Source organism: Streptomyces sp. NPDC002156, assembly GCF_053593675.1.
On sequence record NZ_JBSFDA010000047.1, the window covers coordinates 6653 to 60969 of the forward strand.

The 54317-nt window shown below is 67.9% G+C and carries 62 protein-coding genes; 49 read left to right on the forward strand and 13 right to left on the reverse strand.

Annotation, left to right across the window (positions count from 1 at the left end; all coding sequences use genetic code 11):
- The 4 genes from ACWCRB_RS20460 to ACWCRB_RS20475 form a co-directional block, all read right to left on the reverse strand.
- A partial coding sequence (locus tag ACWCRB_RS20460) for a hypothetical protein (protein ID WP_450997392.1) occupies positions 1–1445 on the reverse strand: 1445 nt, incomplete at its 3' end.
- A 57-nt stretch (positions 1446–1502) separates the two neighbouring features.
- Positions 1503–3752: a hypothetical protein gene (locus ACWCRB_RS20465; RefSeq protein WP_450997393.1), complete on the reverse strand. Its 2250-nt coding sequence runs from the start codon at positions 3750–3752 to the stop codon at positions 1503–1505.
- Positions 3749–4654: a hypothetical protein gene (locus tag ACWCRB_RS20470; protein WP_450997394.1), complete on the reverse strand. Its 906-nt coding sequence runs from the start codon at positions 4652–4654 to the stop codon at positions 3749–3751. The genes ACWCRB_RS20465 and ACWCRB_RS20470 overlap by 4 nt, the downstream gene beginning before the upstream one ends.
- 244 nt (positions 4655–4898) lie before the next feature.
- Positions 4899–5609 (reverse strand): Crp/Fnr family transcriptional regulator, encoded by a 711-nt coding sequence (locus tag ACWCRB_RS20475; RefSeq protein ID WP_450997422.1) that lies wholly within the window; start codon positions 5607–5609, stop codon positions 4899–4901.
- Positions 5610–6025: 416 nt separating this feature from the next.
- Between ACWCRB_RS20475 and rpsL the strand changes: the two genes are divergently transcribed.
- From rpsL to ACWCRB_RS20505, 6 genes are all read left to right on the forward strand, one after another.
- Complete coding sequence (gene rpsL, locus ACWCRB_RS20480) at positions 6026–6397, forward strand: 30S ribosomal protein S12 (RefSeq protein WP_003948652.1); 372 nt, start codon at positions 6026–6028, stop codon at positions 6395–6397.
- 3 nt (positions 6398–6400) lie between these two features.
- Entirely contained in the window at positions 6401–6871 is a 471-nt protein-coding gene (rpsG, locus tag ACWCRB_RS20485; protein WP_366880225.1) for a 30S ribosomal protein S7, read from the forward strand.
- 39 nt (positions 6872–6910) lie between these two features.
- Complete coding sequence (gene fusA, locus ACWCRB_RS20490; RefSeq protein WP_450997395.1) at positions 6911–9037, forward strand: elongation factor G; 2127 nt, start codon at positions 6911–6913, stop codon at positions 9035–9037.
- A 142-nt stretch (positions 9038–9179) separates the two neighbouring features.
- Entirely contained in the window at positions 9180–10373 is a 1194-nt protein-coding gene (tuf, locus tag ACWCRB_RS20495; protein ID WP_450997396.1) for an elongation factor Tu, read from the forward strand.
- 212 nt (positions 10374–10585) lie between these two features.
- Positions 10586–13684: a glycosyl hydrolase 115 family protein gene (locus ACWCRB_RS20500; protein ID WP_450997397.1), complete on the forward strand. Its 3099-nt coding sequence runs from the start codon at positions 10586–10588 to the stop codon at positions 13682–13684.
- Positions 13685–13715: 31 nt separating this feature from the next.
- On the forward strand, positions 13716–14783 hold the full coding sequence (locus tag ACWCRB_RS20505) for an endo-1,4-beta-xylanase (RefSeq protein ID WP_450997398.1): 1068 nt from the start codon (positions 13716–13718) through the stop codon (positions 14781–14783).
- A gap of 48 nt (positions 14784–14831) precedes the next feature.
- Here ACWCRB_RS20505 and ACWCRB_RS20510 read toward each other — a convergent pair whose 3' ends face one another.
- Positions 14832–15824 (reverse strand): Lrp/AsnC family transcriptional regulator, encoded by a 993-nt coding sequence (locus ACWCRB_RS20510; RefSeq protein ID WP_450997399.1) that lies wholly within the window; start codon positions 15822–15824, stop codon positions 14832–14834.
- Between the two features lie 222 nt (positions 15825–16046).
- Positions 16047–17612: an MFS transporter gene (locus ACWCRB_RS20515; RefSeq protein ID WP_450997423.1), complete on the reverse strand. Its 1566-nt coding sequence runs from the start codon at positions 17610–17612 to the stop codon at positions 16047–16049.
- A gap of 405 nt (positions 17613–18017) precedes the next feature.
- Here ACWCRB_RS20515 and ACWCRB_RS20520 point away from each other — a divergent pair, with 405 nt between their 5' ends.
- The 5 genes from ACWCRB_RS20520 (at position 18018) to ACWCRB_RS20540 (ending at position 21952) form a co-directional block, all read left to right on the forward strand.
- The gene (locus ACWCRB_RS20520; RefSeq protein ID WP_450997400.1) at positions 18018–18326 is read left to right on the forward strand and encodes a hypothetical protein; all 309 of its coding nucleotides are present in this window, start codon (positions 18018–18020) and stop codon (positions 18324–18326) included.
- 1 nt (position 18327) lies between these two features.
- Complete coding sequence (locus ACWCRB_RS20525; protein ID WP_450997401.1) at positions 18328–19533, forward strand: enoyl-CoA hydratase/isomerase family protein; 1206 nt, start codon at positions 18328–18330, stop codon at positions 19531–19533.
- 10 nt (positions 19534–19543) lie between these two features.
- A complete protein-coding gene (locus tag ACWCRB_RS20530; protein WP_450997402.1) occupies positions 19544–20203 on the forward strand; it encodes a hypothetical protein in 660 nt (219 codons plus the stop codon).
- Positions 20203–21072, forward strand: a complete 870-nt coding sequence (locus ACWCRB_RS20535) for a hypothetical protein (RefSeq protein ID WP_450997403.1) — start codon at positions 20203–20205, stop codon at positions 21070–21072. Before ACWCRB_RS20530 ends, ACWCRB_RS20535 begins: the two co-directional genes overlap by 1 nt.
- A 70-nt stretch (positions 21073–21142) precedes the next feature.
- Positions 21143–21952: a hypothetical protein gene (locus ACWCRB_RS20540; RefSeq protein ID WP_450997404.1), complete on the forward strand. Its 810-nt coding sequence runs from the start codon at positions 21143–21145 to the stop codon at positions 21950–21952.
- A 12-nt stretch (positions 21953–21964) separates the two neighbouring features.
- Here the strand turns inward: ACWCRB_RS20540 and ACWCRB_RS20545 are convergent, their stop codons facing one another.
- The gene (locus tag ACWCRB_RS20545; RefSeq protein WP_450997405.1) at positions 21965–22456 is read right to left on the reverse strand and encodes a hypothetical protein; all 492 of its coding nucleotides are present in this window, start codon (positions 22454–22456) and stop codon (positions 21965–21967) included.
- Positions 22457–22933: 477 nt separating this feature from the next.
- On the opposite strand from ACWCRB_RS20545, the gene rpsJ reads away from it, so the two are divergent.
- The 31 genes from rpsJ to truA all read left to right on the forward strand — a co-directional run bounded on the left by rpsJ (position 22934) and on the right by truA (position 40813).
- Positions 22934–23242, forward strand: a complete 309-nt coding sequence (rpsJ, locus tag ACWCRB_RS20550; protein WP_003948644.1) for a 30S ribosomal protein S10 — start codon at positions 22934–22936, stop codon at positions 23240–23242.
- Between the two features lie 17 nt (positions 23243–23259).
- Entirely contained in the window at positions 23260–23904 is a 645-nt protein-coding gene (gene rplC / locus ACWCRB_RS20555) for a 50S ribosomal protein L3 (RefSeq protein ID WP_235475510.1), read from the forward strand.
- 6 nt (positions 23905–23910) lie between these two features.
- Entirely contained in the window at positions 23911–24567 is a 657-nt protein-coding gene (rplD, locus tag ACWCRB_RS20560; protein ID WP_450997406.1) for a 50S ribosomal protein L4, read from the forward strand.
- Positions 24567–24986, forward strand: a complete 420-nt coding sequence (gene rplW / locus ACWCRB_RS20565) for a 50S ribosomal protein L23 (RefSeq protein ID WP_450997407.1) — start codon at positions 24567–24569, stop codon at positions 24984–24986. Before rplD ends, rplW begins: the two co-directional genes overlap by 1 nt.
- Before the next feature lie 38 nt (positions 24987–25024).
- Positions 25025–25861 (forward strand): 50S ribosomal protein L2, encoded by an 837-nt coding sequence (rplB, locus tag ACWCRB_RS20570; RefSeq protein WP_020132633.1) that lies wholly within the window; start codon positions 25025–25027, stop codon positions 25859–25861.
- A gap of 12 nt (positions 25862–25873) precedes the next feature.
- Positions 25874–26155, forward strand: coding sequence for a 30S ribosomal protein S19 (gene rpsS, locus ACWCRB_RS20575; RefSeq protein WP_010986346.1), 282 nt, complete (start codon positions 25874–25876; stop codon positions 26153–26155).
- 41 nt (positions 26156–26196) lie between these two features.
- Positions 26197–26544 (forward strand): 50S ribosomal protein L22, encoded by a 348-nt coding sequence (rplV, locus tag ACWCRB_RS20580; protein WP_235475507.1) that lies wholly within the window; start codon positions 26197–26199, stop codon positions 26542–26544.
- On the forward strand, positions 26544–27392 hold the full coding sequence (rpsC, locus tag ACWCRB_RS20585; protein ID WP_235475506.1) for a 30S ribosomal protein S3: 849 nt from the start codon (positions 26544–26546) through the stop codon (positions 27390–27392). The genes rplV and rpsC overlap by 1 nt, the downstream gene beginning before the upstream one ends.
- A 5-nt stretch (positions 27393–27397) precedes the next feature.
- Positions 27398–27817 (forward strand): 50S ribosomal protein L16, encoded by a 420-nt coding sequence (rplP, locus tag ACWCRB_RS20590; protein WP_235475505.1) that lies wholly within the window; start codon positions 27398–27400, stop codon positions 27815–27817.
- Positions 27817–28041 carry a 50S ribosomal protein L29 gene (gene rpmC, locus ACWCRB_RS20595; protein WP_005481220.1) on the forward strand — a complete coding sequence of 75 codons (225 nt, stop codon included), beginning with the start codon at positions 27817–27819 and terminating at the stop codon, positions 28039–28041. Before rplP ends, rpmC begins: the two co-directional genes overlap by 1 nt.
- Positions 28041–28334 carry a 30S ribosomal protein S17 gene (gene rpsQ, locus ACWCRB_RS20600; RefSeq protein ID WP_369030558.1) on the forward strand — a complete coding sequence of 98 codons (294 nt, stop codon included), beginning with the start codon at positions 28041–28043 and terminating at the stop codon, positions 28332–28334. The genes rpmC and rpsQ overlap by 1 nt, the downstream gene beginning before the upstream one ends.
- Before the next feature lie 113 nt (positions 28335–28447).
- Positions 28448–28816 (forward strand): 50S ribosomal protein L14, encoded by a 369-nt coding sequence (gene rplN / locus ACWCRB_RS20605; RefSeq protein WP_006376015.1) that lies wholly within the window; start codon positions 28448–28450, stop codon positions 28814–28816.
- Between the two features lie 2 nt (positions 28817–28818).
- Entirely contained in the window at positions 28819–29142 is a 324-nt protein-coding gene (rplX, locus tag ACWCRB_RS20610) for a 50S ribosomal protein L24 (RefSeq protein WP_235475503.1), read from the forward strand.
- Positions 29142–29699 carry a 50S ribosomal protein L5 gene (rplE, locus tag ACWCRB_RS20615; protein WP_235475502.1) on the forward strand — a complete coding sequence of 186 codons (558 nt, stop codon included), beginning with the start codon at positions 29142–29144 and terminating at the stop codon, positions 29697–29699. Before rplX ends, rplE begins: the two co-directional genes overlap by 1 nt.
- Positions 29700–29704: 5 nt before the next feature.
- Entirely contained in the window at positions 29705–29890 is a 186-nt protein-coding gene (locus ACWCRB_RS20620) for a type Z 30S ribosomal protein S14 (RefSeq protein WP_003948630.1), read from the forward strand.
- A 215-nt stretch (positions 29891–30105) separates the two neighbouring features.
- On the forward strand, positions 30106–30504 hold the full coding sequence (gene rpsH / locus ACWCRB_RS20625; RefSeq protein ID WP_010986352.1) for a 30S ribosomal protein S8: 399 nt from the start codon (positions 30106–30108) through the stop codon (positions 30502–30504).
- A gap of 21 nt (positions 30505–30525) precedes the next feature.
- Positions 30526–31065 (forward strand): 50S ribosomal protein L6, encoded by a 540-nt coding sequence (gene rplF, locus ACWCRB_RS20630; RefSeq protein ID WP_235475501.1) that lies wholly within the window; start codon positions 30526–30528, stop codon positions 31063–31065.
- A gap of 3 nt (positions 31066–31068) precedes the next feature.
- On the forward strand, positions 31069–31455 hold the full coding sequence (gene rplR / locus ACWCRB_RS20635) for a 50S ribosomal protein L18 (protein WP_235475500.1): 387 nt from the start codon (positions 31069–31071) through the stop codon (positions 31453–31455).
- Between the two features lie 70 nt (positions 31456–31525).
- Entirely contained in the window at positions 31526–32131 is a 606-nt protein-coding gene (gene rpsE / locus ACWCRB_RS20640) for a 30S ribosomal protein S5 (RefSeq protein ID WP_006376045.1), read from the forward strand.
- Positions 32131–32313, forward strand: a complete 183-nt coding sequence (gene rpmD / locus ACWCRB_RS20645) for a 50S ribosomal protein L30 (protein ID WP_046704421.1) — start codon at positions 32131–32133, stop codon at positions 32311–32313. The genes rpsE and rpmD overlap by 1 nt, the downstream gene beginning before the upstream one ends.
- A 2-nt stretch (positions 32314–32315) precedes the next feature.
- Positions 32316–32771: a 50S ribosomal protein L15 gene (gene rplO / locus ACWCRB_RS20650; RefSeq protein WP_030671797.1), complete on the forward strand. Its 456-nt coding sequence runs from the start codon at positions 32316–32318 to the stop codon at positions 32769–32771.
- Positions 32772–33016: 245 nt separating this feature from the next.
- Entirely contained in the window at positions 33017–34330 is a 1314-nt protein-coding gene (gene secY / locus ACWCRB_RS20655; RefSeq protein ID WP_235475499.1) for a preprotein translocase subunit SecY, read from the forward strand.
- Positions 34330–34992 carry an adenylate kinase gene (locus ACWCRB_RS20660; protein ID WP_450997408.1) on the forward strand — a complete coding sequence of 221 codons (663 nt, stop codon included), beginning with the start codon at positions 34330–34332 and terminating at the stop codon, positions 34990–34992. The genes secY and ACWCRB_RS20660 overlap by 1 nt, the downstream gene beginning before the upstream one ends.
- A gap of 173 nt (positions 34993–35165) precedes the next feature.
- Positions 35166–36002 (forward strand): type I methionyl aminopeptidase, encoded by an 837-nt coding sequence (map, locus tag ACWCRB_RS20665; protein WP_450997409.1) that lies wholly within the window; start codon positions 35166–35168, stop codon positions 36000–36002.
- A gap of 465 nt (positions 36003–36467) precedes the next feature.
- Positions 36468–36689, forward strand: a complete 222-nt coding sequence (gene infA / locus ACWCRB_RS20670) for a translation initiation factor IF-1 (RefSeq protein ID WP_003948620.1) — start codon at positions 36468–36470, stop codon at positions 36687–36689.
- A gap of 64 nt (positions 36690–36753) precedes the next feature.
- Positions 36754–36867, forward strand: a complete 114-nt coding sequence (rpmJ, locus tag ACWCRB_RS20675; RefSeq protein WP_003998809.1) for a 50S ribosomal protein L36 — start codon at positions 36754–36756, stop codon at positions 36865–36867.
- A gap of 211 nt (positions 36868–37078) precedes the next feature.
- Positions 37079–37459 (forward strand): 30S ribosomal protein S13, encoded by a 381-nt coding sequence (rpsM, locus tag ACWCRB_RS20680; RefSeq protein ID WP_006376031.1) that lies wholly within the window; start codon positions 37079–37081, stop codon positions 37457–37459.
- A 69-nt stretch (positions 37460–37528) separates the two neighbouring features.
- Positions 37529–37933 carry a 30S ribosomal protein S11 gene (gene rpsK / locus ACWCRB_RS20685; RefSeq protein WP_003956432.1) on the forward strand — a complete coding sequence of 135 codons (405 nt, stop codon included), beginning with the start codon at positions 37529–37531 and terminating at the stop codon, positions 37931–37933.
- A gap of 136 nt (positions 37934–38069) precedes the next feature.
- On the forward strand, positions 38070–39092 hold the full coding sequence (locus ACWCRB_RS20690) for a DNA-directed RNA polymerase subunit alpha (RefSeq protein ID WP_003966937.1): 1023 nt from the start codon (positions 38070–38072) through the stop codon (positions 39090–39092).
- Between the two features lie 178 nt (positions 39093–39270).
- The gene (gene rplQ / locus ACWCRB_RS20695; RefSeq protein WP_450997410.1) at positions 39271–39798 is read left to right on the forward strand and encodes a 50S ribosomal protein L17; all 528 of its coding nucleotides are present in this window, start codon (positions 39271–39273) and stop codon (positions 39796–39798) included.
- Positions 39799–39943: 145 nt separating this feature from the next.
- Positions 39944–40813, forward strand: a complete 870-nt coding sequence (gene truA / locus ACWCRB_RS20700; protein ID WP_450997411.1) for a tRNA pseudouridine(38-40) synthase TruA — start codon at positions 39944–39946, stop codon at positions 40811–40813.
- Here truA and ACWCRB_RS20705 read toward each other — a convergent pair.
- From ACWCRB_RS20705 to ACWCRB_RS20715, 3 genes are all read right to left on the reverse strand, one after another.
- Complete coding sequence (locus ACWCRB_RS20705; RefSeq protein WP_450997412.1) at positions 40791–41609, reverse strand: SGNH hydrolase domain-containing protein; 819 nt, start codon at positions 41607–41609, stop codon at positions 40791–40793. The genes truA and ACWCRB_RS20705 overlap by 23 nt on opposite strands.
- 223 nt (positions 41610–41832) lie before the next feature.
- A complete protein-coding gene (locus ACWCRB_RS20710; protein WP_450997413.1) occupies positions 41833–43860 on the reverse strand; it encodes a glycosyl hydrolase family 28-related protein in 2028 nt (675 codons plus the stop codon).
- Positions 43861–44024: 164 nt separating this feature from the next.
- On the reverse strand, positions 44025–44939 hold the full coding sequence (locus tag ACWCRB_RS20715; protein WP_450997414.1) for a hypothetical protein: 915 nt from the start codon (positions 44937–44939) through the stop codon (positions 44025–44027).
- 280 nt (positions 44940–45219) lie between these two features.
- Here ACWCRB_RS20715 and rplM point away from each other — a divergent pair, with 280 nt between their 5' ends.
- From rplM to glmM, 3 genes are all read left to right on the forward strand, one after another.
- Positions 45220–45663, forward strand: coding sequence for a 50S ribosomal protein L13 (gene rplM / locus ACWCRB_RS20720; RefSeq protein ID WP_235475489.1), 444 nt, complete (start codon positions 45220–45222; stop codon positions 45661–45663).
- A gap of 42 nt (positions 45664–45705) precedes the next feature.
- Entirely contained in the window at positions 45706–46242 is a 537-nt protein-coding gene (rpsI, locus tag ACWCRB_RS20725; RefSeq protein ID WP_235475488.1) for a 30S ribosomal protein S9, read from the forward strand.
- A gap of 278 nt (positions 46243–46520) precedes the next feature.
- Positions 46521–47879, forward strand: coding sequence for a phosphoglucosamine mutase (glmM, locus tag ACWCRB_RS20730; protein WP_235475487.1), 1359 nt, complete (start codon positions 46521–46523; stop codon positions 47877–47879).
- A gap of 73 nt (positions 47880–47952) precedes the next feature.
- Here the strand turns inward: glmM and ACWCRB_RS20735 are convergent, their stop codons facing one another.
- Positions 47953–48294, reverse strand: coding sequence for a hypothetical protein (locus tag ACWCRB_RS20735; RefSeq protein ID WP_450997415.1), 342 nt, complete (start codon positions 48292–48294; stop codon positions 47953–47955).
- Positions 48295–48450: 156 nt separating this feature from the next.
- Here ACWCRB_RS20735 and ACWCRB_RS20740 point away from each other — a divergent pair, with 156 nt between their 5' ends.
- From ACWCRB_RS20740 to ACWCRB_RS20755, 4 genes are all read left to right on the forward strand, one after another.
- Entirely contained in the window at positions 48451–49002 is a 552-nt protein-coding gene (locus ACWCRB_RS20740; protein WP_450997416.1) for a hypothetical protein, read from the forward strand.
- Positions 49002–50225 carry a sensor histidine kinase gene (locus tag ACWCRB_RS20745; RefSeq protein WP_450997417.1) on the forward strand — a complete coding sequence of 408 codons (1224 nt, stop codon included), beginning with the start codon at positions 49002–49004 and terminating at the stop codon, positions 50223–50225. Before ACWCRB_RS20740 ends, ACWCRB_RS20745 begins: the two co-directional genes overlap by 1 nt.
- Entirely contained in the window at positions 50222–50899 is a 678-nt protein-coding gene (locus ACWCRB_RS20750) for a response regulator (protein ID WP_450997418.1), read from the forward strand. The genes ACWCRB_RS20745 and ACWCRB_RS20750 overlap by 4 nt, the downstream gene beginning before the upstream one ends.
- Positions 50900–50980: 81 nt before the next feature.
- A complete protein-coding gene (locus tag ACWCRB_RS20755) occupies positions 50981–52372 on the forward strand; it encodes a glycosyl hydrolase family 28-related protein (RefSeq protein WP_450997419.1) in 1392 nt (463 codons plus the stop codon).
- A gap of 22 nt (positions 52373–52394) precedes the next feature.
- On the opposite strand, the gene ACWCRB_RS20760 is transcribed toward ACWCRB_RS20755, so the two are convergent.
- Positions 52395–53351, reverse strand: coding sequence for a DUF389 domain-containing protein (locus ACWCRB_RS20760; RefSeq protein WP_450997420.1), 957 nt, complete (start codon positions 53349–53351; stop codon positions 52395–52397).
- Between the two features lie 23 nt (positions 53352–53374).
- Positions 53375–54317: type I pantothenate kinase (gene coaA, locus ACWCRB_RS20765; RefSeq protein WP_450997421.1), on the reverse strand; the 943-nt coding region annotated here is incomplete at its 5' end.

Sequence of the window (54317 nt, forward strand, 5' to 3'; positions counted from 1 at the left end):
GGTTGCCCGGGGATGGGGCTCGACTGGCCCGGGATGGAGGCCGGTTGCCCGGGGATGGGGCTCGACTGGCCCGGGATGGAGGCCGGTTGCCCGGGAACGGGCCCCGACTGGCCCTGGAAGAAGCCTGGTTGGCCGGGGACGGGCCCGTGCGGGCCAGGTGCGGAGCCCGGTTGGCCGGGGGCGAGGCCCGCCTGGACCGCCGCCCCAGGGACGAACCCCGGCTGCCCAGCCGCCCCAGCCGCCCCGGGCACCCCCTGCCCGTACCCCGCCCCGTACGGATCGCCGTACGGGTCCCCCGGAGCCGCCTCCCCGCCCGGAAGCGACGGCGGCGTTTGCGGGACGCCCGGGAGGCGTTGGGTCAGGATGTCGCTCACCGTGCGCAGGGCCAGTTGTTTTGGGCCCTCCAGCTCGAACTTCTCCGCGTTGTCGCCGTGGAGAAGGTCCTTCACCAGGTCCATCTGGGCCTGGATCATGCGGAGTTGGTCGTCGCGCATGCTCGTCATGACCAGGCGGGAGTCCTCGGGGTGCTGGGCGAGGTGCAGCGCCCAGGCCTGGACGCCGCCCTGGGAGAGGTGCCACTGGTAGAAGGCGATCTTCTCCGCCTCGATCCTCTGCATCTCCAGTTCCTGGTGGCCCTGTTGGATGGCGAGCTGGTGCTGCTGGCTGCTCTGCAGGGCCGCCTGTTCGTAGTCCCAGCGCTGTTGCTGCAGGGCCAGGTGCTGCTGCTGGGTGCCGTACGACATCGCGCGCTCGATCTGGAGGGCGTCCTGCTGACGGTTGCGGCGGTCCACCTCCACGTCGACCTCGGAGCCGCGCTCGGCCGCCCGTACCTGCTCGGTCGCCGAGTGGTCGATCGCCTGGAGGCGGCGCTGGTGGTCGATGTTCTCCTGGTCGCGGCGCAGCCGCAGGGTCCAGGTGGTCTGGAGGCCCGCCGGGGCGCCCAGCGGGCCCAGCACGTTGATCGCCTGGAGCAACTCCCCCTCCGCCGCCGCGCTCTCCGCGATCGGGAAGCGCCGGCTCACCGGGCGTGCCGCGCGCTGGAGTTCGCCGATGAGCAGGCCCGGCACGTCCCGGTGGCCGCTGCCCACGAACCGCTCCGGGTCGACGACCTGCCAGGACACATCGACCTCGGCCGAGAACTCGAACGCGTCGTTGTCGCTGGGGAGCGTGAGCGTGCCGGAGAACGGGTGCACGCCCATGTCGACCTCGTACACCGCCGTGTAGTGGCGGGCCGCGATCTCGCTGCGCGTCGGGCGGCGGGGCGGGAGGTAGGCCTCGTAGCCGCCCTTGGCGGTCGAGAAGACGAGCGCGTGGTCGATACGGACCGTCGACTTCAACGAGAGTTCGAAGCGCGACAGTTGCCGCACGGTGAGGACCGGGTCGATCAGCTGGGTGTGCCGGTCCGCGGACTGCTGCCACTCGGGCGGGCGGTGGAAGGCAGGCATCGTGCGTTGCTCCTCGGTGAGCGTGAGCGTGAGCGTGAGCAGGGATTTGACGATGTGTCAGCGGATGGGGAGCGTCGTGAGGAGGCGGGCCGCCACCGCCGGCGGGGCCGCGCCGTCCTCGCCCGGCATCGTCCGCAGGAGGTGGCCCAGGCGGTGGTACTCCGGCGAGGTGGTGACCAGGGTCGGGAGCAGATGCGCCAGGGCCCATTCCGTGGTCGTCGAGCGGTCGGCGATCAGGACCCACGCGCGCAGCACGTCGAGGGCGTACCGGGTCGTGTTCGGATCGCCCAGCGCCGCCCGCCACAGGAACGGGACGCCCTGCGCGCCGGCCGTGCGGTCGGTGACCGACCGCACGTACCAGCCGAGGACCAGCGGATGGCCGTACCGCTCGTCGTCCTGGGTGTGGCGGCAGGCGCTGACGAAGCCGCCGATGGTCAGGTCGTGCACCGGGCGGTCGTCGTCCAGGTGCGTACGCAGTTCGGCGAGGACGGTGTCACCGGCCTCGGAGAGCAGCAACAGGGCGACAGCCTCCCGCAGTTCGTCGGCCATCTCGCGGTCGAAGGCGTCCCGGTCGCCGAGGTTGTCATACAGGCTGCGGGCCGCCGTACGCAGCGCGGCGAGGGCCTGCTCGGGGCGTTCGGGGCCGATCAGCGCGTACGCCCGTACGGCCACCCAGCGCAGCCGCCGGTCCTCGTGCCTGGACCACTCGTCGAGGATGCGCGGGATGTTCGGCGTGTCGATGAGGTGCGCGAGGGTGAGCGAGTTGACGGCCACCAGCCGGTGCCGGAAGCGGTTGGAGGTCGCCCAGGGCTCGATGACCAGGGCCATCGCCGAGGGCAGGTCCGTACGGGCCAGGACGGCCACTGTGGACGCGGCCCGGGTACGGACCAACGGGCGCCCGTCGTCGGCCAGTTGACGCAGCCAGCTGATCAGCGCGGGGCGCGCGGAGGGATGGCCCGTCCAGACCTCGCGCAGGAGCACGAGGGAGGCGCGGTCGTCGATGAACCGGGCCTTCTGCTGGGTCACCGGGCCCCACTCGGTGTGCTCGTCGTCCTCGTACCGCTCGGCACGGGCGAGTTGGAGCCGCTTGCCGATGTGGGTGCCGAAGACGGGGACCTCGGGGACGCCCACCGGGTTCTGCGTCTTCTGCAGGAACCGGTAGAGGAGGTCGCTGAGTTCGGCGGTGAGGGCGTACGGGCCGTCGTCGAACGCGGCCAGCGCGACCAGGAACGCCTTGTCGCGCAGATGGATCGACGCCTCGTCCTCCTCGAACCACTCCTGGACCTGGTTCTCCAGGGATATGAGGGAGAACTGGGCTACGGCGTCCTCGGTGACCTCGCCCGCCGCGTGCCGCCCGAGCAGCTGGGCGAAGTTGGCCACCTCGCGCAACTGGTGACTGCGGCTCAGGAACTCGGTCACGTCCGGGAGTTCGAGCAGCTTCGCCGTCGTCTCCTCGTCGGAGACACGGGTGCGGAGGTGTGCGGCGAGTACGTCGGCCGGAGGCGGCGAGCGCCATTCGACGACCGGTACGTCCTCCAGCACGGCGGTGTGGCCGACGGTGACGACGAGATACGCATCCTGCGCGGCCAGCCGGTCGCGGGCGGCGAGCAGGTGGTGCTCGCGGAGCGGGCGGTCACGGCGGGTGGCCAGGTCGGCGAGGACGTAGCCCCGGGGCCGGCCCTGGGGGCGTTCGCCGGTTTCCCCCGCCGCCGTGGCTCTCTCCGCCAGCGTGCCCGGGTCCGTGTCGCGGTCGAGCGTGTGTACGGGGGCCGCCCCGAGCCGGTGCAGGAGAGTCAGGGCGGCCGTACGTCTGCCGGTGAAGCGGGCGCCGGACAGAACGAGGACTCGGTCGCGGCGCAGCCGGGCGAGCAGGTCCTCGACGGTCGCCTCGGCGGCGACGAACGAGGCGGCGAGCCGGTCGAGCGTGGTCTGCGGGACCTCGCCGGAGGCGGCGGCGGACGGGGCGGAGAACCCGGATATCGACCACTGGTGGATCTCCGTCTTCGTGCCCATGATCACGTCGCCGGTGACCTGTCCGCCGCTGACGCCGTGCTGGTCGCCGGCCACCACGCTGCCGCCTATGCGGGCATCACCGCCGAAGCGCATCGTCCGGGGGCTGTGGTCGATCAGGTCGCGCCGGGCCGACCAGGCGGTCTGCGCCTGCTCGCGGTCCTCCGACCCCTCGGCGCCCTCGGTCTCCTTCGCCTCCTTGGCGGCGCCGTCTCTGCCGTCCTTGCCGTCGTCGGAGGCGGCCGGGGCGTCGGCGGGCCCGGGACGGGTGGCCTCCGCCGCGTCCGGTGTGCTCACGAGCCGTCACCCCCGTTGCGGCCGCCCATGTTGACGTCCCCGGTGACCTGCCCGCCGCTGACGCCGTGCTGGTCGCCGGCCACCACGCTGCCGCCGATGCTGACGGCACCGTTGAAGTTGAAGACGGGCCCCGGGGCGGGTCGGCTCTCCGGCGCGGGCGAGGTGCCCTGAGCCGGAACCCTCGGTTCCGGCGTCTCCTTCGTCTCTTTCGTCTCCGGTGACTGCGGGGTCTGCGGCGCCGGGCGGTCCCCCGAACCGCCCGGCGCCTCCCCCATCCCCGTGTCACGGTGGTCCTGGTCGGCCCTGCCGGCCGGGGCCGCCTCGAATCCGCCGGGCAGCGGTCCGTGCAGCCAGGCCTTCATTTGGCCGTTCTTGGTGTCGACCCCGACCGGGTGGAACTCGTCGGCCGGGATGCCGGGGTGGTTGTGCCGTACGACACCCCCGTACAGGGAGTCCGAGACGATCAGCGCGAAGTCGTGGGGGCGTTCGCGCAGGGCCGCTCGCAGCAGCTGGGCGTCCAGTAGCCGGCAGGCGTTGTTCAGGTCGGTGCCGACCCAGCCGTCGTGCTCGTCCACGGCCACGTACCCGGTGGCGACGACGCCGCGCAGCCTGATCTGGGCCGAGCTGGACGCCATGCGGTTGACGGTCCGCAGCTGGGCCGGGACTTCCACGAGCAGGGCGCGCAGCAGCGCGGTGACCGGGGCGTTCGCGTCGATCAGCTCCATCACGGAGTCCCCGCGGTCGGCACGCAGGCGGCGGGTCTCGTCGATGCCGGCGCTTTCGAGGGCGCGGTCGGTGATGTCGTACAGCATGCGCCGCAGGTAGGCCTGCTCCACGTCGTCCCGGTCGCTGAACCTCTCTATGTCCAGCAGCAGGATCGTGCGGCTCACGGGGTCGGTCATGGTCGCCCTTCGACATGCATGTGGGGGTTGCTTGCAGCAGCGTGGCGGTTGGGGACGGTGCGGTGTGAGGGCGGATGACGCAGTCGGAGTGTGTAGGGGTACACATAAGGGGGTTGGTGGCTGCGGGAGTTGAGGTGAGCGTCGTACCTGGGGGCTGCCGCCCCCAGACCCCCGCTTCGGCCTGAACGGCCTCGTTCTCAATCTCCCCCAGAGGGGGGACCCCCAACGGGCTGGAAGAGCACGCTCAGCCCTCGGCCGCCGCGATCCTTCGCAAGATGTCCGGCCGTCGGATCAGCAACGCCCGCCTCCCCGTCTCCACCGCCTCCTTCTCCCGCAGCTCCCGCAACAGCCGCTGGACCATCTCCCTGGACGCGCCCACCGAGCCCGCCAGCTCCTGCTTGCTCAGGGGGACGGAGAGTTCGATGCCCTCGGGGGTGCGGCGGCCGTGGGTGCGGGCGAGGTCCAGGAGGAGGATCGCGAAGCGTTCCCGCACGTTCATGGACGCGAACTCCAGGCGGCGGCGGTCGGCGGCCCGGGTGCGGTCGGCGGTGAGGCCCAGGAGGGCGAACGAAACGGCCGGTGAACGGCCCAGGAAGTCCTTGAAGCGTTCGTGCTCGACGGCCACCGCCCGGACTGCCTCCAGCGCGGTCACCGTGGCCGACCGGGGGCGGCCGGTGAGCGCCGCCGACTCGCCGACTATGTCGCCGGGGCCGCGCAGGGCGAGCAGGGCCTCGTAGCCGTTGGCCGCCGAGGCCGTCACCTTTGTCCAGCCCTGGACCAGGAAGAGGACGTGGGAGGAGGGCTCGCTCTGATGTATCAGGGCCACCCGGGTGGCGAAATTCAGTTCGCGGCCCAGGGACAGGAGGGCCGTGCGGTCCTCCTGTTCCAGACGGGCCAGGAAGGGCACCCGGTCGTCCAGGCCCCCGTCGTCCAGTGAATGCGCCGCCGTCCTCATCACGCTCTGCCCCCGAATCGTCGCAGCGGACGGATCAAGGTACTGAACGGGCAAGCACACCGGGCTGTAAAGGGCGCGAATCAGCCACCTTGGCCAGCAAGCCGTCGTAAGGCATGCAAAGCTGCTAGAAGCAAACAAACGGTGGCTCGGGCGCCGCCCGGACCCCGGCCTGTCGTACCGGCGTCCATTTGTTTTGACCGAAGTCGTTGAGGTAGGTACGCTCAGACCTTGTGCCTGGGGTGTGCCCTGGCCCTCGTGCGTGCCTTCGAACCGTACGGGGAGCTGTAAGCGGCCACCGCAATCTGCGCCCTTTTCGCCTTGCCGGCGGGAGTCTGCAGTATTCGACACACCCGACCGCGTGGGTCGGCGATGTTCCAGGTTAGCTTCACCATCGGCACACAGAAACCGGAGAAGTAGTGCCTACGATCCAGCAGCTGGTCCGGAAGGGCCGGCAGGACAAGGTCGAGAAGAACAAGACGCCCGCGCTTGAGGGCTCGCCCCAGCGCCGTGGCGTCTGCACGCGTGTGTTCACGACCACCCCGAAGAAGCCGAACTCGGCCCTGCGTAAGGTCGCGCGTGTGCGTCTGACCAGCGGGATCGAGGTCACGGCTTACATTCCGGGTGAGGGACACAACCTGCAGGAGCACTCGATCGTGCTCGTGCGTGGTGGCCGTGTGAAGGACCTGCCCGGTGTTCGCTACAAGATCATCCGCGGCTCCCTCGACACCCAGGGTGTCAAGAACCGCAAGCAGGCCCGCAGCCGCTACGGCGCCAAGAAGGAGAAGTAGAAAATGCCTCGTAAGGGCCCCGCCCCGAAGCGCCCGGTCATCATCGACCCGGTCTACGGTTCTCCTCTTGTCACGTCGCTCATCAACAAGGTGCTGATGAACGGCAAGCGCTCCACCGCCGAGCGCATCGTGTACGGCGCCATGGAGGGCCTGCGCGACAAGACCAGCAACGACCCGGTCATCACGCTGAAGCGCGCGCTGGAGAACATCAAGCCGACCCTCGAGGTCAAGTCCCGCCGTGTCGGTGGTGCGACGTACCAGGTTCCGATCGAGGTCAAGCCCGGTCGCGCCAACACGCTCGCGCTGCGCTGGCTGGTCGGTTACTCCCGCGCCCGTCGCGAGAAGACCATGACCGAGCGTCTGCTCAACGAGCTGCTCGACGCCTCGAACGGCCTCGGTGCGGCCGTGAAGAAGCGCGAGGACACCCACAAGATGGCCGAGTCCAACAAGGCCTTCGCGCACTACCGCTGGTAGTCGCAGCCCACATCGAGACCGAGAGAAGACCGAAGCCTTATGGCTACCACTTCACTTGACCTGGCCAGGGTCCGCAACATCGGGATCATGGCTCACATCGACGCGGGTAAGACGACCACCACAGAGCGGATCCTCTTCTACACCGGCGTCAGCTACAAGATCGGTGAAGTCCACGACGGCGCCGCCACCATGGACTGGATGGAGCAGGAGCAGGAGCGTGGCATCACGATCACCTCTGCTGCCACCACCTGTCACTGGCCGCTTGAGGACAACGACTACACGATCAACATCATCGACACCCCCGGGCACGTCGACTTCACGGTCGAGGTGGAGCGTTCGCTCCGCGTCCTCGACGGTGCCGTCACGGTGTTCGACGGTGTCGCGGGTGTCGAGCCGCAGTCCGAGACGGTGTGGCGTCAGGCCGACCGTTACGGCGTGCCCCGCATCTGCTTCGTCAACAAGCTCGACCGGACCGGCGCGGAGTTCCACCGCTGCGTCGACATGATCAAGGACCGCCTCGGTGCGGTGCCGCTGATCATGCAGCTTCCGATCGGTGCCGAGATGGACTTCAAGGGCGTTGTGGACCTGGTCCGCATGAAGGCGCTCGTGTGGTCCGCCGAGGCCGCCAAGGGTGAGATGTACGACGTCGTCGACATCCCGGCCACGCACGTCGAGGCTGCCGAGGAGTACCGCGGCAAGCTCGTCGAGGCCGTCGCGGAGAACGACGACGAGATCATGGAGCTGTTCCTGGAGGGCCAGGAGCCCACCGAGGAGCAGCTGTACGCCGCGATCCGTCGCATCACCATCGCGTCCGGCAAGTCCAGCGGCGTCACGGTCACCCCGGTGTTCTGTGGTACCGCGTTCAAGAACAAGGGCGTCCAGCCCCTGCTCGACGCGGTTGTGCGCTACCTGCCGACCCCGCTCGACGTCGAGGCCATCGAGGGCCACGACGTGAAGGACCCCGAGCAGGTCGTCAAGCGTAAGCCGTCCGTGGACGAGCCGCTGTCGGCGCTGGCGTTCAAGATCATGAGCGACCCGCACCTCGGCAAGCTCACGTTCGTGCGCATCTACTCCGGACGCCTGGAGACCGGCACCGCGGTGCTGAACTCCGTCAAGGGCAAGAAGGAGCGCATCGGCAAGATCTACCGCATGCACGCGAACAAGCGTGAGGAGATCGAGGCGGTGGGCGCCGGTGACATCGTCGCCGTGATGGGTCTGAAGCAGACCACGACCGGTGAGACGCTCTGTGATGACAAGAACCCGGTGATCCTGGAGTCCATGGACTTCCCGGCGCCCGTCATCCAGGTCGCCATCGAGCCCAAGTCCAAGGGTGACCAGGAGAAGCTGGGTGTAGCCATCCAGCGTCTCGCGGAGGAGGACCCCTCCTTCCACGTTCACTCGGACGAGGAGACGGGCCAGACCATCCTCGGCGGTATGGGCGAGCTGCACCTTGAGGTGCTGGTCGACCGTATGAAGCGCGAGTTCAAGGTCGAGGCCAACGTCGGCAAGCCGCAGGTCGCGTACCGCGAGACGATCCGCAAGGCCGTCGAGCGTCACGACTACACGCACAAGAAGCAGACCGGTGGTACCGGTCAGTTCGCCAAGGTGCAGATCGCGATCGAGCCGATCGTGGACGGCGACGCCGCGTACGAGTTCGTGAACAAGGTCACCGGTGGCCGTATCCCGCGGGAGTACATCCCGTCGGTGGACGCCGGTGCGCAGGAGGCCATGCAGTTCGGCATCCTGGCCGGCTACGAGATGACCGGCGTCCGCGTCATCCTTCTCGACGGCGGCTACCACGAGGTCGACTCCTCCGAACTGGCGTTCAAGATCGCCGGCTCGCAGGCCTTCAAGGAGGCCGCGCGCAAGGCCAGCCCCGTGCTCCTGGAGCCGATGATGGCCGTCGAGGTCACCACGCCCGAGGACTACATGGGTGAAGTCATTGGCGACATCAACTCCCGCCGTGGTCAGATCCAGGCCATGGAGGAGCGTGCCGGTGCCCGCGTCGTGAAGGGCCTCGTGCCCCTCTCGGAGATGTTCGGCTACGTCGGTGACCTCCGCAGCAAGACCTCGGGTCGCGCAAGCTACTCGATGCAGTTCGACTCCTACGCCGAGGTTCCCCGGAACGTCGCCGAGGAGATCATCGCGAAGGCCAAGGGCGAGTAACACACCCCTGTTACACGCTTTAGGCTTGACACCGACCGCCGGGGGAACCCGGGAGGGCAAACCCCGGCGGGCGGCATCCCAGCAAAGATCACCTGGCGCCGATGAGTAAGGCGTACCAGAACCACTCCGCAGGAGGACCCCAGTGGCGAAGGCAAAGTTCGAGCGGACTAAGCCGCACGTCAACATCGGCACCATCGGTCACATCGACCACGGTAAGACGACCCTCACGGCCGCCATTACCAAGGTGCTGCACGACAAGTACCCCGACCTGAACGAGGCCTCGGCCTTCGACCAGATCGACAAGGCTCCTGAGGAGCGCCAGCGCGGTATCACGATCTCCATCGCGCACGTCGAGTACCAGACGGAGGGTCGTCACTACGCCCACGTCGACTGCCCGGGTCACGCGGACTACATCAAGAACATGATCACCGGTGCCGCCCAGATGGACGGTGCGATCCTGGTCGTGGCCGCCACCGACGGCCCGATGCCGCAGACCAAGGAGCACGTGCTCCTGGCCCGCCAGGTCGGCGTGCCGTACATCGTCGTCGCCCTGAACAAGGCCGACATGGTGGACGACGAGGAGATCCTGGAGCTCGTCGAGCTCGAGGTCCGTGAGCTCCTCTCCGAGTACGAGTTCCCGGGCGACGACCTGCCGGTCGTCAAGGTCTCGGCGCTCAAGGCGCTCGAGGGCGACGCCGAGTGGGGTCAGTCGGTTCTCGACCTCATGGCCGCCGTCGACGAGGCGATCCCGACCCCCGAGCGTGACGTCGACAAGCCGTTCCTCATGCCCGTCGAGGACGTCTTCACGATCACCGGTCGCGGTACGGTCGTCACCGGCCGTATCGAGCGTGGTGTCCTGAAGGTCAACGAGACCGTTGACATCATCGGCATCAAGCAGGAGAAGACCACCACCACGGTCACCGGCATCGAGATGTTCCGCAAGCTGCTCGACGAGGGCCAGGCGGGCGAGAACGTCGGTCTGCTCCTCCGTGGCATCAAGCGCGAGGACGTCGAGCGCGGCCAGGTCATCATCAAGCCCGGCTCGGTCACCCCGCACACCTCGTTCGAGGCGCAGGCCTACATCCTGTCCAAGGACGAGGGCGGCCGTCACACGCCGTTCTTCAACAACTACCGCCCCCAGTTCTACTTCCGCACCACGGACGTGACCGGCGTCGTGACCCTCCCCGAGGGCACCGAGATGGTCATGCCGGGCGACAACACTGAGATGACCGTCGAGCTCATCCAGCCCATCGCCATGGAAGAGGGCCTGAAGTTCGCCATCCGTGAGGGTGGCCGGACCGTGGGCGCCGGCCAGGTCATCAAGATCAACAAGTAAGTCTTGTTGGCTTGACAGCCTGACCCGGTACTTCGGGCAGTTCTTCGGAGGGGCCCGTACGACTTCGGTCGTACGGGCCTCTTTGCTGTGCCCAGGTTTGCTGGTCACTGTTACGAAACTATTCGGCGCGTACGACCCGTTCCCCCCGCTGGTCACTCCCTCCACCATTTGTCATGCCACTGACCAAATTCCGGCGGAGGGGTGGGTACGTCATGTCTGGGGCCGTCAGCCGTAGAGCCGTTCTCGGGGCCGGTATCGCCGCGGTGCCGGTGCTGTCCGGGGTCGCGCGGGCGGGGGAGGCCGGGGCCCGCCGCACCGACGCCGGCGCGTACATCTCGTTCACCGGCGGCGCGTTCGCGCTGGTCGGCGCCCCGGTCGTGGTCAGCGCGGACGACCACCCCGGAGTCGTACGAGTGGCCGCCGACCTGCGGGACGACATCGAACGCGTCACAGGTGTACGTCCGGGCGCGACCGTCGCCCGCGAGGTGATCCTCGTCGGCACGATAGGCCGCAGTCCGCTGATCGACGGTCTGGTCCGCACCGGCAAGCTGGACGTCACGGGCATCGCGGGGCGCTGGGAGACCTCACTCCAGACCGTCGTGGAGCACCCGATGCCCGGCGTCGACCGGGCGTTCGTCATCGCGGGCAGCGACCCGCGCGGCACGATCTTCGGAGCGTACGACGTCTCGTACGGCATCGGGGTCTCGCCCTGGTACTGGTGGGACGACGTCCCGCCGGTCCACCGGGACGCGGTGTACGTCCTGCCGGGCCGGTTCACGCAGGGCACGCCGGCCGTGAAGTACCGCGGGATCTTCATCAACGACGAGAACCCGGCGCTGGGCACCTGGGCGCCGAGGTTCTTCGGCCCCGGGAAGGCGCCGGGCCACCCCGGAGGCTTCAACGCGGCCTTCTTCGAGCGGGTCTTCGAGGTGCTGCTGCGCCTGAAGGCGAACTACCTCTGGCCGGCGGTGTGGGGCAGGGCGTTCGCCGAGGACGACCCGGAGAACCATGCTCGGGCGAAGGCGTACGGCATCGTCATGGGCACGTCCCACGAGGCGCCCATGATGCGGGGCATCGAGGAGTGGAACCGGCACGCGGTCCCGGCGGTGCGCGACAGTGCGGGGAACGTGGTGACTCCGGGGCGGGACCCGTACGGGGGCACGGGGGAGTGGTCGTACCGGCGGAACGCGGCGGCGGTAAGGGCGTATTGGCGCGACGGTATCCGCCGCATGGTCGACGAGGACTTCGAGGGCGTCGTCACGCTGGGCATGCGTGGCAACGGCGACACCAGCCTGCCGGACGGCGACGGCATCGAGCTGATGCGGGAGATCATCGAGACGCAGAGGGGGATCATCGCGGAGGTGACGGGCAGGCCGCTGTCGGAAACCCCGCAGGTGTGGACCCTGTACAAGGAGGTCCAGCGGTACTGGGACCGGGGGTTGAGGGTTCCGGGCGATGTCACGGTCGTCCTCACGGACGACAACTGGGGCAACATCCGCAAGCATCCCGACCCGGCGGAACCGGCGAGGAGCGGTGGGTATGGGTTGTACTACCACTTTGATTACGTCGGCGTAGGCCGCAACTACAAGTGGGTGGACACGGCCAACCTCCAGAACCTCTGGGACCAGCTCCACCAGGCGCACGCGTACGGGAACCACGGCCTGTGGGTGACGAACGTGGGCGACCTGAAGGGGAACGAACTCCCGACCGAGTTCTTCCTCAACTACGCCTGGAATCCCACCCGTTGGGACCTTTCGAGCCTGGAGGAGTGGGAACGGCGGTACGCGCGCCAGAACTTCGGGGCCGAGCACGCGGCGGCGATCGCGTCGGTGCTCGCCGAGTACGGGCAGCTCCAGGCCCGCCGCAAACCGGAGTTGCTGAACCGCCGCATCACCCTCAACCCCGCGAAGGACCCGACGAAGGACGAGTCGGCGATCGTGTACGACGACCAGGAGACCCCTTTCCGCTTCGGTCACCGGGAGTTGGAGCGGGCGACGGAGGAGTGGCGGGGGCTGGCGCGGGAGGCGGAGCGGGTGGGGCGGCGGCTGCCCCCGTCGGCGCAGGACGCGTGGTACGAGCTGGTCGGGTACGAGGTGGCGGCGACCGCCAACCTGTACGCCCTGCGCGAGGCCGAGTTCAAGAACCTCCTGTACGCGGCTCAGGGGCGCGCGGCGACCAACGACCGCGCGGCGGAGGCGGAAGCGGGCCTGGAACAGGACTTCGCGCTCGCCGATCACTTCAACCATGGGGTGGCTGGCGGCAAATGGGAGGGCTTCCAGACTCAGCCGCACATCGACTACGGCGACGTGGAACGGTATGGGCCCAACGCTCCCTGGCAGCAGCCCGAGAAGGACAACGTGGCACTTCCGGATGTGCTGTTCCCCGCCGTGCGGCGGGTGGAGCTGCCGGTGGGCGGGGAGTTGGGGGTGTCGGTCGACGGCTCCGAGGACTCGGGTGAGTGGTGGCCGGGGGGTGCGGAGCGGGAGGCCGTGCTGCCGGTGTTCAGCCCGTACCAGACGCGGCCTGGCCAGTACGTCGAGGTGTTCAACCGGGGGCGTACGCCCTTCCCGTACCGGGTGGAGTCGTCGGTGCCGTGGCTGGGGGTGGACCGGCCGAGGGGGCGGGTCGAGCAGCAGGTGCGGTTGGGGGTGGGGGTGGACTGGGCTCGGGTGCCGGACGGTCGTACGGAGGCATCGTTGACGGTGTCGGGCGCGGGGGCGTCGGTGGTGGTCGGGTGCGTCGTGGAGAAGCCGTCGCGGGGGGAACGGCGGGGGCTGCGGGGGTTCGTGGAGGCGGGGGGTTATGTGGCGATCGACGCCGACAACCACTCGCGGGCGGTGGGGAGTTGGCGGCGGCTGGACCGTATCGGGCGGACGGGCGCGGGGATGACGCCCTGGCCGGTGACAGCTCCGCGTCGGACCCCGGGCGGGGGTTCGGCGCGGCTGGAGTACGAGGTCGGCCTGTTGTCGGCGGGTGAGGTGACGGTGTGGGCGTATCTGTCGCCGCGCAACCCGACGCTTCCGACGGGCGGGCTGCGGTACGCGGTCTCGTTCGACGAGGGCGAGCCGCAGCAGGTCGACATCCACGCCGTCACGGGCGCGGACGACGGCCTGATGAACAAGCAGTGGGCACGGCACACGTCCGACAACGTGAATGTGACGGCGACCAGGCATGCGGTGGCTGCGGCGGGGGTGCACCGGCTGAAGTTCTGGGTGGTCGATCCGACGGTGGTGGTGCAGCGGCTGGTGATCGACACGGGTGGGCTGACGCCGACGTATCTGGGGCCGTTGGAGAGTCGCCGCATCCGCTGAAGAGGTAATACACCGAGTGAAGGGACCGCACATGAACGACTTCCGCATGCCCGTTTCCGCCGTCGCGTTGGTGGGCGTGGCGCTTCTGATCACCGGCGCGGGCGCGCAGCCGGCGTCGGCGCACCCGGACCCCGTCCTGCTGAGGGCGTTGGCGGCCGGTACCGGCGTACGCATCGGCACTGCCGTGGACATGGCGGCGCTGGCTGACGATACGACATATCGCCGAAAAGTCGCACGGGAGTTCAATTCAGTTACCGCCGAGAACGTGATGAAGTGGGAATCGGTCGAGCCGAGTCGGGGGACGTACGACTGGGGGAAGGCCGATGACCTGGTGCGTTTCGCGCGGGCGCACGGGCAGGCGGTGCGGGGCCACACGCTGGTGTGGCACAGCCAGTTGCCGGGCTGGCTGACGACAGGAGTGGCGGACGGATCGATCGGGGCGGAGGAGCTGCGCGGGATTCTGAAGGTCCACATCACGAAGGAGGTGAAGCGGTACAAGGGCAAGATCTATGAGTGGGACGTCGTGAACGAGGTCTTCGAGGAGGACGGTTCGCTGCGCGACTCGATCTGGCTGCGTGAGCTGGGTCCGTCGTACATCGAGGACGCCTTCCGCTGGGCCCACGCGGCCGACCCGAAGGCGAAGCTGTTCCTGAACGACTACAACGTCGAGGGCGTCAACGCGAAGTCGACGGCCTACTACGACCTGGCGAAGCGGCTGCGGGCGGAGGGCGTGCCGGTACAGGGCTTCGGTATCCAGGGACACTTGGCGATCCAGTACGGCTTCCCGGGCCAGGTCGCCGAGAACCTCGCGCGCTTCGAGAAGCTGGGCATGCAGACGGCGTTCACGGAGGTCGACGTACGCATGATCCTGCCGGTGGAGGAGTCGAAGCTGGCGGCACAGGCGACGTACTTCCGGGGGCTGCTGGACGCATGTCTGAACGCCCGACGGTGCACGTCGTTCACGGTGTGGGGGTTCAGCGACAAGTACTCGTGGGTGCCGGGGGTGTTCGCCGGGCAGGGGGCGGCGACGCTGATGGACGAGGAGTTCGGGCCGAAGCCGGCGTATGCGGCGGTGGGGGAGGGGCTGGCCGCAGGCTGACTCTCTCGCGGCTGGCGGCTGGCGGCTGGCGGCTGTTGGCTCGGCGGCTCAGCGGGTCGGTTCGTAGGCGAGCTGTTTGATCTGGCGGAGGGCCAGGGTCGTTTCGACGGAGTGGACGCCGTCGAGGACGCCGATCCGCTCGGTCAGGTACCGGTACAGGGTGCCCGTGCTGCGGTTGCTGACGGCCGCGACGATGTTGGACTGGCCGGTGGTCGCCGCGGCGAAGCTCACCTCGGGGTGTGCCGCGAGCGACCGTCCGACCGAGTCGAGGGCGGACGGCTTCACGGTCAGCCAGAGCAGCGCGGTGACGCCCTGACCGAGAGCGGCGTTGTCGATCTGCACGTCGAAGTACAGGGCGCCGGTGGAGCGCAGCTGCTCCAGCCGCCGTCGGACGACGGACTCCGACTGGCCGGTACCGGTCTGGAGTTCGGCGAACGTGGCCCGGCCGTCCCGCCGCAGCAGGGCGAGCAGCGCTTCGTCGGTCTCGTCGAGGAGTACGGGCGTCGCCGGTGGCTCGGTCCGGGGCGGACGCAGCGCATCCTCCTGCGCCGGCTCCAGCGCCCGGTTCTTGTTCAGCCAGCCCAGTGCGCCGCCGTAGAAGTGGTGCAGCAGACAGTGGGCGCTGACGGAGACGACCCGGGGTGTGCGCTGGAGGCGGTCGAAGAGGAGTTCGTCCCGCTCCTTCTGACTGCGGGGCCGCATCGAGCACACCACCTCGGTACCGCCCGAGACCAGGTCGATGTACGAGGTGTCGGGGCGCCGGGCCAGGGCGTTCGCGAGCTGTTCGGCCACGTCGGGGGTGCAGCGCAGCCGCACGATCCAGCTGGTCCGGCCGAGCACACTCGCGTCGGTCATGCCCAGCACCCTCAGGCTCGCCGTCGTACGCAGCCGCCGGAAACGCCGGGCCACCGTCTGGTCGGAGACCCCGAGGACCTCGGCGATACGGCTGAACGGGGCCCGTCCGTCGATCTGGAGCGCGTGGAGCAGCTTGAGGTCGAGGGCGTCGAGGGGGCCCGGGGCAGTGGGGGTGGAGTGCTCCACCGGGACTCTCCTGCTGTGGGTGGGAGGCGGGCGTTGACCTGCTGGGAGCTGGGAGCTGGGAGGGGTCGATCGTCGATCGAGGGGGGTCTTCTCAGCGTAGGCCGCCTTCGGATGCCGTGTGGCCCGGGACCCGGGGGAATCGGTCCCGGGCCACACGGAGGCGCCGCACCCGTCCCCACGGACGGCGCCGGTGCCGGCAGGCCCGGTGGTCATCCGATCCGCTCAGGGCCGTGCCGCCGGTATGTCGGGTGTCGCCGCGCCGGTGGTGGCGTGCGGGGCCGGGGCCGGGGTGCCCTGGGCGGTGACCCGGGGTGTCGTGTGCTGCTGGCGGCGTAGCAGGGCGGCTCCGACGGCGGCGGCCAGCAGGGCCAGTACGGCCGAGACGATCAGACAGAGCCGGAGTCCGTCGACGAAGGCCTCGGACAGGGCGGCCATGACCCGGGGTGTGTCCGCGCCCAGGTCGAGTCCGCCGACCGCGCTGAGCCCGCCGCTGTCCGCGACGGAGGTGACCTGCTGGACCGTCGCCCCGGTCAGACCCGCGTCACGGAGGTGGTCGGGCAGGACGTCGACGGCCCGGGAAGTCAGCAGGGTGCCGAGGATTGCGGGACCGAGGGCGCCGCCGACCTGGCGGAAGGCGTTGTTGCCGGCCGCGGCCATACCGGCCTGGTGGAACGGCACCGAACTGACGGCCGTGGCGGTCATCGGCGTGATGACGAAGGACAGACCGAAGCCGAGCAGGGCCAGCCGCCAGGCGAGCGAGCCGAACGAGGTGTCCGTACCGATGGAGGTGAGCGACAGCAGCGCGGCGGCGCTGATCACCAGGCCGCCCGGGATCAGCACCCGGGGGGAGACGCGGTGCATCAGACGTCCGACCGGGGCGCCGAGCAGCAGCGGGACCATGCTCACCATCACCAGCCGGTAGGCCGCTTCGAGGGTGCTGAGCTGCTGGACGATGCCGAAGTAGAGGCTGAGCGCGAAGAAGAAGCCGATCAGGCCGAGGAAGCTGATCATGGCGATGAGGGTGGTGGCGGTGAAGGCCGGGCTGCGGAACAGCGTCAGGTCCAGCATCGGGTCGGCGCTGCGCCGCTCCACCATGACGAACGCGACCGCGCCGACCACGGCGGTGGACAGCGCGACCATGACCTTCGGGTCGGTGAAGGAGGTGACGCCGCCCTCGATGATCCCGTACACCAGAGCGGTGATCGTCAGTGCGGCGGTGGCCTGGCCGGGCCAGTCCAGGCGGCGGGTGCCCGGGGCGCGGGAGTCGGTCAGCAGCTTCGCGGCGAAGGCCATCGCGAGCAGCGAGACCGGGATGGGCAGGAGGTAGATCCAGCGCCAGGCGAAGTGTTCGAGGATCAGGCCGGCGATGAGAGAACCGAGGGCCAGCGCCGACATGAGGGCGGTCGCCCACAGCCCGATGAACTTCCCGCGCTCACGCGGGTCGGGCACGGCGTGGCTGATCAGCGCGAGCGTCGTGGGCAGCAGGGCGGCGGCCCCGAGCCCCGCGAACGCCTGTCCGACCCACACGACCTCGACGGACTGCGCGCACAGCGCGATCAGAGCGCCCAGGGCACTGAAGGCCAGCCCGGCCTGGAACACCTTCTTCCGGCCGTGCACGTCCCCGAACACCCCGGCGGTCAGGATGAGGGCGGCCATGGGCAGCACGAACGCGTCGGACACCCAGGACAGTTGCGAGGTCGAGGTACCGAGGGCCCGCTGAATGGCGGGCAGGCTGGCCGAGACGGTGGTCACCGGCAGATAGGCGACGAACACGCCGAGGCAGGCCATGACGAGCGTGGCCACCCGCCGTTCCTGCGGCACTTTCACCGTGGACGTGACGTTCACGAAACTCTCCCTCGGGGGCGCCGGGCGCGGCGCTAGCTGACTTCGGGCGTCACTTTCCGCTGGGTGATGGCCGGGATCCAGCCATGACCGCCGGATCTCGGGAATCCGACACCAAAGGTGTGGAGGGAAGCGATTTCCGACATCGATGGGGAGGGTGAGTGCTGAACCAGGCGGAACTCGTCGCCCTCCGGTGGGCGCGTTGCCAAAGCAAAGCGTCGCTAAATTCCCGGCAATGATTCCGGATCGCCCGCCCCAGGTGAGGGCTCGGCGTGGCGAAGGCGTCGATCCCACCGATAACTTCGGTTTCTTGATCGCACTGTTGTTTACGTGTTCCACGGGGGAACCACCATGAGTGACCTGCGCCTCGACGACACCATATTCGCGGACCTGAAGAAGACGTTCTCCTCGATCAGCGACCGCATGGAGGCGACCCGGCGCAGCCTGCGTGGCGCGGACGCCTCCTGCGTCGGGGAGGGCGGGCTCGTCGAGGACGTACAGGACTTCGCCGACGACTGGGGCTACGGCATCAAACAGCTCGGCAAGCACACCCAGGGCGCGGTGAAGATGATCAACAAGATCGCCGAGACCTTCGACGACCTGGACCTCCAACTGGCCGAGTCCCTCAAGGCCGCCAAGGCCTCCAAGAAGGGCAAGTGACGTGGCCGGGCAGCGGACGGTACCGCCGAACATAGGCTGGGACCCCACCCCGGGGGATGTCGAGGACACCCGGGACCTCGCGAAGCGACTGGGCAGGCTGGCGAGTGAACTCGGCACCGCGCTGGGGGAGTTGGACCGGATCGAGCTCGGTGCCTGGAAAGGCAGGACCGCGATCGCGTTCTCCGATTACATCGGCCAGGACGTCACCCCGCTCATCCGCAAGAGCCACGAGTCGTTCGACAAGGCCGCGCGCGCTCTGCACAAGTGGGCCGGCGAACTCCAGGACTTCCAGGACGAGACGGACCGCCTGGACAAGTCCGCCAAGGAGAAGCTCGACGCCAAGTCGGACGCCGAGGCCAAGGCCGGCGGCGACGGCAGCGAGGAGCTGGGCAAGGCCTCCGGCGACGTGGACGGCGTCATCCGCAAGGTCCACGAACTCGAGGAGCGCTACCGCCGGGCCGCCGGCCACATCAGCCGCGAGCTGGACAAGGCCGCCGACATCGCCCCCGACGAGCCCGGCTTCTGGGACAAGCTCGGCACGGGCATCGCCGACGCCTGGGGCGCCACCGGCGACTGGCTCAAGGAGCACGCCGACCTGATCAAGGAGATCGGCGACGTACTGAGCCTGGTCAGCAGCGCCCTGGGCGTGATCGCCATCATCACCGCCCCCTTCGAACCGATCGGCGCGATCTTCGCCGCTGCGGCGATGATCACGAGCGGGGCCGCATTGCTGACGCATGTGGTGGCCAAGGCGGCGGGCGCGGATGTCAGCTGGGCGGACATCGGCTTCGACGCGCTGGGGATTCTGCCGGGGGTGAAGGGGCTTACGGGGACCGCTCAGTTGGCCAAGGGCGCCGATGCCACCGCGCGCGCCGCCAAGCTCGGCCGGGGATTCGTCGGGGCGCCACAGGCCAGCAAGCTGTTCGTTCTCTTCGGCCCCCAGAAAATCGTCCAGGTCGTCAAACTCGGCGACGAAGGCGGCCGTATGGCTCTGGCCGTCGAGAGCGGACTGCAGAACGTCCGCCAGGGCCAGTGGCTCGGCACCCAGGGGATCAACCTGGTCGCGTCCAAACTGCCGTTCATCAAGAGCGCCGAAGACGTCATCGCGCCGATGAGCAACGCGGGCCGAGCCCTGGACGCCACCATCAAGGGCGCGCTCACCGGCAACAAGGCCCACACCATCGCCACCAACGACTACGGGAACTGAGCACCGAGGTATGGACAACGCCGAAGAACCCCGGGTGCTGGGCGTGGAGGGCGTGACGCTGCCGCCCATGAGCATCCGCCTGCCGGAAGGAATGCACGCGATCGAGGTCTCCCTCGACGAGACCGAACGGACCGAAGCCGTAAGGCAGTTGGTCCGGGACATCTACCCACGCGGCGAGGAGCCCCTGTGGGAGGCGATGAGCGCGCTGTACGGGGCCACGGCACAGGAGATGTCGTCGGGCGGCGTCTCGTTCTTCGGTATCGGGCTGTACGAGATCGAGGACGGCGGAGGCGTGGCGCACTGCTCGCTCACCGTGGCGGTGTTCGAGTCGGGGGAGGCGGACCCGGACATCGTCGCCCAGGGCGTCTTCGCGACGCTGGGCCCCGATCCGATGCGAGACGTGACGTGGCTGGACCTGCCGTGCGGTCCGGCGGTCTCGGTGATCTCGTTCCGCAAACTCGTGGTGGACGGCCAGTACACGAAGAGCGGCAACGACGAGGAACTGACGATGGGGCAGATCCAGGTGCACATCCCCTTCTCGACAGGTCCTTACACGGCCGTGATCACTCTGGACACGGCCTCTGTGGAACAGTGGGACGAGTTCACGCATGCCATTGCCGGAATAGTCGGATCGCTGGAATTCCCCAGCTCAGGAGAGATGACGCACTGATGGACTGGACTCCCGCCGCCGACGAGGACCAGCTTTTCCGCATCACCGTCAAATTCGCCACCGGTGTGGCTCCCGCGGTCTCCGGCAGCAGATGGTTCCGGGACGCCGAGCGCAACGACATCCAGGGGGAGCTGGCCGAATGGCCTGACGGTCCCGTCTTCACCCCGCGCACGCAGGGCGACCAGGCCGCACGCGGCGTCGGCCGTGGTCTCCTCTCCGCGATCCCCGTGATCGCGAACATCATCGCCAACATAGGCGGAGCCGGCGGTTCGCCCTTCGGCAGCGGCGCCGGATCGGGGAAGCCGGAGGAGCCGGAGAACGAGGTCGACGACTTCCCGGTGATGTGGGCCGCCCCCGGCACCCTTGCCCGGACGGTGCCGTGGCAGCTCGATCCCGGGCGGCGCCCCGAGGGGTACCTCACGGATCTGGTCGTGACCAGCCGACGACTGCTCTTCCTCGACGAGGTCGGCGTTCTGGCGGAATTTCCACGGGAGTCCATCTCCGGGGCCAGGCAAATGGAGTTCAGCCGCATCGGTGCGGATATGCGCCTCACGTTTGCGGACGACTCCTGGATTCGTCTCTTCACGGGTAGTCCGGCGAACGCCGAGAGGCTCGCCGGGATTCTCAACGGCGACGTACAGGTCGTGCCCGAAAGCGCACTCACGGATGCGCAGCGCGCGCGGGTGGCCCGTTTCGTGGCTCATCTGCGCGGTTCCCTGCATCCGCCCGTGTACACCAGGTACCCCAGCGGAATCGTCCGCGTGGAAGTCTGTGTGCCGTCCAAGGCCGGAAAGGATCTCGTCGATGTGACGGGGATCCTGATGGACGACCAGGGCGAGGCGGCTCCGCCGAAGCCGGGCGACCTGTAGGCCCCTTACATCTCGTACGCTTCCGCCAGTTGAACAACCGATCAAGCAACTGACTGTCGGAGAGGCCCGAATGAACCGAAGACGTACCACTGCCGTGATCGCGACGGCCGGAGCCCTCGCGCTCACGGTGCTCAACGCCCCGGCCGCGCAGGCGAAGGACACAGGCATCGTCGTGTCAGGCCTTGTCATAAACAACGGCAAGCCGGTGGTGGTCGGCACATCGCGGGTGGTGGAACCGTCCTTCACCTTCGATATGACCCTGCCTCCGGGGTACGACACGAACCACCCGCTCCGCTATGACGCGCAACCCTTCCTTTACCAGCGAAGCGTTCTGCTTCCCGAGATAGAGCTGGGCATCAGGACCTGCTACGAGGTCAGCCTCAAGAAGGCCCATTGCGAGGGCACGCTGTCCATCGACCCCGATCCGTCGCAGAAGCAGATCGACTCCAACAGCGACGCCACCAAGTGGAAGATCGGCATGGCCCTCGCACTGTTCAAGGACAACGGCGAGCTCGTCGCCCAGGAGTTCGAGACAAGGCCCGGAGGCGTCTCACTCAGGCGCGCCGCGAAGCTCACCGTCGCCGACGCCACCCCCGAGCCGGTCACCAAGGGCAAGAAGATCACCGTCGCGGGCAAGCTCACCCGGGCGAACTGGACCACCCACAGGAACGGCCCCTACGCCGGCAGCACCGTGAGCCTCCAGTTCCGCGCCAAGAACGCCACCGCCTTCAAGACGCTCAAGAAGGTCACCACCAACAGCGCGGGTGCCCTCCGCACCACGGTCACCGCCTCCACCGACGGCTTCTTCCGGTGGGTCTACTACGGCAACACGACGACCGGCACCGCCACCAGCGCCCAGGACTACATCGACGTGCGCTGAACCGTGAACCGGTCAGTGACTGAGCCTCGCGCCCAGCAGCGGCAGCAGCCGCTCCCGCAGTAGTCGCCGGGCCGGGTCCAAGGTCGCCCACAGGAGTTTGTGGCGGGTGCCGTCCGTCATGACCACCTCCATGCCGGAGGTGGTCACCCCGCCGTGCAGACGCGCCGCGGCCATCCCCGCGAACGGGATCAGCTTGTGGCGTACGCGGGCCGCCCGGGTCACCGTCTCCGTGAGCAGCGTGTTCCACGCGTCGAGGGACGGGATCCGGTGGCGTTCCTCGATGGGGTCGGTCGGCGAGAGGAACAGGGCACGTGCGTGGCCGGACTCGTACAGCTGTATGACCGTGAGCGGTATCTGCCAGGACGGCGACGCGATCCGTACCTCCAGGACGGCCGCGTCCGCTGCCCACAGGGCGTCCGAGACCTGCATGCCGTCCGCCCGCCAGCCCCGTATGTGTGACTCCAGGCGCGCCGCCGCGGTGCTCAGGTTCATGCCATACGTCACACCGGGATCATGGCCGACGCGGCCGGCCGGGCGACATGCCCCGCTCGTGTTTGACCTTCGTCACCCTCGGGGTATTCTCTCCGGCTCGATTGGCGGAGGCCGTGCCCCGTATGGCAGACTGTCGGAGTTGCTCGGTCGAGCGCCGATGCTGCGCGCCTCCCGTCGGGAGGACCGGAAGCGAGTCCCACAGTACTCGTCGCCTCAACTGCCGTAAGGCAGCGCTGGGGCGGACGTACGGGAATCTTTCGGGAAGTGTCAGCGGGGTGCAGGCCAGGCGCCCGGTGGGTGTCCATGCCCCCCGGTCCTGCGGTTGCTTTCGGGCGGGCCGCGTCCCTCGTACGTAGGGGAATCCGTTGATGGATTAGCGGATATCTGTGCGGCAGGAGCGCGACACACCCGACCGCGTGGGTCGGAGGACGGGGACGCGAACCCCCGGGTTGCAGAGCGTTTCACTAGACAAAGGACTACTGAGTAGCCATGGCGGGACAGAAGATCCGCATCCGGCTCAAGGCCTACGACCACGAGGTCATCGATTCCTCGGCGAAGAAGATCGTCGAGACGGTGACGCGAACTGGTGCGTCGGTCGCGGGCCCGGTGCCGCTGCCCACTGAGAAGAACGTGTACTGCGTCATCAAGTCGCCGCACAAGTACAAGGACTCGCGCGAGCACTTCGAGATGCGCACGCACAAGCGCCTGATCGACATTCTCGACCCGACGCCCAAGACCGTTGACTCTCTGATGCGACTCGACCTCCCGGCCGGTGTCGACATCGAGATCAAGCTCTAGGGAACGGTGATCTGAGAATGGCTAAGCAGATCAAGGGCATCCTGGGCGAGAAGCTCGGCATGACGCAGGTGTGGGACGAGAACAACCGTGTTGTTCCCGTCACCGTCGTCAAGGCGAGCACCAACGTCGTCACCCAGGTCCGTACGAACGACACCGACGGCTACGAAGCGGTCCAGATCGCCTTCGGCGAGATCGACCCCCGCAAGGTGAACAAGCCCCTCAAGGGTCACTTCGCCAAGGCCGACGTCACCCCCCGCCGCCACCTCGTCGAGATCCGCACCGCGGACGCCTCCGAGTACACGCTGGGCCAGGAGATCTCCGCTGAGGTCTTCGAGGCCGGCGTCAAGGTGGACGTGACCGGCAAGAGCAAGGGCAAGGGCTTCGCCGGTGTCATGAAGCGTCACAACTTCAAGGGCCTCGGCGCCGGTCACGGCACCCAGCGCAAGCACCGCTCCCCCGGTTCCATCGGTGGCTGTGCCACCCCGGGCCGCGTGTTCAAGGGCCTCCGCATGGCGGGTCGCATGGGCAACGAGCGGGTCACCACCCAGAACCTGACCGTTCACGCCGTTGACGCGGAGAAGGGCCTGCTCCTTATCAAGGGCGCGGTTCCTGGTCCGAACGGCGGCCTCGTCCTGGTCCGCACCGCGGCCAAGGGGGCCTGAGGACTCATGAGCACCATTGACATTCTGTCGCCCTCCGGCGACACAGCCGGGACCATCGAGCTCCCGGCCGAGATCTTCGACGTAGAGAAGATCAGCGTTCCGCTGCTTCACCAGGTCGTCGTCGCACAGCTGGCCGCCGCCCGTCAGGGCACGCACAAGGTCAAGCGTCGTGGCGAGGTCCGCGGTGGTGGTAGGAAGCCTTACCGCCAGAAGGGCACCGGCCGCGCCCGTCAGGGTTCGACCCGTGCGCCGCAGTTCGCCGGCGGTGGCGTCGTTCACGGCCCCACCCCGCGCGACTACTCGCAGCGGACCCCCAAGAAGATGAAGGCCGCGGCCCTGCGCCACGCCCTCACCGACCGGGCCCGCAACGCTCGTATCCACGTCATCACCGGCGTGATCGAGGGCGAGACCCCCTCCACCAAGGCCGCCAAGAGCTTCCTCGGCAAGGTCAGCGAGCGCAAGAACGTGCTCCTGGTCATCGAGCGCTCCGACGAGGCCGCGCTGCTTTCCGCGCGCAACCTGCCCCAGGTGCACATCCTGGAGCCGGGCCAGCTGAACACGTACGACGTTCTCGTCTCGGACGACGTGGTCTTCACCCAGGCCGCTTTCGAGTCCTTCGTGTCCGGCCCCAAGGCCACTGACACCGAAGGGAGCGAGGTCTGATGGCGATCCGTCACCCCGCCATTGCCTCCAAGGCGGCCAAGGCCGCCAAGGCCGCGCGCGTCGCCAAGGCGAAGCGCCACGAGGCCGAGGGCAAGAACACCGTCGTCACGCCGGTCAGCAAGTCGTTCACGGACCACCGTGACGTCCTGCTGAAGCCGGTCGTGTCCGAGAAGAGCTACGCGCTCATCGACGAGAACAAGTACACGTTCATCGTCGCTCCCGGCAGCAACAAGACCCAGATCAAGCAGGCCGTCCAGGCGGTCTTCTCGGTCAAGGTCACCGGGGTCAACACGATCAACCGCATCGGCAAGCGCAAGCGCACCAAGAGCGGTTTCGGTAAGCGCGCTGACACCAAGCGAGCGATCGTGACCCTCGCAGAGGGCGACCGTATCGACATCTTCGGCGGTCCGTCCGCGTAAGCGGGTCGGATCGTCCGATATCGGACGAGGACTGAGAAATGGGAATCCGCAAGTACAAGCCGACTACGCCGGGCCGTCGTGGCTCCAGCGTCGCCGACTTCGTCGAGGTCACGCGGTCCACGCCGGAGAAGTCGCTGGTCCGCCCGCTGCACAGCAAGGGCGGCCGTAACAACGCCGGTCGTGTGACCGTTCGCCACCAGGGTGGCGGACACAAGCGCGCCTACCGAGTGATCGACTTCCGTCGTCACGACAAGGACGGCGTGCCGGCGAAGGTCGCGCACATCGAGTACGACCCCAACCGCACCGCGCGCATCGCGCTGCTGCACTACGCGGACGGCGAGAAGCGCTACATCCTCGCCCCCCGCAACCTGTCGCAGGGCGACCGCGTCGAGAACGGTCCTGGGGCCGACATCAAGCCGGGCAACAACCTGGCGCTCCGCAACATCCCGGTCGGTACCACGATCCACGCGATCGAGATCCGTCCCGGTGGCGGCGCCAAGTTCGCCCGCTCCGCAGGCGCCTCGGTGCAGCTGCTGGCGAAGGAGGGCACGATGGCCCACCTTCGTATGCCCTCCGGTGAGATCCGTCTGGTCGACCAGCGCTGCCGCGCCACGGTCGGCGAGGTCGGCAACGCCGAGCAGAGCAACATCAACTGGGGCAAGGCCGGGCGCAAGCGCTGGCTGGGCGTCCGTCCGACCGTTCGCGGTGTGGCGATGAACCCGGTTGACCACCCGCACGGTGGTGGTGAAGGCAAGACCTCCGGTGGACGTCACCCGGTCTCGCCGTGGGGTCAGAAGGAGGGTCGTACTCGTTCGCCGAAGAAGGCTTCGAACAAGTACATCGTCCGCCGCCGCAAGACGAACAAGAAGCGCTAGGAGCGGGTTTAGATGCCGCGCAGTCTCAAGAAGGGGCCCTTCGTCGACGACCACCTGATCAAGAAGGTGGACGCCCAGAACGAAGCCGGTTCCAAGAACGTCATCAAGACCTGGTCCCGTCGCTCGATGATCATCCCGGCCATGCTCGGCCACACGATCGCGGTGCACAACGGCAAGACCCACATTCCGGTGTTTGTCACCGAGTCGATGGTCGGCCACAAGCTCGGCGAGTTCTCGCCGACGCGCACCTTCCGGGGTCACGTCAAGGACGACCGGAAGTCGAAGCGCCGCTAACGCGGGGTGGAATGACCATGACAGACACTGGAAGGACAACCATGGAAGCCAGGGCCCAGGCGCGGTACATCCGCGTTACGCCCATGAAGGCCCGCCGCGTGGTGGACCTTATCCGTGGCATGGATGCCACGGAGGCTCAGGCGGTCCTGCGTTTCGCCCCGCAGGCCGCGAGCGTGCCGGTCGGCAAGGTGCTTGACAGCGCCATTGCCAACGCCGCGCACAACTACGACCACACCGACGCCGGCAGCCTCGTCATCACCGAGGCGTACGTCGACGAGGGTCCGACCCTGAAGCGGTTCCGGCCGCGTGCCCAGGGCCGTGCCTACCGGATCCGCAAGCGGACCAGCCACATCACCGTGGTCGTCAGCAGCAAGGAAGGTTCCCGGTAATGGGCCAGAAGGTAAACCCGCACGGGTTCCGACTCGGCATCACCACCGACTTCAAGTCGCGTTGGTACGCCGACAAGCTGTACAAGGACTACGTCGGAGAAGACGTCGCCATCCGTCGGATGATGACGTCCGGCATGGAGCGCGCCGGCATCTCGAAGGTCGAGATCGAGCGCACCCGTGACCGCGTCCGCGTCGACATCCACACCGCGCGTCCGGGCATCGTCATCGGCCGCCGCGGCGCCGAGGCCGACCGTATCCGCGGCGACCTGGAGAAGCTGACCAAGAAGCAGGTCCAGCTCAACATCCTCGAGGTCAAGAGCCCGGAGACGGACGCTCAGCTGGTGGCCCAGGCCGTCGCCGAGCAGCTGTCCTCCCGCGTCTCCTTCCGTCGTGCCATGCGCAAGAGCATGCAGGGCACGATGAAGGCCGGCGCCAAGGGCATCAAGATCCAGTGCGGTGGCCGTCTCGGCGGCGCCGAGATGTCCCGCTCGGAGTTCTACCGCGAGGGCCGTGTGCCCCTGCACACGCTCCGCGCGAACGTCGACTACGGCTTCTTCGAGGCCAAGACGACCTTCGGCCGTATCGGTGTGAAGGTCTGGATCTACAAGGGCGACGTCAAGAACATCGCCGAGGTCCGCGCCGAGAACGCCGCTGCCCGTGCGGGTAACCGCCCGGCCCGTGGCGGTGCCGGTGGCGGCAGCGACCGTCCGGCCCGTGGTGGCGGCCGTGGTGGCGAGCGTGGCGGCCGCGGCCGCAAGCCGCAGCAGGCTCCCGCTGCCGAGGCCCCCAAGGCCGAGGCTCCGGCGGCTGCCGCTCCGGCTGCTGAAAGCACCGGAACGGAGGCCTGACCGACATGCTGATCCCCCGTAGGGTCAAGCACCGCAAGCAGCACCACCCCAAGCGCCGTGGTATGGCCAAGGGCGGTACGACGGTCGCGTTCGGCGAGTACGGCATTCAGGCCGTCACGCCGGCGTACGTGACCAACCGCCAGATCGAGGCCGCCCGTATCGCGATGACCCGCCACATCAAGCGTGGCGGCAAGGTCTGGATCAACATCTACCCGGACCGCCCGCTCACGAAGAAGCCTGCCGAGACCCGCATGGGTTCCGGTAAGGGTTCGCCGGAGTGGTGGATCGCGAACGTGCACCCGGGCCGGGTCATGTTCGAGCTGTCCTACCCCAACGAGAAGATCGCCCGTGAGGCCCTCACTCGCGCAGCCCACAAGCTGCCGATGAAGTGCCGGATCGTCAAGCGCGAGGCAGGTGAAGCGTGATGTCGGCCGGTACCAAGGCGTCCGAGCTGCGCGAACTGGGTGACGAGGAGCTTCTCAACAAGCTCCGCGAAGCCAAGGAAGAGCTGTTCAACCTCCGCTTCCAGGCGGCGACCGGTCAGCTCGAGAACCACGGTCGGCTCAAGGCCGTCCGGAAGGACATCGCGCGGATCTACACCCTGATGCGTGAGCGCGAGCTGGGCATCGAGACGGTGGAGAGCGCCTGATGAGCGAGAGCAACGTGACCGAGAACAGCACCACGACCGAGGCGCGCGGTTTCCGCAAGACCCGTGAGGGTCTCGTCGTCAGCGACAAGATGGACAAGACCGTCGTCGTCGCTGTCGAGGACCGTGTGAAGCACGCGCTGTACGGCAAGGTCATCCGCCGTACGAGCAAGCTCAAGGCGCACGACGAGCAGAACGCTGCCGGCATCGGCGACCGTGTCCTCCTCATGGAGACGCGTCCGCTGTCCGCCACGAAGCGCTGGCGCATCGTCGAGATCCTCGAGAAGGCCAAGTAAGTCCTCCTGCGGGCACCCCCGCAGGACAGTTCCGCCAGGCTCGGTGAGCTCCGCAAGACACGCAGAACACTTGCGGGGCTCGCCGGGAACCGGCAGACAATCAGGAGATAGACGTGATCCAGCAGGAGTCGCGACTGCGTGTCGCCGACAACACTGGTGCGAAGGAAATCCTTTGCATCCGTGTCCTCGGTGGCTCCGGTCGCCGCTACGCGGGCATCGGTGACGTCATCGTCGCCACCGTCAAGGACGCGATCCCCGGCGGCAACGTGAAGAAGGGTGACGTCATCAAGGCGGTCATCGTTCGCACCGTCAAGGAGCGCCGCCGTCCGGACGGCTCGTACATCCGTTTCGACGAGAACGCCGCTGTTGTTCTGAAGAACGACGGCGACCCTCGTGGCACCCGTATCTTCGGCCCGGTCGGCCGGGAGCTGCGCGAGAAGAAGTTCATGAAGATCATCTCGCTCGCGCCGGAGGTGCTGTAAGCATGAAGATCAAGAAGGGCGACCTGGTTCAGGTCATCACCGGTAAGGACAAGGGCAAGCAGGGCAAGGTCATCGCGGCCTTCCCCCGCGAGGACCGCGTCCTGGTCGAGGGTGTCAACCGGGTCAAGAAGCACACCAAGGCCGGCCCGACCGCGAAGGGTTCGCAGGCCGGCGGCATCGTCACGACCGAGGCGCCCGTCCACGTCTCCAACGTCCAGCTGGTCGTTGAGAAGGACGGCAAGAAGGTCGTCACGCGTGTCGGTTACCGCTTCGACGACGAGGGCAACAAGGTTCGCGTTGCCAAGCGGACGGGTGAGGACATCTGATGACGACCACCACCACTCCGCGTCTCAAGACGAAGTACCGCGAGGAGATCGCGGGCAAGCTGCGTGAGGAGTTCTCGTACGAGAACGTCATGCAGATCCCCGGCCTCGTCAAGATCGTGGTCAACATGGGTGTGGGCGACGCCGCCCGCGACTCCAAGCTGATCGAGGGCGCCATCCGCGACCTCACCACGATCACCGGTCAGAAGCCGGCCGTCACCAAGGCCCGCAAGTCCATCGCGCAGTTCAAGCTGCGTGAGGGTCAGCCGATCGGTGCCCACGTCACGCTTCGTGGCGACCGCATGTGGGAGTTCCTGGACCGCACCCTGTCGCTCGCGCTGCCGCGCATCCGCGACTTCCGTGGTCTGTCTCCCAAGCAGTTCGACGGTCGTGGCAACTACACCTTCGGTCTCACCGAGCAGGTCATGTTCCACGAGATCGACCAGGACAAGATCGACCGCACCCGGGGTATGGACATCACCGTGGTGACCACGGCGACCAACGACGCCGAAGGCCGCGCCCTTCTCCGTCACCTCGGCTTCCCCTTCAAGGAGGCGTAAGCGAGATGGCGAAGAAGGCTCTGATTGCCAAGGCTGCTCGTAAGCCCAAGTTCGGTGTACGTGGCTACACGCGCTGCCAGCGCTGCGGCCGTCCGCACTCCGTGTACCGCAAGTTCGGCCTGTGCCGCGTCTGCCTTCGTGAGATGGCTCACCGTGGCGAGCTGCCGGGCGTGACCAAGAGCTCCTGGTAATCCCGTAATTCGGGATTCTGGAAGCTCTCGGTAAGCAAATGGGTTGGTCAGGTGCCCACCCCTCCATGGCTTAGGCTAGGAGGGTTGGGCGCCTGACGCCCGTACGACTTACTACGCCGTAGGTCCCCCGCACCGCACCCGTCCCGCCACTGAGTGAGTGGGGAGAGGGATGGCGCATCCAGGAAACCCCGGCGAGAGAGGCCGAAGGCCAATTCATGACCATGACTGATCCGATCGCGGACATGCTGACTCGTCTGCGTAACGCGAACTCGGCGTACCACGACACCGTGGGTATGCCGCACAGCAAGATCAAGTCGCACATCGCGGAGATCCTCCAGCAGGAGGGCTTCATCACGGGCTGGAAGGTCGAGGACGCCGAGGTCGGCAAGAACCTCGTTCTCGAGCTGAAGTTCGGCCCGAACCGTGAGCGCTCCATCGCGGGCATCAAGCGGATCTCCAAGCCCGGTCTCCGGGTTTACGCGAAGTCCACCAACCTGCCGAAGGTGCTCGGCGGCCTGGGCGTGGCGATCATCTCCACGTCGCACGGTCTCCTCACCGACAAGCAGGCCGGCAAGAAGGGCGTAGGCGGAGAAGTCCTCGCCTACGTCTGGTAGAAGGGAACGGAGGAAACAGCTATGTCGCGTATTGGCAAGCTCCCCATCACGGTTCCCGCCGGCGTGGACGTCACCATCGATGGCCGCACGGTCCAGGTGAAGGGCCCCAAGGGTTCCCTCTCCCACACCGTCGCTGCGCCGATCGACATCGCCAAGGGTGAGGACGGCGTTCTCAACGTCACCCGCCCCAACGACGAGCGTCAGAACAAGGCCCTGCACGGCCTGTCCCGCACGCTGGTGGCGAACATGATCACCGGCGTGACCACGGGTTACGTGAAGAAGCTCGAGATCAGCGGTGTCGGTTACCGCGTGGCGGCGAAGGGCACGAGCCTCGAGTTCGCGCTCGGCTACAGCCACCCGATCACCGTCGAAGCGCCCGAGGGCATCAGCTTCAAGGTCGAGAACCCGACGCGGTTCTCGGTCGAGGGCATCGACAAGCAGAAGGTCGGCGAGGTTGCGGCCAACATCCGCAAGCTGCGCAAGCCCGACCCGTACAAGGCCAAGGGTGTCAAGTACGAGGGCGAAGTCATCCGCCGCAAGGTCGGAAAGGCGGGTAAGTAAGCCATGGCATACGGTACGAAGATCGCTAAGGGCGACGCTTACAAGCGTGCTGCCATCAAGCGGCGTCACATCCGGATCCGTAAGAAGGTCAACGGAACGGCTGAGCGTCCCCGCCTGGTTGTGACCCGCTCCAACCGCCACATCGTGGCCCAGGTCATCGACGACATCCAGGGTCACACCCTGGCGTCGGCGTCGACCCTGGACGCCTCGATCCGCGGTACCGAGGGCGATGACAAGTCGGCGCAGGCCGGCAAGGTCGGCGCACTGGTCGCCGAGCGTGCCAAGGCCGCAGGCGTCGAGGCCGTTGTGTTCGACCGTGGTGGCAGCCGGTACGCCGGTCGTATCGCCGCCCTGGCCGACGCCGCCCGCGAAGCCGGGCTCAAGTTCTGAGCCGCCCGTCGCGCTCGCGGCCTCGTGTCGCGGCGCAGCGTAGCTAGCGGAAAAAGAGAGAGGTAATCCAATGGCTGGACCCCAGCGCCGCGGAAGCGGTGCCGGTGGCGGCGAGCGGCGGGACCGGAAGGGCCGTGACGGCGGCGCTGCTGCCGCCGAGAAGACCGCGTACGTTGAGCGCGTCGTCGCGATCAACCGCGTCGCCAAGGTTGTGAAGGGTGGTCGTCGCTTCAGCTTCACTGCGCTCGTCGTAGTGGGCGATGGCGATGGCACCGTCGGTGTCGGTTACGGCAAGGCCAAGGAGGTGCCGGCCGCGATCGCCAAGGGTGTTGAAGAGGCCAAGAAGCACTTCTTCAAGGTCCCCCGTATCCAGGGCACCATCCCGCACCCGATCACGGGCGAGAAGGCCGCGGGCGTCGTCCTGCTCAAGCCTGCTTCCCCCGGTACCGGCGTTATCGCCGGTGGCCCGGTGCGTGCTGTCCTGGAGTGCGCCGGCGTTCACGACATCCTGTCGAAGTCGCTCGGTTCGTCCAACGCGATCAACATCGTGCACGCGACCGTGGCGGCCCTCAAGGGCCTGCAGCGTCCCGAGGAGATCGCGGCCCGCCGCGGTCTGCCCCTCGAGGACGTCGCCCCCGCGGCTCTGCTTCGTGCGCGTGCGGGAGCGGGTGCGTAATGGCTCGCCTCAAGGTCACGCAGACGAAGTCGTACATCGGCAGCAAGCAGAACCACCGTGACACCCTGCGGTCCCTTGGTCTCAAGGGGATCAACACCGTGGTCGTCAAGGAGGACCGCCCCGAGTTCCGCGGAATGGTTCACACCGTCCGCCACCTCGTGTCGGTTGAGGAGGTCGACTGATCATGGCGGAGAACAACCCGCTCAAGATCCACAACCTCCGTCCCGCCCCGGGCGCCAAGACCGCCAAGACCCGTGTGGGTCGTGGTGAGGCGTCGAAGGGTAAGACGGCTGGTCGTGGTACCAAGGGCACGAAGGCCCGTTACCAGGTTCCGGAGCGCTTCGAGGGTGGCCAGATGCCCCTCCACATGCGTCTCCCGAAGCTCAAGGGCTTCAAGAACCCGTTCAAGACCGAGTACCAGGTCGTGAACCTCGACAAGCTGGGCGCGCTGTACCCGGAGGGTGGCGAGGTCACCGTCGAGGGTCTCGTCGCCAAGGGTGCCGTTCGCAAGAACAGCCTCGTCAAGGTCCTCGGCCAGGGCGAGATCTCCGTGGCGCTGCAGGTGACGGTCGACGCCGTCTCCGGCTCCGCCAAGGAGAAGATCACCGCCGCCGGCGGTACCGTCACCGAGCTCGTCTGAACACCACAGGCGCCTCGATGACTTGAGCGATCCCTGCCGGGGATACCCCACAAAAGGGGTATCCCCGGTTGGTCGTTCCAAGGGAGGCATGGTCGCCGGTAAGGTGGCCAGCACTGTCAATTTGAGTCCGTTGTGCTCACGAGGAACTCCGGACCCCTCTTGGCTGTTAGTTATCTGTCCGCTTATTCGTCGAACCTCAAGACCGTCACCTCTGACGCAGTAGCGCGGGGGTCGCAGGAGGCACCGTGCTCACCGCGTTCGCCCGGGCGTTCAAGACGCCCGACCTGCGCAAGAAGCTGCTCTTCACGCTCGGCATCATCGTGGTCTATCGGGTGGGCACGCACATCCCGATCCCCGGTGTCGACTACTCGAACGTCCAGACGTGTATCGATGTGGCGAAGGGCAACCAGGGCCTGTTCGGTCTGGTGAACATGTTCAGTGGCGGGGCGCTGCTGCAGATCACGATCTTCGCGCTCGGCATCATGCCGTACATCACGGCGAGCATCATTCTCCAGCTGCTGACCGTGGTCATCCCGCGTCTGGAGGCCCTCAAGAAGGAGGGCCAGGCCGGTACGGCGAAGATCACGCAGTACACCCGTTACCTGACGGTGGCCCTGGCCATCCTGCAGGGCACCGGCCTCGTCGCCACCGCCCGCAGCGGCGCGCTCTTCAGCGGCTGCCCGGTCGCGAGCGAGATCGTCCCGGACCAGTCGATCTTCGTCACCATCACCATGGTCGTCACCATGACCGCCGGAACCGCCGTCGTCATGTGGCTCGGTGAGCTGATCACCGACCGCGGCATCGGCAACGGCATGTCGATCCTGATGTTCATCTCGATCGCCGCCACCTTCCCGTCCGCGCTGTGGGCCATCAAGACCCAGGGCGACCTGGCGGGCGGCTGGATCGAGTTCGGCACGGTCATCGCCGTCGGCCTCGTCATGGTCGCGCTGGTGGTCTTCGTCGAGCAGGCTCAGCGCCGAATTCCGGTTCAATACGCGAAGCGCATGATCGGCCGCAGGTCTTATGGCGGCACCTCTACGTACATCCCGCTCAAGGTCAACCAGGCCGGCATCATCCCTGTGATCTTTGCCTCCTCGCTGCTCTACATCCCCGCGCTGATCGCGCAGTTCTCCGGCGGAACGTCTGGCTGGAAGACCTGGATCGAGCAGAACCTGACCAAGGGTGACCACCCGATTTACATCACCACGTACTTCTTGCTGATCGTTTTCTTCGCGTTCTTCTACGTCGCCATCTCCTTCAACCCCGAAGAAGTAGCCGACAACATGAAGAAGTATGGTGGCTTCATCCCGGGCATCCGGGCTGGCCGGCCAACCGCTGAGTACCTGAGCTACGTACTCAACCGGATCACCTGGCCGGGTTCGCTGTATCTGGGTCTGATCGCTCTCGTCCCGACGATGGCGTTGGTTGGTTTCGGGGCAAACCAGAACTTCCCGTTCGGCGGGACCAGCATCCTCATCATCGTGGGTGTCGGTCTTGAGACCGTGAAGCAGATTGAGAGCCAGCTCCAGCAGCGCAATTACGAAGGGTTCCTCCGCTGATGCGAATCGTCCTCGTCGGGCCGCCTGGTGCAGGGAAGGGAACGCAGGCCGCGTTCCTGGCCAAGAACCTGTTGATCCCGCACATCTCCACGGGCGACCTGTTCCGGGCCAACATCAGCAAGCAGACGGACCTCGGGAAACTCGCCAAGTCCTACATGGACGCGGGGAACCTGGTACCCGACGAGGTCACGATCGCCATGGCGAAGGACCGCATGGAGCAGTCCGACGCGGCGAACGGCTTTCTGCTGGACGGCTTCCCGAGGAACGTCTCGCAGGCCGAGGCGCTGGACGAGATGCTCAAGGCCGAGTCCATGAAGCTGGACGCGGTGCTCGACCTGGAGGTCCCCGAGGACGAGGTGGTCAAGCGCATCGCCGGCCGCCGCATCTGCCGTAACGACTCGGCGCATGTCTTCCACGTGACGTACCAGCCGCCGAAGGCCGCGGGAGTCTGCGACGCCTGCGGTGGCGAGCTGTACCAGCGGGACGACGACTCCGAGGAGACGGTGCGCAAGCGGCTGGAGGTCTACCACACCCAGACCGAGCCGATCATCGACTACTACAAGGCCCAGGGCCTTGTGGTGACGATCTCGGCGCTGGGCAAGGTGGAGGACGTCACCGGCAAGGCGATGGCCGCGCTGAAGGGCGATGGCGAGGGCGAGTAGTCCTTTTTTGTCCGTAGGTCGTACATGGGTCGTACGTAGGTCAGCCGCGGTTTCCTGTCTGGGGGCCGCGGCTGCTGCGTGGGGGCGTGGCCCCGTATCTTTGTATCTTCGATGTGTGGTCGTTCACTTCGATCGCTTCGTTCGCCCCTGGTCCAGGAAAGGCCGTCGTTCCCATGGTGCAGATCAAGACCCCCGAGCAGATCGCCAAGATGCGCGAGGCGGGGCTTGTCGTCGCCGCCATCCACGCGGCCACTCGTGAGGCGGCCGTGCCCGGCGCCAGTACGAAGGATCTGGACCAGGTCGCGCGGAAGGTGCTCGCGGAGCACAACGCGAAGCCGAACTTCCTTGGGTACGGCGGGTTCCCGGCGACCATCTGCACGTCCGTCAACGAGGTCGTCGTCCACGGCATCCCGTCCGACGAGGTCGTGCTGAAGGACGGGGACATCATCTCCATCGACTGTGGCGCGATCGTGGATGGCTGGCACGGGGACGCGGCGTACACGGCGTTCGTGGGGTCGGGGCACGCGCCTGAGCTGCTGGAGCTGTCTCGGGTGACCGAGGAGTCGATGTGGGCGGGGATCGCGGCCATGAAGCAGGGGAACCGGCTGGTCGATGTCTCGCGGGCGATCGAGACGTACATCCGGCGTCAGCCGAAGGCGGGGGGCGGGCGGTACGGGATCATCGAGGACTATGGCGGGCATGGGATCGGGACCGAGATGCACATGGATCCGCATCTGCTGAACTATGTGGAGCGGAAGCGGGGGAAGGGGCCGAAGCTGGTTCCTGGGTTCTGTCTCGCGATCGAGCCGATGGTGTCGTTGGGGACGCCGAAGACGGAGGTTCTGGCGGACGACTGGACGGTCATTACGACGGATGGGACCTGGTCTTCGCACTGGGAGCATTCTGTGGCGTTGACTGAGGCTGGGGTGTTGGTGCTTACGTCTCCCGACGGGGGGCGGGCGAAGTTGGCGGAGCTGGGTGTTGCGGCTGCGCCGGATCCGCTGGCGTAGGGTTTCCTCGCCCCCGCCGCCCCTACCCGTCCCATCCCCAGGGGCTCCGCCCCTTCGACCCCGCCAGGGGGCACGGCCCCCTGGACCCCCGGCGGGGACTGCGTCCCCTGCACCCCGCTCGGGGCTGCGCCCCGGGCCCCTGGCCCGTCCCCTTGCGTCTCGCCCCGGGGCTGCGCCCCTGGACCCCCCATCGGCCTGGACGGCCTCGTCCTCAAACGCCGGACGGGCTGGGATGCCGGGGGTTGTCCAGGACCCTGTAGAGGCCGGCTTAGCCGTGCCCGGGGCCTCGTTCGTGTGTCCGGTCTGGTTAAGGATCATGGGTGTGGGGCATTCTTCCTCGATTCGTCTTTCCGGGTGCGCTGACGTAGACTGACTCGTCGGCTCTCGTGCACCCGCATGTCCGCATGCGCCTCGTGAAGGGGACGCAAGGGAGTCGATCAAGGTAGTCGATTCGAAGGGCGAAGCGTGGCCAAGAAGCAAGGTGCCATCGAGATCGAGGGCACTGTCGTCGAGTCTCTTCCGAACGCCATGTTCAAGGTTGAGCTCCAGAACGGCCACCAGGTCCTGGCACACATCAGCGGCAAGATGCGTATGCACTACATCCGCATCCTCCCTGACGACCGGGTCGTGGTGGAGTTGTCTCCGTACGACCTGACGCGTGGCCGGATCGTCTACCGATACAAGTAGATCTTGCCTACGTCCCGCGTTTCCTCGCGGGGCCGCCGGCAACTGACCCGGAGAACCTCACCCCATGAAGGTCAAGCCGAGCGTCAAGAAGATCTGCGACAAGTGCAGGGTGATCCGCCGTCACGGTCGGGTCATGGTCATCTGCGAGAACCCGCGGCACAAGCAGCGCCAGGGCTGACGCACGACCTTCCCTCTGCACCCGCAGAGATTCGCGCGACGCGAGCAGCAGTAGTAGCAGTTAGCAGTACTTGTTCATACGCGGAGTCCAGGTCCGGAGATTCACGGACCTGATACCCCCGGTCGGAGGCCGGGGACCCAGCTCGTACCTCGTACGGCGGGCCGGGAAACGGCTTTGTGGAAGACCTCCGAACGACAACTGGAGCCATTGAATGGCACGCGTTTCCGGTGTTGACATCCCGCGCGAAAAGCGTGTGGAGGTCGCCCTCACCTATGTGTTCGGCATCGGCCGGACGCTTTCCCAGCTGACGCTGGCGGAGACGGGCATCGACCCGAACACCCGTGTTCGGGACCTCTCCGAGGAGCAGCTCGTCGCGATCCGCGAGTACGTGGACGCCAACATCAAGACCGAGGGTGACCTCCGTCGCGAGATCCAGGGCGACATTCGCCGCAAGATCGAGATCGGCTGCTACCAGGGTATTCGCCACCGCCGTGGCCTGCCCGTCCACGGCCAGCGCACCAGCACGAACGCCCGTACCCGCAAGGGCCCGCGTCGCGCCATCGCCGGCAAGAAGAAGCCGGGCAAGAAGTAGTCCGCAGCGGACAACGCTTCATCAGCGGTCTTCGCTGTAGGACCGACCACCTCCCCGTAGGAGATTTAGATGCCCCCCAAGGGTCGTCAGGGCGCTGCCAAGAAGGTGCGCCGCAAGGAAAAGAAGAACGTCGCTCACGGGCACGCTCACATCAAGAGCACGTTCAACAACACCATCGTCTCGATCACGGACCCCTCGGGCAACGTGATCTCCTGGGCCTCCGCCGGCCACGTCGGCTTCAAGGGCTCGCGCAAGTCCACCCCCTTCGCCGCGCAGATGGCCGCCGAGTCGGCCGCCCGCCGCGCGCAGGAGCACGGCATGCGCAAGGTTGACGTGTTTGTGAAGGGTCCGGGTTCGGGTCGTGAGACCGCGATCCGTTCGCTCCAGGCCACCGGTCTTGAGGTCGGCTCCATCCAGGACGTCACCCCCACCCCGCACAACGGCTGCCGTCCGCCGAAGCGCCGTCGCGTCTGATCTTCGGATCAGCTGGTTCGACGTGCGGTTGTCTTAGGTTTCGGGCGGTATGGCTCTTCGGGGCCGTGCCGCCCGTACCCTTGTAGTACTAGTCGGGCATCAAATAGTGGGTGTCCATGACTGAAGGATTCACAACATGCTGATCGCTCAGCGTCCCTCGTTGACCGAAGAGGTCGTCGACGAGTTCCGCTCCCGGTTCGTCATCGAGCCGCTGGAGCCGGGATTCGGCTACACCCTCGGTAACTCTCTGCGTCGTACTCTGCTGTCGTCGATTCCCGGTGCGGCTGTCACCAGCATCCGTATCGATGGCGTGCTGCACGAGTTCACCACCGTGCCCGGTGTCAAGGAAGACGTCACCGACCTCATCCTCAACATCAAGCAGCTCGTTGTCAGCAGTGAGCACGATGAGCCTGTGGTCATGTACCTGCGTAAGCAGGGGCCCGGTCTCGTCACCGCCGCCGACATCGCACCGCCGGCCGGTGTCGAGGTGCACAACCCCGACCTCGTCCTCGCCACGCTCAACGGCAAGGGCAAGCTGGAGATGGAGCTGACCGTTGAGCGCGGTCGCGGCTATGTCTCGGCTGTTCAGAACAAGCAGGTGGGGCAGGAGATCGGGCGTATTCCGGTCGACTCCATCTACTCGCCGGTTCTCAAGGTCACGTACAAGGTCGAGGCGACGCGTGTCGAGCAGCGCACCGACTTCGACAAGCTGATCGTCGACGTCGAGACCAAGCAGGCCATGCGTCCGCGTGACGCCATGGCTTCTGCGGGCAAGACGCTCGTCGAGCTGTTCGGGCTTGCCCGTGAGCTCAACATCGACGCCGAGGGCATCGACATGGGTCCGTCCCCGACGGATGCCGCGCTCGCCGCCGATCTGGCGCTGCCGATCGAGGAGCTCGAGCTCACCGTTCGGTCGTACAACTGCCTCAAGCGCGAGGGCATCCACTCCGTGGGTGAGCTCGTGGCTCGTTCCGAGGCTGATCTGCTCGACATTCGTAACTTCGGTGCGAAGTCCATTGACGAGGTCAAGGCCAAGCTTGCGGGCATGGGTCTTGCGCTCAAGGACTCGCCTCCCGGGTTCGACCCGACCGCTGCGGCTGACGCCTTTGGCGCCGACGATGACGCCGATGCCGGGTTCGTGGAGACTGAGCAGTACTGATCCGTTTTCGGCTGCGGGGCCGTTGTGGCTGGTCGCGCAGTTCCCCGCGCCCCTTTGGGGGCGCGGATCCTCCGGGGCACGCTGGAACAGGTGCCCCGGATCTTCGACAGGCGATCGCCTGCTCGGACACTGACCTCGGTACCTGATACGGCCGGGGCAGACACCTAGGAGAAAGACCATGCCGAAGCCCACCAAGGGTGCCCGTCTGGGCGGCAGTGCCGCGCACGAGAAGCTGCTTCTTGCGAACCTCGCGAAGTCGCTCTTCGAGCACGGTCGCATCACGACCACCGAGGCGAAGGCGCGCAAGCTGCGTCCGTACGCCGAGCGTCTGATCACCAAGGGCAAGAAGGGCGACCTTCACAACCGCCGTCAGGTGCTCCAGGTCATCACGGACAAGAGCATCGTGCACACGCTCTTCACCGAGATCGGCCCGCGCTACGAGAACCGTCCGGGTGGTTACACCCGTATCACCAAGATCGGTAACCGCCGTGGCGACAACGCGCCCATGGCTGTCATCGAGCTGGTGGAGGCGTTGACTGTTGCACAGGCTGCGACGGGTGAGGCCGAGGCGGCGACCAAGCGTGCCGCCAAGGACGCCGAGGCTGTTGTCGAGGCTCCGGTCGAGGACGCCAAGGTCGAGGACGCCAAGGTTGATGTGACCAAGGCTGATGAGGCTGAGGCTTCTGAGGAGACCAAGGACGCCTAAGCGTCTGCGGGGTGCTGTTCGGTTTGCGGCTGCGGTTTCGTCGTGGTTGTTCGCGCAGTTCCCCGCGCCCCTGTCGGGGCGTGTTAGAGCGGGCCCGTTCCTTTATCGGAGCGGGCCCGCTTTTCCGTACTGAGAGGATCTCTGTGTGAGTGACGATGTGCGGCCCGGGTTCGTGCGGGTGAGGCTGGATCTTTCCTACGACGGGACCGCGTTCTCCGGGTGGGCCAAGCAGGCCGGGGGGCGGCGGACCGTGCAGGGGGAGATCGAGGATGCCCTGCGGACTGTGACGAGGTCCGGCAGTGCCTCGTACGAGCTGACCGTTGCCGGGCGTACCGATGCCGGCGTGCATGCCCGGGGGCAGGTCGCCCATGTCGATCTGCCTGTCGAGGTGTGGGGCGAGCATCAGGAGAAGCTGCTCAAGCGGCTTGCCGGGCGGTTGGACAAGGATGTGCGGGTTTGGCGGGTCGCTGAGGCGCCGGTCGGGTTCAACGCTCGGTTCGCTGCTCTGTGGCGGCGGTACGTCTATCGGGTCGGTGATCGGGCCGGTGGTGTGGATCCCTTGCTGCGCAGCCATGTGCTCTGGCACGACTGGGAGTTGGACGCCGCTGCCATGGATGCCGCCGCCAAATCCCTTGTCGGGGAGCATGACTTCGCCGCCTATGCGAAGAAGCGCGAGGGGGCTTCCACTGTGCGCGAGGTTCTTGACTTCGGGGTGCGGCGGAGGTTGGACGGGATCGTTGAGATCGAGGTGCGGGCCGACGCCTTCTGCCATAACCAGGTGCGGTCCATGGTGGGTGCGTTGTTGTTCGTGGGGGATGGGCATCGGGGGGTGGAGTGGCCTCGGCGGGTGCTCGACGCTCGGGTGCGGGACAGTGCCGTTCATGTGGTGCGGCCGCACGGGCTGACGTTGGAGGAAGTCGCCTATCCGGCGGACGAGTTGCTGGCCGAGCGGCAGCTTCAGGCCCGCCGGGTGCGGGGCGAGGTGTACGGGGTCAGCCGGCCAGGACCTTCTTGAAGGTCGGCTGGAGGAACGGGACGAGGGACTTCGCGTAGCCGGCCGTGATGTGGCTGGAGTCGAAGTAGACGATCTGGTCGATGATCTCGGCGCCGTGGCGCTTGGCCACCTTCTGCTCCATGGCCCGGAAGGCGGGGAACTCGATGGCCTGGTCCTGGGTGGGGTTGCAGGCCGGGGTGTCGGCGGTGTGGGTGGCGAGGCAGTCGGGCACGTTCCGGCCGGGCTGCGGGGTGTCCGTCAGGTAGACGATCTTGGCCCCCGAGCCGTCGAAGGTCTGGAAGGCCTTCTCGGCACCGGCCTCGGTCGCCTCCTGCCGGACGCGGTTGGTGACGACGATGACGTTCGGCTTGAGGTCCTTGATCGAGTAGACCTCGGGGGAGCAGCCGCCCTTCGCCATGGTGATGACCTTGGTGGCGAGCTTCTGCCCGATCTCGTTGAAGGCGTCGCCCCACTGCCAGGCGTGCGAGTCTCCGATGACGCAGTTGTGGGCGTAGTTGTTGGCGCGGGACTTGAAGCGGGTGCCGTTCTTGGTCTGGTACGCCTTCGGGACGGTGACCACGCGGATCCACGGGTGGCTCGCCGCCGGCGCGTCGATCCGCTCGGCGGCCTCGCAGCCCTCCTCGGTGAGCACGTCCACGCGCATGTACGGGAACCACTCCGGCAGGTGCTCCACGTAGGAGAGGACGGACCGCTCCAGCGCCGGGTAGGTGTCATGGCGGCCGATGGTCGGTACGAGAGTGATCAGCGCCCACGCGATGGTGATCAGCCAGCCAGCCGGGAGTCGCTGGGTGTGCACGACCAGAGGCTGAAGACGGTCAGGCCCACCAGCGGTATGAGGAACGGCAGGATGCCGGGGTTTCACGCGGCGGTGCGTTTCGCCAGTTTGGCGTTGTGCCGCGAGAGCGGTACCCCATCGGTTCAGAAGCCCCCCGACCACCCAAAAAATGGCTGAATAGAAGCGTGATCCTGGTGGTGGTGATGGGTTGATACGTCCCTTTCGCGCCCCCCCCGCCCGTCCGCTACGCCGGTTCCACGATGAGCCACGCCACGGTGGAGGTGTCGCCCGCGACCCCCTTCACGGAGAACGAGATACCGGCCGTACGGGCCGAGACATACGCGATTCCGGCCGGGGTGCCGCCCGGGGCCTGCACCGTGAGGAAGATGCGGCTCGTCGCCGTGACCGCGGTGGTCGGGACGGTGACCGCCGTGGTGCCGTTCAGGGTGAGGGTGCCCATCTTGGCGTTGGTGCCCTCCTTCACCCGCAGGCCCTTTCCGGCCAGGCCCGCCACGAGGTCCGAGTCGGTGCTGCCGATCTGGGCCGTGCCGAGGCGGCCCCAGCTGGTGTCCCGGCCCGTGGAGCCGCCGGGGCCGAAGGTCTGCGTACCGGAGATGTCGACGGCGAAGCGGTTGACCGAGTCGCCGGTGACCTGAGACTGGAAGGCGCGGGAGGCGGTGTCGGCGGCGGTGACCGCGTAGCCCTGTCCGGCGGCGCGGGTCTGGACGAGGTTGACGCCGGGGCTCGCGGTGGCGTTGACGACCACGCCGGGGGTGCTGCCCGCCTGGCCGAGCGTGATGCGGCCGGTGTTGCGGCTGACGGTGACCGGGGTGTCCAGGGCGGTGCCGTCGTCGGCGTACCGCACGAGGGCGAAGTCGGAGCCGTCGCCGGAGCCCGACTCGGCCGCGTCGGTGGTGCGCAGGGCCCAGCGGCGGTTCTTGCCGCGGGACCAGAACTGCACGTCACGGGTGGTGCCGGCGGCCCCCGACACCATGTGCGCGTCGGACTTGTCCCAGACGATGCCGGCGTCGGTGCGGGTGCCCGCGGTGACTCCGCTGTGCCGTACGACGACCGCGCCGGCGTCGTTGAAGGGGGCCGTGGTGCCGACGTACTCGCCGCCGACGACCGAGACACAGCTCGCGGAGTTCAGGGCGGAGGTGGTGATGCCGTACGCGGGGGAGAAGTCGCCTGTGCTGTCGTCGTTGCGGCCGATCGAGGTGGAGCAGCCGGTCAGGACGACGCCCTCGGCGGCCTCTCCGGTGACGCTGAAGCCGGCGGCGTCCGTGGCGCTCTTGCCGTCCCGTTTCGCGAGGCAGCCCAGGAGCTGGATGAAGCGGCCACCGGCGGACGTGGCGAGGTGGAAGCCGTCCTTGCCGTTGCGGTCGGTGTTGCAACCGACCATGACCATCGAGTAGTTGATGCCGGTGACGTGGTAGCCGTAATTCGTGTTCCACTCGGCGCGGCAGTCGACCATGGTCACGGCGTTCGGGTTGAGGATGTCGAAGCCGTGGCCGCCGTTGCCCTGGGAGTAGCACTGGAACAGGTCGGCGTCGACCAGGCCGCCGCCGGTGCCCGCCGAGTCGCCCCAGGCGAAGCCGTGGCCGCCTGCGCCCGTGCAGTGCACCTGGTTGAACTGGAACGCGGCCCCGTTCTGGGCGTTGACACCGTCGCCGGAGAACCGCCAGATCGTCACCTTGTCCATGCCGACGTCCTTGACGCCGGGGTTGATCCGGACGGCGGTGACGGGGCCGTTCTCCGTGTTCACGATCCGGTTGCGCAGCCCGTCGCATCCCTTGAGCGCCAGGCCGTACAGGCGCGGCCCGCCGCCGTGTGCGGAGTCGTAGTACGTGTCCTGCACCGGGGCCGGGTCGACGGTGATCAGGGCGTCGCCCACGAAGTAGCCGACGGCCGGCCGGATGTAGGAGCCGGTCATGTTGGTGCGGTCCGGGAAGTGCGGGTTCCAGTCGCCGCGGAGCGTCACGCCCAGCGTCAGCCTGAGGGGCGCGGCGATGCGGTACTTGCCCGGCGGGAAGTAGACGGTGCCGCCCTGACCTGCCGCGTCGATCGCCTTCTGGATGGCCGGCTGGTCGTCGGCCGCGTCGTCGCCGAGTGCTCCGTACGCCGCGTCCCGTACGTTCAGCCAGCCCGCCGGGGTCTCCGCGGCGGCCGCCTCGCCCGCGCCGGCCACTGTGGTGGCGAGGGCGGCGGTGCCGATACCGGCGGTCGCGGCGAGCATCCGGCGTCTGGACGTGACGGAGTCGTGCGTGGTCATGAATGGTCCCCCCTGGGCCTGATCCGTACGCGATTCGATACGCGATTCGGTACGCGAGACAGTTCGCGAGTGATCAACCATCGGTGATATACGGCCGACGATCAATGGCCGACGATCAGTGATCGTCGGCCATTGGAAAGGGGAGTGCTGTGTTCCGGCTCGTTCTACTGGCTGGCCGCCGAGGCCTGGGCCTCGCCGCGCCGCCGGATCTGGCGGAAGGCGAACTCGGCGAGGTCGTCGCCCGTGGTGAAGACCGCCGTGCTCTTCGTCGTCACGTCCTTGCCGTTGGTGAAACCGGCGATCGTGAAGTAGGAGTAGCGGCCGTAGGAGTTGGTCGTCGAGCGACAGATCGCCGCGCGGCAGAAGGTCGGGACACCGCCGCCGGACAGGGACTCGACGATGCTCTTCTTGTCCGCCGTGGCCTTGACCTTCGTGGCCTGCGCCTCGGTGTCGAAGACGGCCACGCCGACCGTCACCGCGACGCCGTCCTTGCTGTACGTGACACGCAGGAAGCGCGTGCACCTGTTGTCCGTGAGGATCTTCGGGAGGGTGCCCTTCGTGGCCGACGCGCAGTTCTTCGTGTCGGCGGTCGGGCCCTTCTTGTAGAGGCGCTCGCCCATCGTCAGCTGCGTACCGGGGAAGAGGATCTCCGGGGCCAGGGGCGCCGTGTCCTTCTTCACACTGGCTATGAAGTCCTTCGGGTCCAGCGGCGGCGGCGCGCTGGTCGGCTCGAACGACGGCGCCGCCGAGGCGGTGTCGCTCGGGATGTCCGCGGTGGCGGGCAGGTCGGAGGTCGGTTTGTTGGAGGCCGTGGTGTTTCCGTCCGCGTTGACCACGGCCATGGCGACGGCCGCGCCCACGCCGACGGTGGCCACCGCGGCCCCGACGATCAGCAGGAGTCTCTTGCGTCTGTTACGGGTCTCGGACGCCTCGGCGAGCGCCGCCCAGTCGGGGGCATGACCGGCGTTCTGACCACCCCACGGCTGCTGCGGCGCCCGGCCGCCCTGGTCGTCCCACGGCTGCTGCGGGGTATTCGGTTTCCAGGGATCCCACTGAGGTCCCCCCTGCCCAAAGCTCATGCGCGCATCCTAGACGCCGTACAACCCTTGTGCCGAGGCGTCTCATACGTATCAGCCCGCACCTCGTTTTGACCCGTCCGGGGCAGCACGGGTAACCTGGGCGTTCTTATGCGTATCGGCTTGGTCGTTCTTGGACGAGAGCCCCTACGTAGGTTCCCTGGAGCAGTTACCAGTGGGCGGCATACGGGCATCGTTCCCGGCACTGTCGTCCCCAGCTGCACGATCGCTTCAGTGATGCCATGTGTCAGGACCCATCCACTGAAGAAGCGAAGGCTACGAAGTGCGTACGTTCAGCCCTAAGCCCGGCGACATCACTCGCCAGTGGTACGTCATCGACGCCCAGGATGTCGTCCTGGGCCGTCTTGCCACCACTGCCGCGAACATCCTGCGGGGCAAGCACAAGCCGATTTACGCCCCCCACGTCGACGCTGGTGACTTCGTCATCATCATCAACGCGGACAAGGTGCACCTCTCCGGCAACAAGAAGACCCAGAAGCTGGCCTACCGCCACTCCGGTTACCCGGGCGGTCTGCGCTCCGTCCGTTACGACGAGCTGCTGGCGAAGAACCCCGAGAAGGCCGTCGAGAAGGCCATCAAGGGCATGATCCCCAAGAACACCCTGGGCCGTCAGTGCCTGTCGAAGCTGAAGGTCTACTCGGGCGACCAGCACCCCCACGCTGCCCAGCAGCCGGTGCCGTTCGAGATCACCCAGGTCGCGCAGTAGTTCCGGCCACCCCCTAAGACGTAGAGAATTCTGAGGAGAATCGTGGCCGAGACCACTGTCGAGCAGCCGCTCGACGAGAACGCCGATGTCGAGTTCGAGAACGCCGACGTCGAGAGCTACACCACCGAGTCCGAGGCGCCCGTAGCCGAGGGTGAGTACACCGAGGCCCTCGACGGCCGCTTCGGCGACCCGCAGCCGGCCGCCGGCCTGGGCCGTCGCAAGAACGCCATCGCCCGCGTCCGGATCGTCCCGGGCACCGGCAAGTGGAAGATCAACGGTCGCACCCTTGAGGACTACTTCCCCAACAAGGTGCACCAGCAGGAAGTCAACGAGCCCTTCAAGGTGCTCGAGCTCGAAGGCCGTTACGACGTCGTCGCCCGCATCTCGGGTGGCGGTGTCTCCGGTCAGGCCGGTGCCCTGCGCCTCGGCGTGGCCCGCGCGCTGAACGAGGCCGACGTGGACAACAACCGCGGCGCCCTCAAGAAGGCCGGCTTCCTCCGTCGTGACGACCGTGCGGTCGAGCGCAAGAAGGCCGGTCTCAAGAAGGCTCGCAAGGCCCCGCAGTACAGCAAGCGCTAAACACTGTCGCTTCGCTGTTCCTGCTTGTACGCATCGCCCCGGCGGCACTTTCCGTGCCGTCGGGGCGGTTCGTTTACCGGGGGCTTTACTTATCACAGGCTTACGGCACAGGCGGGCGGAACGGTCCCGACAGCTTGGAAACAGGCACAGGGGATATACGTAGGCAGGTCCGGCATGGACACTCGGCAGAAGCCGCACACGACACGGCCCCACAGCGGATGAGCCGTACGTACAGTGCATGAGCCGCACATTTTTTCCAGCATCTTCGGAGGACACCAGTGGGACGACTCTTCGGCACGGACGGCGTGCGCGGTGTCGCCAACGCGGATCTGACGGCCGAGATGGCCCTCGGCCTGTCCGTAGCGGCGGCGCACGTACTCGCCGAGGCGGGTTCGTTCGAGGGCCACCGGCCGGTCGCCGTGGTCGGACGGGACCCACGTGCGTCCGGGGAGTTCCTGGAGGCCGCCGTGGTCGCGGGCCTCGCCAGCGCGGGCGTCGACGTCCTGCTGGTCGGCGTGCTGCCCACCCCGGCGGTCGCGTTCCTCACCGCCGAACTCGGCGCGGACCTCGGCGTGATGCTCTCCGCCAGCCACAACGCCATGCCGGACAACGGCGTCAAGTTCCTGGCCCGCGGCGGCCACAAGCTCGACGACGACCTGGAGGAGCGGATCGAGGCGGTGTACGAGGAGCACCGCACCGGCGCTCCCTGGGACCGCCCGACCGGCGGTGGCGTGGGGCGCGTACGGACGTACGACGAGGGCTTCGAGCAGTACGTCACCCATCTCGTCGGCGTGCTCCCGAACCGCCTCGACGGTCTCAAGGTCGTCCTCGACGAGGCGCACGGCGCCGCCAGCCTGGTCTCGCCCGAGGCGTTCACCCGGGCCGGCGCCGAGATCGTCACCATCGGCGCCGAGCCGGACGGCCTCAACATCAACGACGGCTGCGGCTCCACCCACCTCGGCAAGCTCCAGGCCGCCGTCCTCGAACACGGCGCCGACCTCGGCATCGCCCACGACGGCGACGCCGACCGCTGCCTCGCCGTCGACCACACCGGCGAGGAGGTGGACGGCGACCAGATCATGGCCGTACTCGCGCTGGCGATGCGGGAGCGGGGCGTACTGCGGGCCGACACCGTTGTCGCGACGGTGATGTCGAACCTGGGCTTCAAGCTGGCGCTGGAGCGGGAGGGGCTGTCCCTGATCCAGACGGCGGTCGGGGACCGGTATGTGCTGGAGGAGATGAAGGAGCACGGGTACGCGCTGGGCGGCGAACAGTCCGGGCACGTCATCATCTCGGACCACGCGACCACGGGCGACGGGACGCTGACCGGGCTGCTCCTTGCGGCCCGGGTCGCGCAGACCGGTCGTACGCTGAAGGATCTCGCCGCGGTGATGGAGCGGCTGCCGCAGGTGCTGGTGAACGTGCCGGACGTCGATCGGACTCGGGTGGGGTCTTCTGCGGAGCTGGCCTCCGCGGTCGCCGACGCCGAGCGTGAACTCGGGGCCACCGGGCGGGTGTTGCTCCGGCCTTCCGGGACCGAGCCGTTGGTCCGGGTGATGGTCGAGGCCGCGGACATCGACCAGGCCCGGTCCGTGGCCGGGCGGTTGGCCGATGTGGTGAAGTCCGCGCTCGGTTAAGGACGTTGGTGGTGTCCGGGGGCGCCGTGGCGATCCCGGACACCTGACGCGACGAACGTCATGGGGAAACGGCCTACCAAGCTTGCTGCCGCACCTCGTAGGTGAGGGTGTAGTGGTGGGAACCGAACCTACGGAACTCGGCTACCTGCTCACCCAGGCCCGAGAAGCGGGTTTCGATGTGGAAGTCGCCCAGGTGGTCGTCCGGGTCCGCAGAGTCCTGGTCCCACAGGGAGACGACGTCGGCAGGGCTGTCGACCATCGCGAACACCTGGTTGTTGGCGGGGCGGGTGTCGCCGTTGTTGATGCTGCCGCGACCCCAGACGCGCTGGCCGCGGAAGTCCACCCACAGCTCGTCCTCGCCGTTGTCCTGGGTCTCGATGCACCGCAGTTGGTAGAACCTCACGTAGTGACCCATGTCTGTCTCCCGGGTCCTTCTCGTTGTCGGACGTGTTTCCGACACCCATGAGAATGCGCGCATCGAGGCTGCCCTCGCGTCCACTCTGGAGTGGATTAGCCGTGTACGACCCAGGGTGTACGTTTCTGCCCGGCTCCGAGGCGGTTCCATGGAGCCATGAGTGACTCGAACGACCCCATGGATGAGACAACCGCACTGGTCACAGCCGTGGACGTCACCCTCGAACCCATCGGTGCCAGGGCGCTCCTCGTCGACCGGGACGCACTCCTCGTCCCTGATCCGCCGCAGCTCCTCACCGAGCCGCAGGGGGCGCTGGTCGCCGTGATCACCCCGGTGCCCGCCGGGAGCGGGCCGGTGGAGCGGATCGCGGTGGCCGACGTGGAGCAGCTCGGCTCCGGCGAACCCGGGCCGGGTGTGACGGCGAGCGTGGTCCGGCTCGCGGAGCGGTCCCGCTACGTGGTGCGTGCCGAGCCCTTCACCCAGCGCCGGCTGACCGAGGCACTGCTCGCGGAGAACGGCGACCTCTGGGCGGCGATGCGCGGACTCGGCTACGACTCGCCGGTGCCTGCCCGGACCCGAGAAGCGGGCCTGACCGCGCTGAGCGAGGACCGGCTCGACGCGTTCGCGGGCGGGCCCTGCCGGGTCATCCGCCTCTGCCTGCCGCACCCGCCGCGTCCCGACGAGTCGCACCCGCCGACCGGACCGTGATGACCGGGCCCCAAGGCGCCCTCGGCAGGCTGTACCGGGCGGCCCCAGCCGTCCAGGACTCGGTGCTGGCCACCGCCCTGCTGCTGCCCGACCTGTTCCTCTTCTCGGACTTCGCGCTCCCGCACGTCCGCCTGACTGACCGGCTGGTCACCGTCGGGTACGCCGTCCTCGGCTACGCGGCGCTCGCGGCCCGGCGGCGGGCGCCCCGCGCGGTGTTCGGCTACGTGTGGGCGCACGCCCTCGGTGGTGAACTCCTCACCGCCGCCGGGATGTTCGACTACAGCCCGACCCTGGCCCTGCTCGTCGCGCTCTACACCGTCGCGGCTCTCGGGAGTGCCCGGTCGGCCGGGCTCGCGCTGGCCTCGGTGACGGTGCCGGTGGCGCTCTCGGTGCGGGCGGCGCTCGCCGACGTACCCGCAGAGGAGCGGCTCACCTCCCTGATCGGGGTGGCCTGCTTCTACGGGCTGCTCAACCTGGAGGTGTGGGCCGTCGGCCGGTGGGCGCGGGCAGGGCGGGCCGCGGCCCTCCGGGACAGGCTCGCGCTGGCCCGCGCCCAGGAGGCGGTCCTGTCCGAACGGGCCTGCACGGCACGGGAGTTGCACGACATCGTCGCCAACGCGGTCACCGTCATGGTGTTGCAGGCGGGTGGCGCCCGCCGGGTGCTGCGGACCGACCCGGACCGGGTCGAGCAGGCCCTCGACCAGATCGAGTCGAGCGGCAAGACCGCCGTCGCCGAGTTGCGGCACATGCTGCTGGTGCTGCGCACCGACGGTGAGCGGCTCGCCGCCGAGGGGACGGGCTTCGGGCTCGCCGACCTGGACCCGCTCCTGAACGGGGTGCGCCAGGCGGGGCTCCACGCCCACGTGGAGGTGACCGGTGTCCCCGCCGCGCTCACCAGGAGCGTCGACCTGACCGCGTACCGGCTGGTGCAGGAGGCGCTGACCAACGCGGCCAAGCACGCGGGTCCCGGAGCGGCCACGGTCGTACGCCTCGACTGGCACGGGGCCGGCGGCCGGCTGCGGATCGAGGTCGGCGACGACGGACGGGGCACCCCGGCGACCGCCCGCCGCGAACTGTCCACCGGGCAGGGGCTGATCGGGCTGCGGGAACGGGTGGCCGTCTGCGGGGGCACGTTCGACGCCGGTCCCCTCAGGGAGGGCGGCTTCCGGGTCGCCGCCACCCTGCCGACGCAGGAACGGTTCCGGCAGGAGGCCGCGTCATGATCCGGGTGCTGCTCGCGGACGACCAGGCGATGGTGCGTTCCGCGCTCGCCATGCTGCTCAGCGGCGAGGACGGCATCGAGGTGGTGGGCGAGGCCGCCGACGGCGCGGAGGCGGTGGCCCTCGCGGCCGAACTGCGCCCCACGGTCGTCGTGATGGACGTACGGATGCCCGGCACGGACGGGGTCGCGGCGACCCGGCGGATCACGGCCGACGCCTTTCCCGGCGAGGCACGGGTGCTCGTGCTGACGACGTACAACGTCAGTGAGGCCGTCTATCAGGCGCTGCGGGCCGGGGCCTCCGGCTTTCTGCTCAAGGACGCGGCCCCCGCTGAGCTGGTGCGGGCGGTCCGGGCGCTCGCCGCCGGGGACGGCTGGCTGGATCCCGCGGTGACCGCCGGTCTGCTGGCCGAGTTCGCCGCCCGGCCGGAGCGGATCAGGCCGGCCCCCGAGGCACTGGCCGCGCTCACCGGCCGGGAGCGCGAGGTCCTCGTCCTGGTCGCGCACGGCCTGTCCAACTCCGAGATCGCCGCCCATCTGTTCATCGGCGAGGCGACGGTCAAGACGCACGTCGGGCGGATCCTCCTGAAGCTCGGTGTGCGGGACAGGGCCCAGGCGGTCGCCGCGGCCTACCAGAGCGGACTGGTCGCGCCGGGCTCGTCGCCGCCGGGGCCCTGACCCCGGGCGCCGCGACGGATCGTTTTCCCTCCACCTGTCACACGGTGGCCGTTACGATCACCCGGTCTGATCATCGACGTCATGCGTGAACCACAGGGGGCCGGTATGGGTACGGAGCAGCAGTCGAGCGGTGTCGCGAGACGGCGGGCGTTTCTGACGGGGGCCGTCGGCGCGGTCGGCGCGGTCGGCGCGGGGATCGTCGTCGGGGCGGCGACGCCTGCCGCCGCCGGCGTCGCCTCGGACTGGTTCGACGTCAAGGAGTACGGGGCCGTCGGGGACGGCGCCACCGACGACACCGCCGCTGTCCAGGCCGCGATCACGGCGGCCGTGGCGGCCGGGGGCGGGACCGTCTACCTGCCAGGGGGCAAGTACCTGGTCAAGCCCTCCGGTGACACCCCCGCACTGACGGTCACCGGGAACAACGTCCGGCTCGTGGGTGCGAACAGCAAGGCCGCGATGCTGGTGAAGGGCGCCGACGGGCTGTTGCTGCGGATGTCGGGGGCCGGCGCCGACAACACCGGTGCCACACACCGGCGTTACTGCTCCGTCGACAACCTCGGCTTCAACGGCAACGGGAAGACCGGGAAGCTGCTGGAGCTGTACTACGCCGACAACTGCTACTTCCGCGACGTCTTCATGACGAGCAACCAGGACATCTGTGTCGACGCCGTGGAGTTCTGGGACTCACGGTTCTACAACCTGGTGATCGAGGCGTGCACGGGGCCCGCGGGAAGCACCGCCCACCCCAACATATGGCTGCGCAACACCTCCACGGCCACCGCCGGAGCCTGGGGGCACAGCACCGACAACATCAACCAGATCCACTTCACCGGCTGCCGTCTGGAGGCCTTCGGCACCGGCGCGCTGTGGATCACCCAGGGCCCGGCGGGCACCAACAACCCCAACGGTGTCCATCTGACGGACTGCAAGTTCGAGACCTCGCAAATGCAGGGCGGCCCCCACCTCAAGGCCGACGCCTCCTGCAAGCACGTCCACGCGAGCAACATCTACGCCTACGCGGGCGGCTTCGCCACCGGCTACTCCACCCCGCAGAACATCATCTCCTGGGCCGCGACGGCCAGTTCGCTGGAGAACGTCCTCATCGCCAACGGCGGGACGGCCACCGTCAACTCGGGTGTGCTCGTCTACGCCGGGACCGGCGCGACCGCCGTACTCCGTGACGTCGTCGGTCTGTACGGCACCAAGCCGACCGGTACGCACCTCTACTACGAGGCGAGCAGCACGGGCGACTTCCTGGTGGAGAACTGCTACGGCAGCACCGGCGGACAGGCCAGTGGCACCATCCCCACCCGCAACCAGCCGGGCCCGCCGCTGCGTCTGGTCGCCGGACCCGTCACCGACGCCTCCTTCACCAGGACGCCCCTCGACGGGACCATGGCGGTGGACACCGCCTCCGAGCGGCTCTATGTGCGGGTGGGCGGCGCCTGGATGTGGACGCAGCTCAACGGGTAGTACCCGTCTCTTACCGGGCCTCTTACCGGGCCTCTTGCCGGGCTTCGGCTTCGGTTTTCTGGCGCTGCCTGGTCCAGAGCCACTTCTGGGCCAGGAGCGTGAGGGTGGCGGCCAGGACGATGCCCAGGAGGTTCAGGAGCAGCTGGACCGTGGAGCCCCAGGTCTGGTTGGTGTCTCCGTAGCTCAGGGCCACGGCCGCGTTCGCGGCGGCCGGGATCGTGGTCACCGAGATGGCCACACCCACCAGGGCGCCGGACTTCGCCGAGGTCAGGGAGAGGGTGCCGGCGGCGCCGGCCAGGACCGCCACGACGAACGAGAACCAGTCGTAGGCGTAGACGAAGCCGGTGTTGGGGCGGTCCGCCTGCAGCTGGGCCTCGGTGAACAGACCGACGGCGTCCATGAAGAAGCTGAAGCCGACCGTCACCGCCATCGCCGCCGCGAAACCCACGAGCAGTGCGGTGAGCGAGCGCGCCGCCAGTCTCGGCCGGCGTCGTACAAGTGCGGTGCTCAGACCGGCCAGGGGGCCGAACTCCGGGCCGACCGCCATCGCGCCCACGATCAGGATCGCGTTGTCGAGGACCACACCGCAGGCCGCGATCATCGTGGCGAGCGTGATGAAGGCGACGTACGTGATCGAGAGCGTCGACTCCTCGTGCGTCGCGTCCGCGAGGTGCTCCCACAGGACCGCGTCCGCACCCTCGCCGGGTGCCTCCTCCGCCGCCTTGTCGGCGCGCTTGGAGAGCGACAGGTCGATGTTCTCCACGGCGATCGAACCGGTCGCGTCGAGGTCCAACGCCCGCAGTCCGCCGATGAGTTCGTCGCCCGCCTCCCGGGCCACGTCACACATCACGACGTCCCCGGCGGGGTTGCGGGCGGCGCCGGGCAGGACGACCAGGTGCGTGGTGCCGACCGTCTTCTCGATCAGGCGGACCACGTCGTTGGTCCGGTCGGCGGGGGTGATGAGGCGTAGGTGGAGCATGAGGGCAGGGTACGACTACAGCATTACAGCTTGCGCAGGCTGAGACGTTGCACCTTGTGGTCCGGGCCCTTGCGGATGATCAGGGTGGCGCGGCCCCGGGTGGGGGCCACGTTCTCCAGGAGGTTCACCTTGTTGATGGTGCGCCAGGTGGTGCGGGCGTAGTCCAGGGCCTCCTCCTCCGACACCTGGGTGTACTTGCGGAAGTACGAGGACGGGTTCTGGAACGCCGTCTCGCGCAGGCGCCGGAAGCGGTTCAGGTACCAGCGCTCGATGTCCTCGGGGCGGGCATCGACGTACACGCTGAAGTCGAAGTAGTCGGCGAGGCCCACGCGGGTGCGGCCGTCGCTGCCGGGGAGGGCGGGCTGGAGGACGTTCAGGCCCTCGACGATCAGGATGTCGGGGCGGCGGACCGTGAGCTTCTCGCCGGGGACGATGTCGTAGATGAGGTGGGAGTAGACGGGGGCCGTGACCTCGTCCTTCCCGGCCTTGATGTCGGCGACGAAGCGGGTGAGGGCCCGGCGGTCGTACGACTCGGGGAAACCTTTCCGCGACATGAGGCCGCGGGAGGTCAGCTCGGCGGTGGGGAGCAGAAAGCCGTCCGTGGTCACCAGTTCTACGCGCGGGTGTTCGGGCCAGCGGGAGAGCAGGGCCTGGAGGAGACGGGCGACGGTGGATTTCCCGACGGCCACGGACCCCGCGACCCCTATGACGAACGGGGTGCCGGTCTGGGTGCCCTGCTCGCCCAGGAAGGTGTTCAGGGCTCCCCTTAGGCCGTCCGTGGCACCGACGTACAGATTGAGGAGGCGGGAGAGCGGGAGGTAGATGTCCCGCACCTCGTCGAGGTCGATGACATCGCCCAGACCACGCAGCTTCTCGACCTCCTCGGCGGTGAGGGGGAGCGGCGTCTTGTCGCGCAGCGCACTCCACTCGGCACGGGTGAGGTCGACGTAGGGAGTCGCCTCCGGC

Bases quoted from the DNA above. Each gene is read 5' to 3' on its own strand.
- ACWCRB_RS20470 (WP_450997394.1), bottom strand. From the start codon at position 4,654: ATGACCGACCCCGTGAGCCGCACGATCCTGCTGCTGGACATAGAGAGG.
- ACWCRB_RS20475 (WP_450997422.1), bottom strand. From the start codon at position 5,609: ATGAGGACGGCGGCGCATTCACTGGACGACGGGGGCCTGGACGACCGG.
- rpsG (WP_366880225.1), top strand. From the start codon at position 6,401: ATGCCTCGTAAGGGCCCCGCCCCGAAGCGCCCGGTCATCATCGACCCG.
- fusA (WP_450997395.1), top strand. From the start codon at position 6,911: ATGGCTACCACTTCACTTGACCTGGCCAGGGTCCGCAACATCGGGATC.
- ACWCRB_RS20500 (WP_450997397.1), top strand. From the start codon at position 10,586: ATGTCTGGGGCCGTCAGCCGTAGAGCCGTTCTCGGGGCCGGTATCGCC.
- ACWCRB_RS20505 (WP_450997398.1), top strand. From the start codon at position 13,716: ATGAACGACTTCCGCATGCCCGTTTCCGCCGTCGCGTTGGTGGGCGTG.
- ACWCRB_RS20515 (WP_450997423.1), bottom strand. From the start codon at position 17,612: ATGGCCTGCCTCGGCGTGTTCGTCGCCTATCTGCCGGTGACCACCGTC.
- ACWCRB_RS20520 (WP_450997400.1), top strand. From the start codon at position 18,018: ATGAGTGACCTGCGCCTCGACGACACCATATTCGCGGACCTGAAGAAG.
- ACWCRB_RS20530 (WP_450997402.1), top strand. From the start codon at position 19,544: ATGGACAACGCCGAAGAACCCCGGGTGCTGGGCGTGGAGGGCGTGACG.
- ACWCRB_RS20535 (WP_450997403.1), top strand. From the start codon at position 20,203: ATGGACTGGACTCCCGCCGCCGACGAGGACCAGCTTTTCCGCATCACC.
- ACWCRB_RS20540 (WP_450997404.1), top strand. From the start codon at position 21,143: ATGAACCGAAGACGTACCACTGCCGTGATCGCGACGGCCGGAGCCCTC.
- rpsJ (WP_003948644.1), top strand. From the start codon at position 22,934: ATGGCGGGACAGAAGATCCGCATCCGGCTCAAGGCCTACGACCACGAG.
- rplC (WP_235475510.1), top strand. From the start codon at position 23,260: ATGGCTAAGCAGATCAAGGGCATCCTGGGCGAGAAGCTCGGCATGACG.
- rplD (WP_450997406.1), top strand. From the start codon at position 23,911: ATGAGCACCATTGACATTCTGTCGCCCTCCGGCGACACAGCCGGGACC.
- rplW (WP_450997407.1), top strand. From the start codon at position 24,567: ATGGCGATCCGTCACCCCGCCATTGCCTCCAAGGCGGCCAAGGCCGCC.
- rplB (WP_020132633.1), top strand. From the start codon at position 25,025: ATGGGAATCCGCAAGTACAAGCCGACTACGCCGGGCCGTCGTGGCTCC.
- rpsS (WP_010986346.1), top strand. From the start codon at position 25,874: ATGCCGCGCAGTCTCAAGAAGGGGCCCTTCGTCGACGACCACCTGATC.
- rplV (WP_235475507.1), top strand. From the start codon at position 26,197: ATGGAAGCCAGGGCCCAGGCGCGGTACATCCGCGTTACGCCCATGAAG.
- rpsC (WP_235475506.1), top strand. From the start codon at position 26,544: ATGGGCCAGAAGGTAAACCCGCACGGGTTCCGACTCGGCATCACCACC.
- rplP (WP_235475505.1), top strand. From the start codon at position 27,398: ATGCTGATCCCCCGTAGGGTCAAGCACCGCAAGCAGCACCACCCCAAG.
- rpmC (WP_005481220.1), top strand. From the start codon at position 27,817: ATGTCGGCCGGTACCAAGGCGTCCGAGCTGCGCGAACTGGGTGACGAG.
- rpsQ (WP_369030558.1), top strand. From the start codon at position 28,041: ATGAGCGAGAGCAACGTGACCGAGAACAGCACCACGACCGAGGCGCGC.
- rplX (WP_235475503.1), top strand. From the start codon at position 28,819: ATGAAGATCAAGAAGGGCGACCTGGTTCAGGTCATCACCGGTAAGGAC.
- rplE (WP_235475502.1), top strand. From the start codon at position 29,142: ATGACGACCACCACCACTCCGCGTCTCAAGACGAAGTACCGCGAGGAG.
- ACWCRB_RS20620 (WP_003948630.1), top strand. From the start codon at position 29,705: ATGGCGAAGAAGGCTCTGATTGCCAAGGCTGCTCGTAAGCCCAAGTTC.
- rpsH (WP_010986352.1), top strand. From the start codon at position 30,106: ATGACCATGACTGATCCGATCGCGGACATGCTGACTCGTCTGCGTAAC.
- rplF (WP_235475501.1), top strand. From the start codon at position 30,526: ATGTCGCGTATTGGCAAGCTCCCCATCACGGTTCCCGCCGGCGTGGAC.
- rplR (WP_235475500.1), top strand. From the start codon at position 31,069: ATGGCATACGGTACGAAGATCGCTAAGGGCGACGCTTACAAGCGTGCT.
- rpsE (WP_006376045.1), top strand. From the start codon at position 31,526: ATGGCTGGACCCCAGCGCCGCGGAAGCGGTGCCGGTGGCGGCGAGCGG.
- rpmD (WP_046704421.1), top strand. From the start codon at position 32,131: ATGGCTCGCCTCAAGGTCACGCAGACGAAGTCGTACATCGGCAGCAAG.
- rplO (WP_030671797.1), top strand. From the start codon at position 32,316: ATGGCGGAGAACAACCCGCTCAAGATCCACAACCTCCGTCCCGCCCCG.
- ACWCRB_RS20660 (WP_450997408.1), top strand. From the start codon at position 34,330: ATGCGAATCGTCCTCGTCGGGCCGCCTGGTGCAGGGAAGGGAACGCAG.
- map (WP_450997409.1), top strand. From the start codon at position 35,166: ATGGTGCAGATCAAGACCCCCGAGCAGATCGCCAAGATGCGCGAGGCG.
- rpmJ (WP_003998809.1), top strand. From the start codon at position 36,754: ATGAAGGTCAAGCCGAGCGTCAAGAAGATCTGCGACAAGTGCAGGGTG.
- rpsM (WP_006376031.1), top strand. From the start codon at position 37,079: ATGGCACGCGTTTCCGGTGTTGACATCCCGCGCGAAAAGCGTGTGGAG.
- rpsK (WP_003956432.1), top strand. From the start codon at position 37,529: ATGCCCCCCAAGGGTCGTCAGGGCGCTGCCAAGAAGGTGCGCCGCAAG.
- ACWCRB_RS20690 (WP_003966937.1), top strand. From the start codon at position 38,070: ATGCTGATCGCTCAGCGTCCCTCGTTGACCGAAGAGGTCGTCGACGAG.
- rplQ (WP_450997410.1), top strand. From the start codon at position 39,271: ATGCCGAAGCCCACCAAGGGTGCCCGTCTGGGCGGCAGTGCCGCGCAC.
- ACWCRB_RS20710 (WP_450997413.1), bottom strand. From the start codon at position 43,860: ATGACCACGCACGACTCCGTCACGTCCAGACGCCGGATGCTCGCCGCG.
- ACWCRB_RS20715 (WP_450997414.1), bottom strand. From the start codon at position 44,939: ATGAGCTTTGGGCAGGGGGGACCTCAGTGGGATCCCTGGAAACCGAAT.
- ACWCRB_RS20735 (WP_450997415.1), bottom strand. From the start codon at position 48,294: ATGGGTCACTACGTGAGGTTCTACCAACTGCGGTGCATCGAGACCCAG.
- ACWCRB_RS20740 (WP_450997416.1), top strand. From the start codon at position 48,451: ATGAGTGACTCGAACGACCCCATGGATGAGACAACCGCACTGGTCACA.
- ACWCRB_RS20745 (WP_450997417.1), top strand. From the start codon at position 49,002: ATGACCGGGCCCCAAGGCGCCCTCGGCAGGCTGTACCGGGCGGCCCCA.
- ACWCRB_RS20750 (WP_450997418.1), top strand. From the start codon at position 50,222: ATGATCCGGGTGCTGCTCGCGGACGACCAGGCGATGGTGCGTTCCGCG.
- ACWCRB_RS20755 (WP_450997419.1), top strand. From the start codon at position 50,981: ATGCGTGAACCACAGGGGGCCGGTATGGGTACGGAGCAGCAGTCGAGC.
- ACWCRB_RS20760 (WP_450997420.1), bottom strand. From the start codon at position 53,351: ATGCTCCACCTACGCCTCATCACCCCCGCCGACCGGACCAACGACGTG.